Source organism: Ruegeria sp. HKCCD8929 (assembly GCF_013031405.1).
Taxonomy (GTDB): Bacteria; Pseudomonadota; Alphaproteobacteria; order Rhodobacterales; family Rhodobacteraceae; genus Ruegeria.
In genome coordinates, this window is sequence record NZ_WPZY01000005.1 from 276,451 (window position 1) to 321,642 (window position 45,192).

Genomic DNA, 45,192 nt, shown 5'->3' on the forward strand with positions numbered 1-45,192 from the left:
GATCTGGACTTATCAGCCGTGCCAGTTGGCCCTTTTATGAAGGATTTATGCCACAGGAATCGCAAAAACCTGCAATTCCGTAACATTTTTCAACCGCCCGTTCGGGTGCAAAGGGTCGCAGTTTCCCTAACCTATTGAAAACACGCGATTTGGGGATAACTGCGTTACCGCTATACTATATTGCGAGGTTGGATACGCTCTGCTACATCCCCGGTGATTTTGATGCCCTGCCTGTCCTGGCGGGGTTTCTTCACGCCCCCGGGGTGCCGTTCCGGGCAGTTACGGGGCCAAAAGTATCGGAAGGGTGGACGTGTCCGAACCAGCTTCGATTTCCGCAGGCATCGCCGAGCGCTATGCCACGGCGATCTTCGAGATCGCAAAAGACAACAATGACCTTGCGGGTCTGGAATCCGGCATCAATGATCTGGCAACCGCCCTGAGCGACAGCGACGATCTGCGCGACCTGATCGCGTCTCCGCTGGTGTCCCGCTCGGAACAAGAAGCCGCAATCACCGCAGTTGCAGACAAGATGGGCCTGAGCGGCGTGCTGCGCAACTCGCTGGGCCTGATGGCGCAGAAACGCCGCCTGTTCGTGGTGCCGCAACTGGTGACCGTCCTGCGCGGCATGCTGGCGGACGAGCGCGGCGAAGTGACCGCCGATGTCGCCTCGGCCAAGGCGCTGACCAAGACCCAGATGGACAAATTGTCCAAGACGCTCAGCGAGCGCGTGGGCAAAACCGTGACTATCAATGCGACCGTTGATGAAAGCCTCATCGGCGGTCTTGTCGTTAAAGTGGGCTCGAAGATGATCGACAGCTCGATCCGCTCCAAGCTCAACTCCCTCCAGAATGCAATGAAAGAGGTCGGATAAATGGGTATCCAAGCTGCAGAGATTTCTGCAATCCTGAAGGACCAGATCAAGAATTTTGGTCAGGAAGCCGAAGTGGCCGAGATCGGCCGCGTGCTGAGCGTCGGCGACGGGATTGCCCGTGTGTATGGCCTCGACAACGTGCAGGCCGGTGAGATGGTCGAGTTTCCCGGTGGCATCATGGGCATGGCGCTGAACCTGGAAAGCGACAACGTCGGCGTCGTGATCTTCGGCTCGGACCGGGACATCAAGGAAGGCGACACCGTCAAGCGCACCAACGCCATCGTGGACGTGCCGATCGGGGACGAGCTGCTGGGCCGCGTTGTGGACGGTCTGGGCAACCCGATTGACGGCAAGGGCCCGATCAACGCCACCAAGCGCGGCGTGGCCGACGTCAAGGCGCCCGGCATCATCCCGCGTAAGTCGGTGCACGAGCCAATGGCGACCGGCCTGAAATCGGTTGACGCGATGATCCCGATTGGCCGTGGCCAGCGGGAACTGATCATTGGTGACCGTCAGACCGGCAAGACCGCCGTGGCGCTGGACACCATCCTGAACCAGAAATCGGTGAACGACGCAGCCGGCGACGACGAGTCGAAGAAACTCTACTGCGTCTATGTCGCCATCGGTCAGAAGCGTTCGACCGTGGCCCAGCTGGTGAAGAAGCTGGAAGAAAGCGGTGCCATCGATTACTCGATCGTCGTGGCCGCAACCGCGTCCGACCCGGCGCCGATGCAGTTCCTGGCGCCTTACTCCGCGACCGCGATGGCCGAATACTTCCGTGACAACGGCCGCCACGCGCTGATCATCTATGATGACCTGTCGAAACAGGCCGTGTCCTATCGTCAGATGTCGCTGCTGCTGCGCCGTCCGCCGGGGCGTGAAGCCTATCCGGGTGACGTTTTCTACCTCCACTCGCGCCTGCTGGAGCGTTCGGCGAAGCTGAACGAAGACTTTGGTGCCGGGTCGCTGACCGCTCTGCCGGTTATCGAAACCCAGGGTGGTGACGTGTCGGCCTTTATTCCGACCAACGTGATCTCGATCACCGACGGCCAGATCTTCCTGGAAACCGAGCTGTTCTATCAGGGCATCCGCCCCGCCGTTAACACCGGTCTGTCGGTGAGCCGCGTGGGTTCGTCGGCTCAGACTGACTCGATGAAGTCGGTTGCCGGTCCGGTGAAACTGGAACTGGCTCAGTACCGCGAAATGGCGGCCTTTGCGCAGTTCGGGTCCGACCTCGACGCCGCAACCCAGCAGCTGCTGAACCGTGGTGCGCGTCTGACCGAGTTGATGAAACAGCCGCAGTATTCGCCGCTGACCAACGCGGAGATTGTCTGCGTGATCTTCGCGGGCACCAACGGCTACCTCGACAAGATCGACGTATCGGAAGTGGGCCGCTACGAGGCCGGTCTGCTGGCGCATCTGCGCGGCAAGCACGCCGACCTGCTTCAGTGGATCACCGACGAAGATCCCAAGATCAAGGGTGAGGCATCCGACAAGCTCAAGGCAGCGATCGACGAATACGCCGCGACCTTCGCTTGATAGGAGGTTCTGATGCCTAGTCTGAAGGACCTTAAAAACAGAATCGAGTCGGTCAAATCGACCCGCAAGATCACCAAGGCCATGCAGATGGTCGCGGCCGCGAAACTGCGCCGCGCCCAGGAATCTGCCGAAGCCTCGCGCCCCTACGCCGAGCGGTTCAATGCCGTGATGGCGGGGCTGGCGGCCTCGGTCGGGGACAGCGACAGCGCCCCCAAGCTGCTTCGGGGCACCGGCAGCGATGATGTCCATCTGCTGGTCGTGATGACAGCCGAACGCGGTCTCTGCGGCGGCTTCAACTCGAACATCGCCAAGCTGGCCCGTGCCCGCGCGGACGAGCTGCGGGCCAAGGGCAAGACGGTCAAGATCCTGACCGTCGGCAAAAAGGGCCGCGACGCGCTCAAGCGGGAATACAGCGATCTGTTCGTGGGTCATGTCGACCTGAGCGAGGTCAAGCGCATCGGCTATGCCAACGCGCAGGATATCGCCAAGGACGTGCTGACCCGGTTCGACGGGGCCGAGTTCGACGTTGCCACGATCTTCTACGCGAAGTTCGTCAACGTGGTGACCCAGATCCCGACGGCCCAGCAGGTCATCCCGGCCTCGTTCGAGGATGTCGAGGTGGAAACCGGGGGCGCGGTCTATGACTACGAGCCCGGCGAGGAACGGATTCTGGCCGACCTACTGCCCCGCGGTGTGGCGACCCAGATCTTCTCGGCCCTGCTGGAGAATGGCGCATCCGAACAGGGTGCCCGGATGAGCGCGATGGACAACGCGACCCGCAACGCGGGCGAGATGATCGACAAGCTGACCATCCAGTTCAACCGTTCGCGCCAGGCCGTGATCACCAACGAGCTGATTGAAATTATTTCCGGCGCCGAAGCGCTGTAAGAAAACCGGAGACGAAACATGGCGAATGCAAAAGGCAAAGTCACTCAGATCATCGGGGCCGTCGTCGACGTGCAGTTCGATGATGCGCTGCCTGAAATTCTGAACGCGCTGGAAACCACCAACAACGGCAAGCGTCTGGTGCTGGAAGTTGCGCAGCACCTGGGCGAAAACACCGTCCGCACCATCGCGATGGACGCGACCGAAGGTCTGGTCCGCGGCGAGGCCGTGACCGACACCGGCGCACCGATCTCGGTGCCGGTGGGCAATGCCACCCTGGGCCGCATCCTGAACGTGGTCGGCGAGCCGATCGACGAAAAGGGCGACGTTGAAGCGACCGAATCCCGTGCCATCCACCAGCCCGCGCCCGAGTTTGACGAACAGTCGACCGAGTCGGAGATTCTGGTCACCGGCATCAAGGTTGTTGACCTGCTGGCGCCTTACGCCAAAGGCGGCAAGATCGGCCTGTTCGGCGGTGCCGGCGTGGGCAAGACCGTTCTGATCATGGAACTGATCAACAACATCGCCAAAGTGCACTCGGGCTTTTCCGTATTCGCGGGTGTTGGGGAACGGACCCGTGAGGGCAACGACCTCTACCATGAGATGATCGAATCGAACGTGATCAAGCCGGACAACCTGTCGGAAAGCCAGGTGGCGCTGGTCTACGGTCAGATGAACGAGCCTCCGGGCGCGCGTGCCCGAGTTGCTCTGACCGGCCTGACCCTGGCCGAGCAGTTCCGCGACCAGTCCGGGACCGACGTTCTGTTCTTCGTCGACAACATCTTCCGCTTCACGCAGGCGGGTTCCGAGGTGTCGGCTCTGCTGGGTCGTATCCCTTCGGCGGTGGGCTACCAGCCGACGCTGGCCACCGACATGGGCGCCCTGCAGGAACGCATCACCTCGACCAAGGCTGGCTCGATCACCTCGGTGCAGGCCATTTATGTTCCTGCGGACGACCTGACCGACCCTGCGCCGGCAACCTCGTTTGCGCACCTTGACGCGACCACCGTTCTTAACCGTGCGATCTCGGAAAAGGGTATCTACCCTGCCGTGGACCCGCTCGACTCGACTTCGCGTCTGCTCGACCCGGCCATCGTCGGTGATGAGCACTACAAGGTTGCGACCGACGTTCAGCAGATCCTCCAGCGCTACAAATCGCTGCAGGACATCATCGCCATCCTCGGCATGGACGAACTGTCGGAAGAGGACAAGCTGACCGTGGCCCGCGCCCGCAAGATCGAGCGTTTCCTCAGCCAGCCGTTCGACGTGGCCGAAGTCTTCACCGGCTCGCCCGGAGTGCAGGTGCCGCTGGATGAAACCATCTCGTCGTTCAAGGCGGTTGTGGCCGGTGAATACGACCACCTGCCCGAGGCGGCCTTCCTGATGGTTGGCGGCATCAACGAAGTGATCGCAAAAGCCGAGAAGATGGCCGCAGAAGCTGCCTAAGGAGTAACCCTGATGGCAAACACGATGCAATTCGACCTCGTCAGCCCGGAGCGGAGCCTTGCTTCGCTGCAGGCCAGCGCGGTCCAGATTCCCGGCGCGGACGGGGACATGACGGCAATGCCCGATCATGCCCCCACCATCACCACGCTGCGCCCGGGTATCCTCAAGGTCGAGGCCCCCGAAGGTTCCAGCGAATATCTGGTGACCGGCGGGTTTGCCCAGATCAACGGGGACGGGCTGTCGGTGCTGGCCGAAAAGGCCATCCCGGTGACCGAAGTGACCCGCGCACAGCTGGACGAGCTGATCGCCGAGGCGCGCGCCTCGCATGAGGCCGCCAAGGAACAGCAGGAAACCAATCTGGTGGATGATGCCGCCAAGCTGCTGGCCGATATGGAAGCCCTGGGCACCCATATGAGCCTCTGAGCGGTTCCTTGCGCCCGAATTAGTGAACCGGCCTCGCCCCAGGCGAGGCCGTTTTTTTTTTGTGCTGCCTTTTCAATCCCGTCACAGTAAGGTGCGGAAATTAAAGAACAAGCGATGATGGTATGAGGCTATTCCAATCCCACCCCATCGGAATTGATCAGGGCGAAGAGGTTCTGTTCTCGGACTTCGCGGATGGCGGCGAGATGTGGACCGGCAAGGGCCCGCGCGAGCGGCGCTGCCGGATCGGGTTCAGCTCGGCCTTCCGGACCCCGCCGGTTGTCCAGATCGGTGTGGCGCTGTGGGACGTGGACACAAGCTCGGCCCTGCGGGCCGAGGTGCGGGCCGAAGAGATCACCTGCGACGGGTTCGATGCCGTGTTTCGCACCTGGTCCGATACGCTTGTCGCCCGCATTCGTGTGTCATGGCTGGCCATCGGGGAGGTGGCGCATCCAGATGACTGGGTCATCATGTAGGAACGCCGTATCTTTACCTCACAAAAAAGCAGCCCTCGAAAACCGAAGGCTGCCTTTTGTTTCTGCATGGTGCCCGGGGATCAGTGCCCGGCGATCAGACCCATGCTTTCGAGTTTGAGCAGCACCTGATGGGCGCAGTTGTCGACGTCAACATTCTCGGTCTCGACGCGCAGTTCGGGATTCACCGGCACATCGTAAGGGTCTGAAATACCGGTGAATTCCTTGATCTTTCCCTCACGCGCCAGCTTGTAGAGCCCCTTGCGGTCGCGGCGCTCGCATTCCTCGATGCTGGTTGCCACATGGACCTCGCAGAAGGCGCCGAAGGTCTCGATCTCTTCGCGCACCGCGCGGCGGGTCGTGGCATAGGGCGCGATGGGCGCGCAGATGGCGATGCCGCCGTTCTTGGTAATCTCGGACGCCACATAGCCGATGCGGCGGATGTTCAGGTCGCGGTGTTCTTTCGAGAAGCCAAGTTCGGACGACAGGTTCTTACGCACGATATCGCCGTCCAGCAGCGTCACCGGGCGGTCGCCGGTTTCCATCAGCTTGACCATCAGCGCGTTGGCGATGGTGGATTTGCCGGAACCCGAGAAGCCGGTGAAGAACACGGTGAAGCCCTGCTGCGAGCGTGGCGGGAAGCGGTTGCGCAGCTCCTGCACCACTTCGGGGAACGAGAACCATTCGGGGATCTCCAGCCCCTCGCGCAGACGGCGGCGCAGTTCGGTGCCCGAGATATTCAGGATGGTGACATTATCCTTGTCCTTGATCTCGTCATTGGGCTCGTACTGGGCGCGCTCTTGCACATAGACCATGTGTTTGAAATCGACCATCTCGATGCCGATCTCGTCCTGGTATTTGCGAAACAGGTCCTGTGCGTCGTAGGGGCCGTAGAAATCTTCACCTGCCGTGTTCTTGCCGGGGCCTGCATGGTCGCGGCCGACGATGAAATGGGTACAGCCGTGATTCTTGCGGATCAGGCCGTGCCAGACCGCCTCGCGCGGGCCTGCCATGCGCATGGCGAGATTCAGCAGCGACATCGAGGTGGTCGAGGCCGGGTACTTGTCCAGCACTGCCTCGTAGCAGCGCACGCGGGTGAAGTGATCGACATCGCCCGGTTTGGTCAAGCCGACGACCGGGTGGATCAGCAGGTTGGCCTGCGCTTCCTTGGCGGCGCGGAAGGTCAGTTCCTGATGCGCCCGGTGCAACGGGTTGCGGGTCTGGAAGGCGACGATGCGGCGCCAGCCCACCTTGCGGAAATAGGCGCGCAACTCGTTCGGGGTGTCGCGGCGGGCCTTGAAGTCATAATGCACGGGCGGCTGAATGCCGACGATGGGACCGCCCAGATAGATCTCGCCGGCCACGTTGTGCAGATAGTTCACCGCCGGGTGCGCTGTGTCGTCGGCGCCAAAGACCTTTTCCGCCTCGTTGGCCTTGTCCGGCGTCCAGCGGTCGGTCACGGTCATGGTGGCGAGGATCACGCCCTCCTGATCGCGCAGGGCAATGTCCTGACCCAGTTCGATTTTCTCGGCGAACTCCTCGCTGACATCCAGAGTGATGGGCATCGGCCAGAGGGTACCGTCGGCCAGCCGCATGTCTTCGACCACGCCGTGGTAGTCCTCTTCGGACAGGAACCCCTTGAGCGGGCTGAAGCCGCCATTCATCAGCAGTTCCAGGTCGCAAATCTGGCGCGGGGTCAGATCGTGGCTGATCAGATCGGCGGCTTCGACCTTAAGCTTCTGGGCGGAATCGTAGGAAACGTAGAGTTCGGGAATCGGGGCAAGATTGCTCAACATCGTCATTCGAATACTCGTGTTGCTTTGCTTGAAAATCCGTAGTGTCCGGGGTGTTTTGTGGGGCTTTAGCCATGTCGGCAAGGGGAAGTCCAGCCGGGTTGTGTCAACTAAGGACGTTTTGGGCGGATTTTGCGCAGAATGGGAGGAAGTTCGGGCTTTTCCGCAACGGATAAACCGATCATTCGCGATCCGGGGCGATCAGGCCGGGCTTGCGGAATTATTGTTCCGACAGGTCGATCTGCATTTCCAGCTCCGAGGCCTGAGCGACCGGCAGGGCGAACACCGGTTCGGAAACCCCGCGCAGCTGGAATTCGCGTAGGGGCAGATCGGCGGTTTCGGTCTCCATCGCCTCCAGAACCTGGGTCGAGACCAGCAGCTCGACACCCAGTTCCTTGGTCTGGCCTTCCAGCCGACTGGCGGCGTTGACCGTGTCGCCGATGATGGTGCGTGGCGCGTGGCCGGCCGCGCCGATCTCACCCAGAACCAGATTGCCCAGATGCAAGCCCATGCCGATGCGAATCTCGGGTGCGTGTTCGGTGGCGAGCCGTTCGTTGAACCGTTCCAGCGCGCGCCCGACCTCACGTGCGGCGTGCAGCCCGGCGCGGGCTGAGCTTGCGGCATCACGGGTCTCGAACACCGCCAGCAATCCGTCGCCCAGATATTTGTCTACCGTCCCCCCCGAACTGGTGATAGCGGGCACGATCTCATCAAAGAAGCGGTTCAGCAGAAAGACCACGTCGTAGGGTAGCTGCCCGGTAGTGCGGGCGGTAAAGCCGCGCATGTCCAGAAACAGGATGGCCAACTGTCGCTCTTGGCCCTGGCTGGCATGGGCGCGGTTGCGCCCGCCCTCGGGGCGGAAGACGCGGAACACGGTGGCGGGATGGGTGGGGCGGATCTGGCAGGCCAGCCGCGTGTTGGGCGGGGCGTTTACGGCGGCGAGGCTGCGCGCCTCGGTCTCGCTGGGCGGGTGCAGCAACTCGCCGCCTTCCTCGACCACCACCCGGCAGGTGGTACAGCGCCCCTTGCCGCCGCAGAGCGCGGCATGTGCGATCCCGTTGGCCTGCGACATCTCCAAGAGGGTCATGCCCTTCTCGGCGGTGATATCGGGGCCGTAGATATAGCTGATGCGCACCGCATGGCGCCGCCGCATGATCTTGCGGCCCAGATAGACCGCAGCCGTCAACGCCAGTGCCCCCCAGAACACCATTCGGCCGTAGCTGGTGACGGAAATCAGGTGCTGAAATGCGTCGCCGCTGGGCCAGTTGAAATAAGCCACATAGTCTTCGCGCAACCCGTCATCGGCAAAGGCGTCCCACATCCGTCGCCCTTCGGTCAGCAGCCCGGCAAAGGCAAATCCAGGGATCAGCACGGCCACACCGATAAGATAGGGAATGCTGGCGCGCCACCATCGCGTCAGGCGGAGCCAGAAGTGCAGGCCGATGCAGCCATGTATCCAGACAATCAGCAGCAGCAGGCTCTGCCACCAGAGCACCGGGTACGGCCACATCAGGACGATGAGATAGCCCATCTCGTCATTGACGTCGTAGATTTCATGCGCGTAGCGGGTCTGGACGACATGAGCGATCAGTTGCAGCGGGATCAGCAGGCCCAGCGTCACCTGCAGCGCCTCGCTGAATTTCAGACGCAGGGTGCGCCGTTTTGCCAGCGAGGTCAGCGCCAACCCGGCATGGATCAGCAGCGCTGCATAGAGCAGCACGCTGCCCGCCAGGCTGCGGGTGATGACCTGCCGCCCGTCCTGCATCGCGTTCATCCACTCAAAGTCGAGCAGGCCCAGACCGATGTTGAAAAAGTGGGAAAAGGCATAGGTGAACAGGATCAGCCCGGTTGCGATCCTCAGACGTGTTGTCCAGCTTCCCCGCCAGAGTGCGCTGGCCAAAGACTCCTCCGGTTTTCTGTTCGCTGGATCTGAGTGTGCGGGGCCGTGCAGGGCAGGTCAAGACGGGGTTTCATGACCCCGGGGGCCAGGGTGCAGCCGCGCCTGCTGGGCGGATCAGATCGGCGGCACAGTCAAACAGCACCAGATGGCTGAGCTCCGGGCGCGAGCGTGACGAATAGAGCAAGCCCTGCGCGCCCTCCCGCCGTGCCTGATCGGAATAGGCCCAGGTGGGCGAGGGCGCTCCTGCGGCGTGCAGATCCTGCCAGATGACCGACACCTCAGGGCGGCCCCGTAGATCGGCCAGCCTGGCATTGGTCACTTGCAAGGGAAGGATAACGCGCGGCGGATCGTCCGCACCCACATAGCGCCGGATCGCAACGCCTGCACCCTCGGGTGTCAGTGAGGCATAGAGTGCGGTCTGGCCGGAATGGTGAAAGCGGCCTTCGGGGGCACGGGCAGGGGATAAAGGCCGATCCGCCCGCGCCTGATACAGAATTCTCCAGACGATGCCGGAGAATGTCAGCACGCCTATTCCTGTTCCGCTAGGAACCGTTCGGCATCCAGCGCCGCCATGCAGCCCATGCCCGCGCTGGTGACCGCCTGACGGTAGACGTGATCGGTCAGGTCGCCGGCGGCAAATACGCCCGGCACCGAGGTCTCGGTCGTGCCCGGCTTGGTCACCACATAGCCGCCCATATGAGTGTCGAGCGAGTCCTTGACCAACTCGTTCGCCGGCGCATGGCCGATGGCGACAAAGACACCCTTGCAGGGGATTTCGGTGATCTCACCAGTCTTGACATGCTTGACCCGCACACCCTCGACGCCCAGCGGCGCGTCGGTGCCGATCACCTCGTCCAGCTCATGGAACCAGAGCGGCTCGATCTTTTCGTTCTTGAACAGGCGATCCTGCAGGATCTTCTCGGCCCGCAACTCGTCGCGGCGGTGGACCAGAGTGACCTTGCTGGCGAAGTTGGTCAGAAACAGCGCCTCTTCCACGGCGGTGTTGCCGCCGCCGATCACCACGATCTCTTGCCCGCGATAGAAGAACCCGTCGCAGGTGGCGCAGGCCGAGACGCCGAAGCCCTTGAATTTCTCCTCCGACGGGAGACCCAGCCACTTCGCCCGCGCGCCGGTCGCAAGGATCACCGCGTCAGCGGTGTAGGTAGTGCCGTTGTCGCCGCGCGCGGTGAAGGGCCGTTTCGACACGTCCAGATCGGTGATGATGTCGCCCACCACGTCACAGCCCATGGCGCTGGCGTGTTCCTGCATCTTGATCATCAGATCGGGGCCCTGCACCTCGGTAAAGCCCGGATAGTTCTCGACATCGGTGGTGGTGGTCAGTTGACCGCCCGGCTCGATCCCCTGCACCAGCACCGGCTCAAGCATGGCGCGGCTGGCATAGACGCCTGCGGTATAACCCGCGGGGCCCGACCCGATGATCAGAACCCGGGTGTGACGTGTCTCGGCCATGGTACCCCCAATTTTTCTGGCACATCTTCTGCATCGGCGGGTTTGCCGCCTTCGGGGCATGGATATAACGACGGCAGCCCCGGGCTTAAACCCCCCAAGATCACATCTGTGCGTGTCTCAGTTTGAGGCGGGTTGTTCGGTAAAGGAGCATCCGGAATGAACAATATTGCTCGGGTGCGAAACATTATTGCGCCTCACCGGGGGGCTGCTATAAGAACCGGAAAAATGGGAGCAATTCATGGTCGCCACACGACTGGACGAAATTGACCGCAAGATCCTGGCCGAATTGCAGGCAGATGGCCGGATGACCAATGTCGAACTGGCCAAACGCGTGGGAATTTCGGCGCCGCCCTGTCTGCGGCGGGTGCGCACACTGGAAGAATCGGGGCTGATCCGCGGCTACCATGCCGAGGTGAATTCACGGGAACTGGGCTTCGAGGTGCAGGTCTTTGCCATGGTCGGGCTCGACAGTCAGGCCGAGGTCGAGCTGCGCGCGTTTGAAGAGCGCTGCCGCAACTGGCCGCTTGTGCGGGAATGCCACATGCTGAACGGCGAGGTGGATTTCATCCTGAAATGCGTGGCCCCCGACCTCAGCAGCTTTCAGCAGTTTCTGACCGGAGAGTTGCTGACCACCCCGAACGTGGCCAGCGTTAAAACCTCGCTCGTCATCCGCGGCGCCAAGGACGAGCCCGGCGTACCTTTCGATGTACTCGAAGAACGCCTGAGCCGAAGCGCCTGAGTGCCCCGCCTTTCGGGGCTGCATCGAGGGGTGGCAGAACCGCCGCCACTGTCAGGGAAACTGCCCAGCCTACAATCAGGTTCATCGCGCCGCGCCTTAGGCCGTGATGGCGTTGATTTCGCCATCGCCGGCGCGCGGCAGGATCTGCGGGCCGAAATCGGTCAGCGAATCGATATGGGTAAACAGGCTCAGGTACAGATCGCGCAGCGGCTGGCCGACGGTTCGGGTCGCGCCGATGCCCGGGTGATAGGTCTCGAACTGCAATCCGTCCACGTTGATCAATGCGTGGCGCCGCAGGCACAGGTGGAACAGCTCAACGGGCGTCGGCGGCAGCGTTTCGACCACGCTCGTTCCGTCGAGGAATGCGTGAACCGGCGTCAGGATCGGTTTGTCCAGCGACAGGTGCCGCAGATGCGCCGGGGTGGCCAACAGCCGGGCCGAGTGCCCGGCAATGACCCCTGACCTTGGCCGCTGCATTCCGAACGTGTCCGCCATGATTCGGGTCAGGGTATGGGTACGTCCGCGGGCATTCGGGCGACCGGGAACCATCACGGTCGACCCTTTCCACAGCAGAACCTGGGTCGAGCCGTCTCCGGTGATGATCTTGTCGCCGGGCAGCAGATCCTCGATCGCCATCGGCCCCTGATCGGTTTCCACCAGCGAGCCGCGCGTGAAGGCGCAGAACGCGTCCTCGAACATCGGAAGGGCCGGCGCGATGTGGCGGCTTTGCACCATCTCGCCGCATGATGTCAGCGCGTTGACCTCGTACCGGCGCAGTTGGGCGCGCCGCGCGCAGGGTGTGTTCGCGACGTCATTGAGGAACGAGTTTGTTTCGACCGCGGTATGCGGCGCCTGCGTTGGTGATCGGGGAATAGTCATCTATTCTGTCCCTTTCAAATCAGAGCATGCCCACGCGGCCCCCTCAGACCAGCGCGGGCATGCGAAACCAAACTGATGGTTCAAAGTAACGCCTTCGTCCCTGACAACCCGAAAGTTCACCGGAACAGCGACGCCTTGATCGCATTTCAGCGGTCAAAACAGTGACCCCCCCATCAGAACCATTACCAAGCGGACGACAAGCGTCCGGTACCCCTCTGCCTCGGACGGTCGCTCAGATCGTTTTGAGCGTCCGTGTCATCCGGCCGGTCCGAGGCCACCCCGGCGCGGAACTTGTCGGGGCGAAACTCGGCCCCGTATCACTTAAATTCAGCCTCGTTCGGCCACCCGGCGTATCACCTTGGCCGGTCGGCCTTTTCCGCGCCCCCAAGGCAGCTTGGTCTGGTGACTCTTTGCAGTCGCAATCACCGATTTGAGGAAGCGGGATTTGAGTTGCATTCGTCGTCTCCTGAACCAACGGGGTGCGAGGCCGATTAATCGTTAGTGTGAATATGATCAAAGTTTGCGGCGAGGATTGGGCCGATTCAGGAAAAAATGAGGACAAATATGCCCGTGACCGTCACATTTTGTTAACTATCGTCTACGGACCACAACCCTTAGAGAATACTATGTTTCATTGGGGTGTCGGCTGTGCTTGCGCGCATTGGGTGTCCGGCGCGTGTGGCAAACATGGCTGTTATGTTAACCATTATGACCGAGAGCGCCGTTATCTCAGAGGCGGATGACCGAGATCAGGCGGCCATAATCAGCTTCGCCCGCATGCGTGGTCCGCCGGTAGGAATAGAATCGCTCGGCATCCGAATAGGTGCAGTGGCGCGTCCACTCTGCTTGTCCGATTCCGGCGCGGCGAAGGCGGTGCAGCCCGTAGCCGGGCAGGTCGAACAGCATCCGGTCGCCGTTGCCGTTGGCGAAGAACCGGGTGTTGCCCGAATCCTCAAGCATGAAATCGTCCAGAAACTCGGGCCCCACCTCGTAAGCGCCCTGCGAGATCGTGGGGCCGATCACCGCCACCGTATCCGCGCGGCGGGCACCAAGCGCCTCCATGGCGTCAAGGGTGGCCTCCAGCACGCCGTCCAGCGCGCCGCGCCATCCGGCATGGGCGGCGCCGATCACCCGGGCGTTGCGGTCGGCAAACAACACTGGTTGGCAGTCGGCGGTCAGGATCGTTAGCGCCAGCCCCGGCGTGGCGGTCACCAGCGCGTCGGCCTTGGGCTTGTCCTCTCGTGGGCCGGTCACGGTCAGCACATCGGCCGAGTGATACTGGTGCACGCCCACCAGTTCGGTCGGGCTCACCTCCATCGCGTCGGCCACGCGCGCGCGGTTGACCGCTACGGCGCCGCTTTGGTCCGACGAGCCCTGACCGCAGTTCAACCCGGCGAAGATGCCCGAGGACGCACCGCCCCGGCGGCTGAAAAAGCCGTGGCGCACAGGGGACAGCAGGTCCGAGGTCAGGATCTCCAGCGTCATGGTTCCAATCCGGGCGGCGGTGGGGCAGGTGCCGGAAAGAGCCCCAGCACCTTGAACAGGTTTCCCATTTCCTCGGGATGCGTCAACCGGCGATGTGCATGAATGATGCTCTTGGCCTCTTTGTCGGTACGCCCCCGGACCAGCGCCTGCGCCCGTGCGGTGATGCCCAGCCGTTCCAGAAAGATGCCCTGCGGGGTCAATTTCGTATGGGCGCATCCGGCGTTTTTTGCGGTCAGGGCCAGTGCCTCGAAATCCACATGGGCGGTTAGATCGGCCTCACCTGGCGAGGCCAGCGGGTCGGCCATCTCATGCCGATGCAGCGCCTGAAACGTGTCCCCCAGCGAGCGCCAGTCGCCGTAATCGATGATCAACCCGGCGCCGCCATGGGCTGCCATGCGCCGGGCCAGCTCTGTGGTGACTGTCTGCGCCGGGGCGCATAGTTCGACCAGATCGCCGTCGCGCGTGTCGGGGAGTCGGTGTTCCAGCGCCGCTTGCGGGGTTGCGGCACCCAGGCCGAAGGCCAGCTTTCCGTTTTCAAGCCCGACCAACCGCTCACGCCAGAGATCGCCGTCGCGGATGAACTGCCGGATCGGCAGGGCGTCGAAGAACTCGTTGGCCACAAGGAGGAGAGGCCGGTCCGGCAGGTCCTCGACGCGGTCAAGCCATGAGGGGGTGTGACCGGAGAGCGTCTCCGCCTGTATCCTGCGCAGCGCGGGTGACGCCTCGACCAGCGCGATCCGGGCCGCGTCGTGAAACCCGGCCACCGCGCGGGTGGCGCGCAGCAGATCGGCCATCAGCGTGCCGCGCCCGGGGCCAAGCTCGGCCAGCGTGAAGGGCGTGGGGCGGCCCTCATCCATCCACGCTTGCGCTAGCGCGAGGCCGATGAGTTCTCCGAACATCTGGCTGATTTCCGGCGCGGTGGTGAAATCGCCCGCCGCGCCCAGCGGGTCACGGGTGGTGTAGTAGCCGTGCACCGGGTGCAGCAGGCATTCGGCCATGTAGTCGGCAAGGCTCAGCGGGCCGTCCTGCCGGATGCGCTCGATCAGAAGTGCGCGCAGGCTCATGTTGCCCGCCGGGAACGCAGAAAGAACCACAGCCCAAGTGCGATCATCGGCAGCGAGAGCAGCTGGCCCATGGTCAAGCCGTACCCGCTAACATGCCAGACCAGCCCCAGCGGATTGCCGGGTGTGACGAATTGTGCGTCTGGCTGCCGGAAGAACTCGACGACAAAGCGCGACAGGCCATAGCCCGCCAGAAACACGCCCAGTACCAGACCGGGGCGCTTGAGCGCACCACGGCGGTAGACCAGCCACAGCAGCAACGCGCCGAGAATCAACCCCTCAAGCGCAGCCTCATAGAGTTGCGACGGATGGCGGGCGCAGAGATCGGCCACGCCGGGGCAGTTCTGCGCGGCCTGGCCGGGGAAGATCACCGCCCATGGCAGTTCGGAGGGGCGCCCCCACAGTTCGGCATTGACGAAATTGGCCAGCCGCCCCAGCAGCAGCCCCGGCGGAACCGTGTGGGCCACCAGATCGGCCATCGCCTGCAGTGAGAGACCGTGGCGCCTGGAATAGCCCCAGCAGGCTAGCACCACGCCCAGCAGCCCGCCGTGAAAGGCCATGCCGCCCTGCCAGACCTTCACGATCTCTGTCGGGTTCTGAAGGTAATAGCCGGGCTGGTAGAACAGTACGAATCCCAGCCGCCCGCCCAGAATGACGCCGATGATGATCCAGGTCAGCAAATCCTCAACCTGCTGCGGGGTCATCGGCGGGCTGTTATCGGGCCAAAGGCCGGGCCGTCTGACGGCCATGACGGCCAGCCGCCAGGCGATCAGGATGCCCGCGATATAGGCCAGCGCATACCAGCGCAGGGCGAACTCCATCCCGAAGATCGAGATCGAGAAGAGTTCCGGCGAAAGGTCGGGGAATTGTAGAACTGCCTGCATATGCGTCTCATTGCCCGGGGTTGGCGGGGCAAGTCAACCTTGAGCCCGCGCCACTTGTTACCCATATAGGGGGCAACCGTGAATCCGGAGTAGTGACATGCAGACCCGCAACAAGATCCTCGACGATATTTCCCAGCTCATGACCAATGCCATGGGCGTGGCCCAGGGCGCGCGGGACGAGGCCGAGACGGCGATGAAGTCGATGATCGACCGCTGGCTGGCCGACCGCGACTTCGTCACCCGCGAGGAATTCGACGCCGTCCGCGCGATGGCGCAGAAGGCGCGCGAAGAGAATGCAGCGCTCGAGGCGCGGATTGCGGCGCTGGAGGCGAAGCTGGACGACTGATCCACGCAGCGTGATCCAATTGAGGCGCTGCCGCGCCGCTCTTATTCCGACTTTTGGCTGAGGCGCCGCGCAATTCGCTCAACCTGCGCGGTGCGGTGCATTCTGGCGCTTTGCGTATTTTTTGCAAGAAGAAGCTGCATTGTGCCGCGATATTTTGGGTGACGTTGCCCTCTGTCCACAACTTATTGCTGTTATCCCCAAAAATGGGGGTTGTCAGACAGGGCGCCACACCGCACCATATATAGTACAAGCTCACGGGGGGAACCCGGCTTGTAGAGCAGGCAACTAGCGCTGGGGCGCTGCCAGCCCCGATCCGCTAGAGATCAGTGAGGTAGGTATCATGGCCCTTTCCGAGCAGTATCTGGAAGAAGACATTCATCCGATCGACATCGTTGAACATCTCGCAGAGCACCACGACTGGGATTTCGACCGTATCGGGGACGATCAGATCGCCATGGCGGTCGAAGGGCAGTGGCGTACATATTCCATCACTTTGGCCTGGTCCGGCTATGATGAGACGCTGCGCATGGTGTGTTCGTTCGAGATGGAGCCGCCCGAAGAGCGGGTGCCGCAGCTTTATGAGTTGCTCAACGCGATGAACGATCAGTGCTGGGCTGGCGCCTTCACCTATTGGGGCGGGCAAAAGCTGATGGTGTACCGCTACGGTCTGGTGCTGGCGGGTGGTCAGGTTGCCAGTGCCGAGCAGATCGACACGATGATCACCGCAGCGGTGCTGAGCGCCGAGCGCTACTACCCGGCGATCCAGCTGGTGACGTGGGGGAACCGCAGCCCGGCGGAGGCGATGCAGGTCGCCATTGCAGAGGCCTACGGCCGCGCGTAAAGCTTTGCCCCGGACCTGAGTCGCGGGGAGGGGCAATCATGGACATGTCGCGCATCGCACGCCAGGGGCTGGTGCTTCTGGGGTGCGGTAAGATGGGCTCGGCGATGCTGGCGGGCTGGCTTGAGAGCGGACTGCCTACCGGTTCGGTCTGGATCATCGATCCCTACCCGTCGGATTGGGTCAAGGCGCAGGGCGTGCATGTGAACGCGCCGCTGCCTGAGGCTCCGGCCATTGTCTTGGTGGCGGTCAAACCGCAGATGATGGGCGATGCGTTGCCAGTGCTGACCGCGCTGGGCGGTGGTGGGACGTTGTTCGTCTCGGTAGCCGCCGGCACCTCGATCGCCACTTTCGAAGAGGTTCTGGGTGCGGGCACTCCGATCGTGCGCGCCATGCCCAACACGCCTGCTGCCATCGGCCGTGGGATCACGGCGCTGATCGGCAACGCTCATGCATCCGGAGACGATGTGACACTGGCCGAGGAGTTGCTGGCCGCCGTGGGTCAGACCGTCCGGCTGGAGCGCGAGGCGCAGATGGATGCGGTGACCGGGGTCAGCGGCTCGGGGCCTGCCTACGTGTTCCACCTGATCGAGACGCTGGCCTCCGCCGGCGAGGCGCAGGGGCTTGCGCCTGAACTGGCGATGCAGCTGGCCAAGGCCACCGTGGCCGGTGCTGGGGCGCTGGCCGAAGCGGCGGAGGAAGGCCCGGGGCAGCTGCGCGTCAACGTCACCTCGCCCAACGGCACCACGCAGGCGGCGCTGGAGGTGCTGATGGAACCCGAAACAGGTTTTCCCGACCTGCTGAACCGTGCGGTAGCTGCCGCGACCAACCGCTCAAAGGAGTTGTCCGGTGGCTGAGATTTCGTTCGATGACTTCCTGAGGGTCGATATCCGTGTGGGCGAGGTGATCCGCGCCGAGCCCTATCCGGAGGCGCGCAAGCCCGCGATCAAGCTGTGGATCGATTTCGGTGACGAGTTCGGCGAGCGTAAAAGCTCGGCCCAGATCACCGCGCATTACGATCCGGCGGCGCTGATCGGCAAACAGGTCATGGCGGTGGTCAACTTTCCGCCGCGCCAGATCGGGCGGTTCATGTCCGAGGTGCTGGTCTTGGGTCTGCCGGATGACAATGGCGAGATCGTGTTGATCGGGCCGGACGGCAAGGTACCCGTCGGGGGGAGAATGCGCTGATGAAGCTGTTGATTTCCCGGCCCATGACGGCGGAGGTCGAGGCGCGTGCCCGCACCGCGTTCGACGTGGAGATTCGCGAGAGTAACGCGCCGCTCAGTACGGCTGAGATGCACCGGGCGCTGACCGAATTCGATGTGGTGGTACCGACGCTGGGGGATATGTTCTCGGCTTCGGTTTTTGCCGCAGCGCCACAGCCGCGCTGCAAACTTCTGGCCAATTTCGGGGTGGGTTACAACCATATCGACGTGGATGCGGCGCAGGCTGCGGGGGTGCTGGTGAGCAACACGCCGGGGGCTGTGACCGATGCCACGGCGGATGTTGCGATGACGCTGTTGCTGATGACGGCACGGCGCGCGGGCGAGGGCGAGCGGCTGGTGCGTGCGGGCCGGTGGGAGGGTTGGCATCCGACGCAGATGCTGGGCCATCACGTGACCGGTAAACGGGTTGGCATCGTGGGCATGGGCCGGATCGGGCAAGCCATCGCGCGGCGGTGCCATTTCGGGTTCGGGATGCAGGTCGCTTATCCGGCGCGCAGCCGGAAGGAGTTGGATTTTCCGACGGAGTACGCGAGCGGTCTCACCCAGTTGGCCGCATCTGTCGACTTTCTGGTTCTTGCCGTGCCCGGCGGGGCGGACACCCGGCATCTGATCGGCGCGGAGGTTTTGGCCGCGATGAAGTCTTCGGCGTTGCTGATCAACATCGCACGCGGCGAGGTTGTGGATCAGGCCGCCCTGATCACGGCGCTTGAGGCAGGCGAGATCGCAGGGGCAGGGCTCGACGTCTATGAGTTCGAGCCGGAAGTGCCCGAGACGCTGCGGGCGATGGAGAACGTGACTCTGCTGCCGCATCTGGGGACTGCGACCGAAGAGGTGCGCTCGAACATGGGCCACATGGCGCTCGACAATGTAGCGGCGTTTCTGACCGGACAGCAGCCTCCCAACGCGGTCACTTGATCCGGGGCCGTGGCGCTCCCGCCCGTCGCTGACGCATCCAAAGATGCGTCGCCTCCCGTTGGGCCGGGCAGCGCGCCTGCGGCGCGCTGTGGCCGCGAAATCCCCAATAAAAACTGCGCTGACCATCCGCTCACAGCGCGCGGGGCTTGCCCCGCGCGCTGCCGGGCCCAACGGCCCCGGGCGCATCTTTGATGCGCGCGCGGCGGGCGGGAGCCCCCGTGGGTCAGGTTGTCTCGGTGGGCGGCTGTTCCCCCACGGCTTCGCGCCAGTGCCTGCGGCAGAGGGAGACATAGGTCTCGTTGCCGCCGATCTGCACTTGGGCGCCTTCGGTGATGGCGTTTCCGGCCTCGTCCTGGCGGATCACCATCGTCGCCTTGCGCCCGCATTTGCAGATCGTGCGCACCTCTCGCATCTCGTCAGCCAGCGCCAGCAGCGTGGCGGAACCGGGGAACAGCCGGCCCTGAAAATCCACCCGCAGCCCATAGGCCAGAACCGGTACGTTCAGATCATCCACCGCGCGGGCGAGTTGCCAGACCTGCTCGTCGGACAGAAACTGCGCCTCATCCACGAACACGCAGGCGACTGGCCCCTGTGCCAGCCGCTGCTCGATCATGTCGAACACGTCGTCCTGCGGGCGAAACGTATCGGCCTCGGCGCCGATGCCGATGCGCGAGGCGATTCGCCCCTGGCCCGCGCGCCCGTCGATGGCGGCGGTCATCAGGTACGTATCCATGCCCCGCTCACGATAGTTGTGCGAGGCCTGCAGCAACACGGTCGATTTTCCCGCATTCATGGTCGAGTAGTTGAAGTAGAGCTTAGCCATGGCGCCGGTCTAGAACGCCTGCCCGCGACGGGCAAGATGGCGGATACAGGTGGCGCCGTCGCTGCGGGCACAGGGACCGGGCTTGCGCCCTTGGGGATGGTCTCCCCGCTTCCGCAACAACGACGCCGATGGCCACATCGTGGCCGAACATGCGTGAAGCGAACAATGCTGCCCCACTGATACTCATTACCGGCATGGACTGCCGCCACTCACTCAATTTATCCCTGCATCTCTGAGGGATGGCCAACATATGACATTTCCCTTATGAGTCAGGAATGGGAAAATTCCTTGTCCATTCCCCAATAGCGGGGGATGGACAGATATCGCAGGTGCAAAAAAGGGGTGAAAATGGCCGAAGTCGGCGCATATCTGAAAAAACATACCGAAGCACTGGTCAAGGATGTGGGAATCGAAGCGGCCTGCGAGATTACCGGCAAATCGAAAGCGACGTTAGGAAGGTATTACTCGGATAATGCGGAGCATACGGATCGTTTCATGCCGGTCGACGCGGTGGCCAAGCTGGAAAACGCGTCGGCCTATCCGCACGTGACCTCGGCGCTGGCCGACCTCAAGAACATAACCCTGTCCTATGACGGGCGCAATTCGCAGGAAAACGAGCGCAAGGGCGGCGTCAATTCGGACGTCATCGCGCTTAGCCAGCGTTTTGCGATGCTGATGACTGAATATCAGGCGGCGATCGAGGATGGCATCATCACCGTGAACGAGGCCAAGCGACTGCTGAAAGAGACCGTGATGCTGCAGCAGGTGCTGATCGACATGAAACTGCACCTGGAAGAGGAAAGCGGCTGAGCAGGGGCGACCTCCCCAAGCCCAGAAGCCGCCTCTGCCTCAGACGTGGCGCCGGACGATGACCGAACCCACCGAATAACCTGCGCCGAATGAGCAGATCAGGCCCAGATCGCCCTCTTGCAGATCGTCGGAATGCTTTGAAAACGCGATGATCGAGCCTGCGGACGAGGTGTTTGCGTAATCCTGCAGGATGTTGGGCTGTTCACTCGGCTCCGGCTCGCGTCCCAGAACCTTCTTGCCGATGAAATCGTTCATGGTCTTGTTGGCCTGATGCAGCCACAGGCGCTTGAGGTCGGTATTGGCGATCCCTTCGGTCCTCATGTGATCGGAAATGTGCTTGCTGACCATCGGCAGCACTTCCTTGAACACTTTCCGTCCGTTCTGCATGAATTGCATATCGCGCCGGTCCGTCAGCCCGTCGGGCCGCGAGCGGCGCAGAAACCCGTTGTTGTTTCGGATGTTGTTGGAAAACTCGGTGGCGCATCGGGTCGAGAGGATCTCGAAATGCGGCCCCTTGGCGTCTTCGACCCGCTCGATCAGCGTCGCCGTGGCCACGTCACCGAAAATGAAGTGACAATCGCGGTCACGCCACTCCAGATGGCCCGAGCAGATCTCGGGGTTCACCACCAGCGCCGCCCGGACCGAGCCCGAGCGCACCATATCCGCCGCCGCCTGAATTCCGAACGTGGCCGACGAGCAGGCCACGTTCATGTCGAACCCGAATCCCTTGATCCCCAACGCCTGCTGAATCTCGACCGCCACCGCCGGATAGGCGCGTTCATGGTTTGAGGCGGCACAGATCACCAGATCCACCTCCTCGGGCGTGCGCCCGGCCTGCTCCAGCGCCTTGCGGCAGGCATCGACGGCCATCTCGGTCATGATCCCCGGCTCATCGTCAGACCGCTGGCGCAGCCGCGGATACATCACCTCGGGGTCCAGAACTCCTGTCTTGTCCATCACATAACGGTTCTCGATGCCTGATGCCTTGACGATGAACTCCTCCGAGGAGTGCTGCATCGGCTCCATCTTTCCGGCGGCAATCGCCTCGGCATTCTGCGCGTTCATCCGGTCGGCATAGGCGTTGAAGGCGGTCACCAGCTCGGCATTGGTGATGACGTTCTCGGGGGTGAAGACACCGGTACCGGTGATGGCGGGGGTATACATGGCGGGTTCCTGGCGATTAGCGGATTTGCCCAAAATGCAGGCGCCGCCACAACGGATCAAGGGCAGTTTACCCCAGGGAAGGGGCGGTGATGAGAGAAAATCCGCTTCGCATCTTGAATAGTTCAGTTTCTGAAGTATATACCGCGCCATCTTGAATGGGACTAAGGCATGGCAGACGACGATACATTCGTGATGGACGGGCTGAGCCCCGAGATTCAGGCGATGATGGGGGTCTATGCGCTCTACTGGAAACTGGAAGAGAGCATCGATGCGCTCAGCACCGAACCGGATCTGACCCATCCCGAATGCCACATGCTGATCAAGCTCGACCGGCCCAAGCGCATGGGTGTTCTGGCGCGCGACATGCTGGCGGCCCCGTCGACCATCACCGCGACGGCGGACGCGCTGGAAAGCGCAGGCTATCTGACCCGGCAGCGCGATCCCGAAGACCGGCGTGCCTGGCTACTCGTGCTTACCGAACAGGGCGAGCAGACCCGCCAGATGATCGCCACCGAGGCGGGCGAAATGTTCCGCCGCGCCTCCGGCCTTGACGCCCACGAGACTGCGCAATTCGCGCAGCTTGCCCGAAAGATCCGAGACAACATCCTGAAAACAGGTATTCCCGAGGGGTTGAAGAAATGAAGATTCTCACTGCTCTGAGCCTTGGTCTGGCTCTGCTGGCCGTTCCCGCCGTGGCGCAGGAGGCGCCGAAACCGGTGAAACTGATGCTGGTGCGCGAAACCACCCCCGGCTTTTCGCGCCAGTTCTTCGGCCAGGTGGCCGCGCGCCAGACTGTCGATCTGGCCTTTCAGGTCGCGGGCCAGATCCTTGAGATGCCGGTGAACGAAGGGGTGGTGATTCCCAAGGGCGAACTGATCGCCCGCCTGGATCAGGAGCCGTTCGAGTTGCAGCTTGACCGGGCCCGTCTGCAAAAGGAACAGGCCGACCGCACCGTGGCGCGGTTGTCGCGGCTCAAGGGCACCACGGTCAGCCAGGTGTCGCTGGACGATGCGGAAACCGCAGCCCAGCTTGCCGCCATCGAGCTGCGCGATGCCGAATATGCCTTGGAACATGCCACGCTGACCGCGCCTTTCGATGCCCTAGTCTCGCGCCGCACGATCGAGGCGTTCAGCACCGTGTCCGCCGGAACCCCCATCGTGCGCATCCATGACATGTCGGAACTGCGGATCGAGGTGGATGTGCCCGAGATCCTGTTCCAGCGCGCGGGCCAGCAGGATGACGTGGTCATCACCGCCAAGTTCCCGGCCAGCGATCAGCATTTTCCGCTGCAGATCCGAGAGTTTGACGCCGAAACTTCAAGTGTTGGTCAGACCTTCCGCATCAATTTCGGTTTCGCGCCGCCAGAGGATTTTCAGGTTTTCCCGGGTGCGTCCGTCACCGTCAACGTGCAAGTGCAGGACCACCGGCGCGGCATCGTCGTGCCGCCCACGGCCATCGTCACCGATGCAGGCGGCAACACCGCCGTCATGATCTTTACCCCGACCGGCGCGGATGAGGGCACGGTGAAACGGGTACCGGTCGAGATCGAACCGACGCAATCGGGCGACATCCGCGTGCTGTCGGGCCTCACCGGCGGGGACGAGATCGTCCTGACCGGCGGCAATGCGCTGGAAGACGGGCAGGCGGTGCGCCGCTTTGCCGGTTTCGCGAACTGAGGGCTGACGGATGACTATCGCGCGAGCATCTATCGACAAACCGCTCTACACTTGGCTGATCGTCCTGATCGCGCTCTTTGGCGGAATCTGGGGGTTCTTCTCGCTGGGGCGGCTCGAAGATCCGGCCTTTACCATCAAACAGGCCGTCATCGTCACCCAGTACCCCGGCGCCACGGCGGAACAGGTGGCGCTGGAAGTGTCCGAACCACTGGAATCGGCGATCCAGCAGATGGGTGAGGTGGACACGATCACCTCGACCAACCGCCCGGGCCAGTCGCTGATCGAGGTCGAGATCAAATCGACCTACGACGGCAGCGAGTTGCCCGACATCTGGACCCGCCTGCGCGCCAAGGTGCGTGACGCCTCCCGTGGCCTGCCGCAGGGGGTCAGCGCGCCCTATGTGAACGACGGATTCGGAGATGTGTTCGGCCTGTTCTACGCGGTCACCGCCGAAGGTTTCAGCGACGCCGAAAAGCATGAATTGGCCACGTTCCTGCGGCGTGAGCTGCTGACCGTCGAAGGCGTGGCGGATGTCGAGGTGCAGGGCCTGCCGGATGAGGCGATCTTTGTCGAACCCGATCTGGCCTTGTCGGTGAACCAGAACGTGCCGCTGCAATCCATCACTGATGCGATTGCCAATGCCAACTCGGTCAACGATTCCGGCTCGGTGCGCTCGGATCGGAACCGCAGCGCGATCCTGACCGCCGAGGGCTCGGACAGCGTTTCGGCCATCGCCGGGCTGTCGGTGGGTTCGCAAGGTCACGTGATCAACCTTTTCGACATGTCAAACGTGTACCGGGGCCGCCAGAACGACCCCGATATCATGATCCGCTTCGACGGGACCGAGGCCTTTACCCTCGGTGTCGCCGGGCTGGCCACCGAAAACATCGTCGAGGTCGGCAAGCGGGTCGATGCTAAGATGGCCGAGCTGGACAGCGACATTCCCTATGGCGTCGAGATCCTGCCGATCTATCAGCAGCATGTGGTGGTCGAGCAGGCCAGCAACGATTTCCTCGTCAACCTCGCCATGTCGGTCGCCATCGTGGTGGCGGTGCTGGGCATCTTCATGGGCTGGCGCGCCGCCATCGTGGTGGGCTCGACCCTGCTGCTGACGGTTGTGGGTACGCTGCTGTTCATGGCGCTGTTCTCCATCGAGATGGAGCGGATCTCTCTCGGCGCGCTGATCATCGCTATGGGGATGCTGGTGGACAACGCCATCGTGGTGGCCGAGGGGATGCAGATCGCGATGCTGCGCGGACGCAATTCGCGCGATGCGGCGGATGACGCGGCCTCGAAAACCCAGATCCCGCTGCTGGGCGCGACCGTGATCGGCATCATGGCCTTTGCCGGGATCGGCCTCAGCCCCGATGCGACCGGCGAGTTCCTGTTCTCGCTCTTCGCCGTCATCGCCATCTCGCTGCTGCTCAGCTGGGTGCTGGCCATCACCGTCACGCCGCTGCTGGGGCATTATTTCTTCAAACAGGGCCATGCGGATGGTGCGGACGCATACGGCGGATGGCTGTTCCGGACCTATGGCGCGCTGCTGCGGCAGGCGCTGAAACTGCGCTGGCTGGTCATCGTCGGCCTTGTGGGTATCACGGCGGCCTGTTTTGCTGGCTTCGGCCTGATGAAACAGCAGTTCTTCCCCAACTCGAACACGCCGCTGTTCTTCGTGCACTACAAGCTGCCGCAGGGCACGCCCATCGCGCGCACCTCGCAGGATCTGACCCAGATCGAAGAGTGGCTGACGGAGCGCGAAGACGTGGTCTCGGTCGCCACATTCGTGGGGCAGGGGGCAACACGCTTCATGCTGACCTATTCGGCCGAGAACCCGAACCCCAGCTACGGGCACATGATCATCCGCACCGAAACGCTGGACGATATCCCGGCGCTGCAGGCCGATCTCGAGGCCTATGGCACCGCCAGTTTCCCTGAGGGCGAGTTCCGCACCAAGCGGCTGGTCTTCGGCCCCGGCGGCGGCGATCCGATCCAGGCCCGGTTTTCGGGCAGCGACCCGGTGGTGCTGCGGCAATTGGCCAAAGAGGCCGAGCGGCGAATGGCCGAGGCCTCCGCGAACGTGATCGGCGTGCGCAATGACTGGCGCGAGCAGGAACTGGCGCTACGCCCGATCTACGCGACCGAACGCGCCCAGACCGCCGGTGTCACCCGCGACGACATCGCCAATACGCTGCTGTTCTCGACCGACGGTATCACCGGTGGTGTGTTCCGCGAGCGGGATCGGCTGATCCCCATCATCATCCGCAGGCCAGCCGATGGCGCCTATTCCGTGGTCGATCAGGTGGTCTATTCCGATCAGGCGCAGAACTTCGTGCCAGTCGAGCAGATGGTGGACGGGTTCGAATACGAGGCGCTCAACACGCTGGTCCACCGCCGTGACCGGGTGCTGACCATTACCGTCGGTGCCGACATCCCGCCTGACATGACCGCCGCACAGGTCCATGGCGAGGTCCGCGCGGCCATCGAGGCGATGGAACTGCCGCCGGGCTACAAGATGGAATGGGGCGGCGAGTTCGAGGATTCGGGCGAGGCGCAGGCCTCCCTCGGCAAGCAACTGCCGCTCAGCCTGTTGATCATGGTGCTGATCTCGGTGCTGCTGTTCAACGCGATCCGGCAGCCGATCATCATCTGGCTCTTGGTGCCGATGTCGGTGAATGGCGTGGTGATTGGACTTCTGGGCACCGGTCTGCCGTTTACCTTCACCGCGCTGCTGGGGCTGCTCAGCCTCTCGGGCATGCTGATCAAGAACGGCATCGTGCTGGTCGAGGAAATCGACCTCGTGCGCGCCACCGGCAAGCCCTTGCGCGAGGCGATCGTCGAGGCCTCGGTCTCGCGTCTGCGCCCGGTGATGCTGGCAGCGGTGACCACCATTCTGGGCATGGCGCCGCTGCTGACGGACGCGTTCTTTGTCTCGATGGCGGTGACCATCATGGGCGGTCTGGCCTTCGCCACCATCCTGACCATGATCGCGGCCCCGGTGTTTTATCTTGTGTTCTTCAAACGGGATGAGCGGCGGGAAATGGCCTGACCGTGGGCCCTTGTGAAAAAAGGCGCTTCGAAGCGCCTTGAAAAAGCGCCTTCGAAGGCGCTTTCAACCCGGTTTCGAAACCGGGTATTCAAGGCCGTTCGAACGGCCTTGACCGCTCTGGGTACCCGAGAACTCCGGACATCCCCGCTCAGATTTGCTTCATCGCCTGTCTGAGCAGTTTCCGGCACCTCGGTGACAGATGTGCTGCGACGGCTTCGATCCCGAGTTCACGTCGTCTCAAAAACAGCGCCAGAGCATGCGCGCGTGAGGGTTGCCTGAGGTAACCGGTCCAGCCAGCATCGTCGGCGGCCTGCAACTGAAAGACACCGAATCCTGCAATGATGCATCCCAGATCGGTTGCCAACTCATGCACAGCTGCGCCGCCGGGGATGTCATGTTCAAGGCCGGACAATCGGGCGTGCATTACCTCGTGCACCATCGTGTTGATGAACAACAAGGGGCGCTTCATCAATTCAGGGTCATACTGGATGATCGCCGAATTTCCAGATTCCTGAAACGTTCCCGCAGTTGCGGACAACGCGTGATAGTCGATGCGTAACTCTTCCGGGAGCACATCGAGTGGCATGAGTTCGATCCGCCGCTCGATACCGGTGAGGCGCTTGATGTCCAACAGAACCAACTCGGCCGTCGCCGCATCCTGCCCGCCAGGCGCCGAAAAGAACTCTCTGGTCGGTAAAATCGGAACGCTGGGTGGCTCAAACCTCGCGTCGAACCAATCAAAGCACTCGGCGATCCAATCGCGCATGTCGTCCGAGACTGTCGGGCGTGACCAAAACATGGAAATCTCTCATAAAGTGCTTCCCTTTCAATATGTTCACCGAACACCCACATAGGTCAACCAAACACGTCAGTTGGTAGGCACAATCGCGGGCCGGTCGGCGGCCCCGCAGCTCGATGACAGAAATCAAACAAATAAGTTTGCCCCGGGCGTATCTTGAGCTCCCTGAATTTTGCTGGGCACCACTTGTCCCTTCAGTGACTTCAACGCGACATTCCCCTCGGCACGCGACCTGATCGCCGGTGCGCGGGCGTGTGATCCGACGGCTGGTTCAGCCGCCCAGATCTTTCGCGGGATCGTAGTGGAAGTAAAAGCAGGAGACTTTGTTGCCATCCGGATCGCGCAGATAGGCGACATAGAAATCCGGTTCATAGAAGTCCCGAACACCCGGTCCACCCTCGTCGGTGCCGCCATGTTCGAGACCTGCCGCATGAAACCGCCGGACCTGCGCGGCATCGCAGGCAGGGAAGGCGATCATCGTGCCGTTGCCTGCACTGGCGGGTGCGCCGTCGAGGGGACGGCATATCCAAAACCCGGTGCCGTTGTCCGAATCCGTGCCCCATCCGGCCCAGCCTTCGGTCCATCCGGGAAGACGGGGCTGTCCGAGGACAGAGAATACTGCGTCGTAAAAGCGGATCGCTCGAACCAGATCATTGGTGCCGTATGTGGTGTAGAGATTCACGGGTTACCTCGCTTGGCCGGGACGCCGGCATCATGCATCTGGCCGGAACCCGAGGGAAGGTGCGAACGTAAGTGACACGCCGCAAAGTATGAAGCTGCAGCGTCATTTGTCGATTTTTCGTCGGTTCCATCCAACGTTTTTTTGGCTGAAGGCGTATTTTTCGTTCCGATCAGAATATGCGCTAAGATCATCAACATGGCCGCCGGGTGCGGCGGAGCTTGTGAGATACCGGCATGCCTTGCGTCCGAACAACGCCCAGCCCATTTGGGGCAACATTTGCGCTGCTTACGACCCTACTCATCGCCCTCCCTGCAGAGCGTGGGCGGGCCGACGGGGTGTGTGCAGACATGAATACCCTGCTGGAACAAGCTCAGTCGAACTTTGCCGGGGATGTCGGGTCATTGCCTCAACTTCGCTTGGATGGAGCCGATAGCTGCGCGACGTTCTTCTCCCCAGGCGGGTCGCGAGGCTTTCACTGTGTCTGGGAGTTTACATACCGTGCGGCAGAGGCTGAGAAAGCGTTCACCTTTTTCGACAGGACGCTCCATCGTTGTTTCGCGGACCGGGCCCGAGTTGAACACGATCAGCCTGTAAATCACCCCGACTTCTATCGCTTACAGCGATACCACGTAGGACCGGTCACCGTTTCGGTCTCCCTCAAGGACAAAAGCGCCTTGCAGAAAACCTATGTGTTCCTTCGCGTGGATGGGGCAAACCAGGACTGAAAAGACCCGCGCAAAGCCTTCTGCAAAAAAGCCCCGATGAAATATCGGGGCTTCCTGAGATCGAAACCGGGGTTCACCCCTGCAGCGATTTCACCTCGACATCCCCCTCGGCCTGCGCCTTGATCGCCAGCGCGGCGGCGTGCGAACCGGCAGCGGTGGTGAAATAGGGGATCTTGTCATAAAGCGCGATCGAGCGGATGGCCTTGCTATCCTCGACCGCCTGCGCGCCCTCGGTGGTGTTCATCAACAGTTGCACCTGCCCGTCCTTGAGCATGTCCACCACGTCCGGGCGGCCCTCATAGACCTTGTTGACAACGTCGCAGGGCACCCCGTGCCCGCTCAACCAGCTTTGCGTGCCGCGTGTGGCCACCAGCGTAAAGCCTTGTTCCACCAGCACTTTCGTGGCTTCCAGCATCAGCGCGCCCTTGTCGGCATCCTTGATCGAGATAAAGGCGTGACCGCCCGAAGGCAGTACCATACCTGCCCCCATCTGCGCCTTGAGGAAAGCGCGGGGAAAGTCGCGGTCCCATCCCATCACCTCGCCGGTCGAGCGCATTTCCGGGCCCAGGATGGTATCGACGCCGGGGAAGCGGGCAAAGGGCATCACCGCCTCCTTGACCGAGAACCATGGCATGTCCGGGTCGGCCAGCGTCATCTGATCGGCGATCTTGGTGTCCTTGCCTTCCTGATAGGGCGGGCGCATCGGGAAGTTTGACAGCGGCTCGCCCGCCATCACGCGCGCGGCAATCGAGGCAATAGCGCTGTCCGTCGCCTTGGCCACGAACGGCACCGTGCGCGAGGCGCGCGGGTTCACCTCGATCAGGTAAACCTCGTCATCCTTGATCGCGAACTGCACGTTCATCAGACCCACGACATTCAGCGCTTTGGCCAGTTTGAAGGCCTGATCCTCGATCTCGGCCAGAATCTCCTTGGACAGCGAATAGGGCGGCAGCGAACAGGCTGAGTCTCCGGAATGCACGCCAGCCTCTTCGATATGCTGCATGATACCGGCGACATGCACGTCGGTGCCATCGCACAGCGCGTCCACATCCAGTTCCACCGCCCCGGCCAGATAGCTGTCGAGCAACACGGGGCTGTCGCCCGAAACCACCACCGCCTCGTTGATGTAGCGTTTCAGGTGGTCCATATCGCGCACGATTTCCATCGCGCGGCCGCCCAGCACGTAAGAGGGGCGGATGACCAGTGGAAAGCCGATATCCTCGGCAATTTCCAGCGCTTGCTCGTCGGTCGCGGCGATACCGTTCTTGGGCTGTTTCAGGCCCAGTTCGTTGACCAGTGCCTGGAAGCGCTCACGGTCCTCGGCCAGGTCGATGGCGTCCGGCGTGGTGCCCAGGATCGGGATACCCTCGGCCTCAAGCGCATTGGCCAGTTTCAACGGGGTCTGGCCCCCAAACTGGACGATCACACCATGCAGCGTGCCGTTTTCCTGTTCCTTCGTCAGGATTTCCATGACGTGTTCGAAGGTCAGTGGCTCGAAATACAGGCGGTCCGAGGTGTCATAGTCGGTTGAAACCGTCTCGGGGTTGCAGTTGACCATGATGGTCTCGTACCCCGCCTCGGTCAGCGCGAAACAGGCGTGACAGCAGCAATAGTCGAACTCGATACCCTGACCGATCCGGTTCGGGCCGCCACCCAGAATGACGACTTTCTTGCGGTCGGACGGGCGCGCCTCGCATTCGACCTCGCCCATCATCGGGGCCTCGTAGGTCGAGTACATATAGGGCGTTTGCGCCTCGAACTCGGCGGCGCAGGTGTCGATGCGCTTGAACACCGCCGTCACGCCCAGATTGTGACGCGCACGGCGCACGTTGGCCTCGTCGCGGCCGGTCAGCTTGCCCAGACGCGCATCGGTAAAGCCCAGCATCTTGAGTGCGCGCAGGCCCTCTTGGGTCACCGGCAGGCCGTCTTTGCGCAGGGCCCGCTCGGCCTCGACGATCTCGCGAATGCGAGCCAGGAACCACGGGTCGAACTTGGTGACGCCAAAGATCTCGTCATCCGCCAGCCCGTGCCGCATCGCCTGCGCGATGGTGCGCAGCCGGTCGGGGGTCTGCTGGCTGATCGCCTTGATGACGGCAGCCTTGTCGTCGGCCTCGTCCCAGACACCCACGTTCAGACCGGGGATTTCCACCTCGTCAAACCCGGTCAGGCCTGATTCCATCGAGGCCAGCGCCTTTTGCATCGATTCGTGGATGGTACGGCCGATGGACATGGCCTCGCCCACCGATTTCATCGCCGTGGTCAGGTGCGGTTCGGAGCCGGGGAATTTCTCGAAGGCAAATTTCGGGATCTTGGTGACGACATAGTCGATAGTCGGCTCAAAGCTCGCCGGCGTCACCTTGGTGATGTCGTTGTCCAGCTCGTCCAGCGTGTAACCCACCGCCAGCTTGGCCGCGATCTTTGCAATCGGGAAACCGGTCGCCTTGGAGGCCAGCGCCGAGGAGCGCGACACGCGCGGGTTCATCTCGATCACGACCATGCGGCCATCATCCGGGTTGATCGCCCATTGCACGTTCGAGCCGCCGGTCTCCACCCCGATCTCGCGCAGAACGGCAATCGAGCCGTTGCGCATGATCTGGTACTCCTTGTCGGTCAGCGTCAGGGCCGGGGCCACGGTGATCGAGTCGCCGGTATGTACGCCCATCGGGTCTACGTTTTCGATGGAACAGACGATGATGGCGTTGTCGGCGGTGTCGCGCACCACCTCCATCTCGTATTCCTTCCAGCCCAGCAGGCTTTCATCGACGAGGATCTGGTTCACAGGCGAGGCATCCATGCCCGAGCGGCAGAAATGGATGTAATCCTCGCGGTTATAGGCCACACCGCCGCCGGTGCCGCCCAAGGTAAAGGCGGGGCGGATGATGGCGGGCAGGCCGATCTCCTCCAGCTCGTCCAGCGCCATCTGCACGCCCGCATCCAGATCGGTGGATCCGTCTTCACGCTTGGGCGCGGTCACGATGGTGGCCTTGGGGTTCTCAAGACCCAGCCGGTCCATCGCCTCGCGAAACAGCTTGCGGTCCTCTGCCATTTCGATGGCATCGCGCTTGGCGCCGATCATCTCGACCCCGAACCTTTCCAGCACACCCATCTCTTCCAGCGCCAGCGAGGTGTTCAGGCCGGTCTGCCCGCCCATGGTGGGCAGCAGCGCGTCAGGGCGTTCCTTCTCGATGATCTTGGCGACGACCTCGGGCGTGATCGGTTCGATATAGGTGGCGTCGGCCAGACCGGGGTCGGTCATGATCGTCGCCGGGTTCGAGTTGACCAGAATGACCCGGTACCCCTCTTCCCGCAGCGCCTTGCAGGCCTGTGCGCCGGAATAGTCGAACTCGCAGGCCTGCCCGATGACAATCGGCCCCGCTCCAATGATCATGATCGACTGGATGTCGGTTCTCTTCGGCATGGCCCAAATCCCTATGATGTCGCGAGTCGAGGGCGCCGACCGAGCGCCCAAATTGTCCTGCGTTATAGGGACCGCGCGAAAAGGTGCAAGAGGGATCGGAAACAGGTGCGAATTTGCCGCTTTCCCCCCTTTCGTTCGGGCCCGAAACCACTATATCGCTGCCTCACGGCAAATGAGGATGCAATTGCGTATTCGTTTCGATCAGGGACCGGCTGGGCCGGGGACGTGGTTCCACCGTCCCGAACGCCTTATCCGGGCCGATACGGCAACGGATGTGCCGGGCGCGCTGGCGGCGCTGGATGCTGCGCGGGCCGATGGCGCGTGGCTGGCCGGATATGCCAGTTACGAGCTCGGCTATGCGCTTGAGCCGCGTCTGGCCGCGCGGATGCCCACGAACCGCCGCCTGCCTCTGCTGTGTTTCGGGGTCTACGATGCGCTGGCCACCCGCGCCCTGCCGCCCGAGGCCGGGGGCATCACCGGTTTTGCCCCGCGCTGGGACGAGGCGCGTTATTCCCGCGCTTTTGCCGCCGTGCACGACGCCATCGGGGCAGGGGACATCTATCAGGCCAACCTGACCTTTCCCATTGATCTGAACATCACCGGCGACGCCGCCGCTTTGTACGCCGCCCTTGCTGCGCGCCAGCCGGTGGGCCACGGCGCATTGGTGCAGCAACAGGGGCTCCCCGACCTGCTCAGCCGCTCACCCGAGCTGTTCTTCCGCACCGACGCGGGTGGCGTGATCGAAACCCGCCCGATGAAGGGCACCCAGCCGCGCAGCGCCGATCCCTCCGAGGACGCCCGCCGCCGCGCCTTCCTGTCCCGCGACGAAAAGAACCGGGCCGAGAACCTGATGATCGTGGACCTGCTGCGCAACGATATCTCGCGCGTCGCCGTGCCGGGTTCGGTCAAGGTGCCCGAGCTTTTCAAGGTCGAAACCTACGCCACCGTGCATCAGATGGTCTCGCTGGTCCGGGCACAACTGCGCGCCGATGCAGGCCTGTCGGACATTCTGACCGCACTCTTCCCCTGCGGCTCGATCACCGGCGCGCCCAAGATCCGCGCGATGGAGATCCTCAACGATCTCGAACCCTGGCCCCGCGACATCTATTGCGGCACCATCGGCTGGGCCGCCCCCGATGGCCGGTCCGAGTTCAACGTGGCGATCCGTACTTTGATGACCGAAGGCACCCGCGCCACGCTCAACGTGGGCGGCGGCGTGGTCTGGGACAGCACCGCCGCATCGGAATATGAGGAGGCGCTATGGAAAGCGCGCTTTGCCCGCCAGCTGAGCCTGGTTTCCGCCTGATCGAGACGCTGGGCTACCGCCCCGGACAAGGTTTTGCCCGCCGCGACCGCCACTTGGCGCGCATGGCCCGCTCGGCCGCGGCGCTGGACATCCCGTTCGATCCCGCCCGGGCAAAGGCCAAGCTGGACGAGGCCGAAGAGGGCACTGCCTTGCGCTGCCGCCTGACGCTGGACACCTCGGGCGGCTTCGACCTCACCACCGGTCCGCTGACCGACACGCCACCGCTCTGGCGCGTCGCCATCGCCGAAACCCGCCTTGCCTCGGACGACCCGTGGCTGCGCCACAAGACCACTCGCCGCGCGCTCTACGACACTGCCCGCTCCAACCTGCCCGACGGCATCGACGAGCTGCTGTTCCTCAACGAACGCGGCGAGCTGTGCGAGGGCACCATCACCAACCTCTTCATCGGAACCGACGAAGGCCACCTGACCCCGCCGCTCAGCGCGGGCCTGTTGCCGGGTATCTTGCGCGAGGAGTTGCTGGAGCAAAATCAGGCCGCAGAGGCCCCCCTGACCTTGACGGACCTCGCCAAAGCCCGATCTGTTCATGTAGGAAATTCGTTGCGTGGATTGATCAAGGCGGAGTTGATGGCAGTTTGACGAACGTACAGGCCATACCCGCCACGCGGCCCGCGCGCCTGCGCCTGCGGATCGAGTTCGCGCTGTTCTATATCGGTGCCCCGCTGCTGATCGCGGTCCTGTTCCCGCCCGACTGGATGTTCCCGGCGCTCTTTGCCTTCACCGGGCTGGGCATCATCCTGCTGCACCTCACCCACGGCTTTCGCTGGGCCGAACTGCGTCACGGCTGGCGCAACTGGTCCTGGGCCGAGGTGCTGGGATTCTCTGCCGCCATGACCGCCCTCTGCATCGCGGTGATCTACGCCACGAAACCGCAGGCCACGTTTTTCCTGTTGCAGAACCGACCCGAACTGCTGGCCGTCATCTGGCTCGGCTACCCGCTCGTCTCGGCGCTGCCGCAGGAACTGCTGTTCCGCCCGCTCTTCTACCGCCGCTACGGCGCCATCCTGCCGCAAGGCCGCGCGGCGGACCTTCTGAACGCCGCCCTCTTTTCCTTTGCGCATCTGATGTACTGGAGCTGGATCGTCGCCGCCATGACGCTGGCCGGAGGGCTCCTGTTCTCATGGGCCTACCGCTGGCGCGGCTCGTTCTTCTACGCCGTCCTGCTGCACGCAATCGCCGGAAACATCCTGTTTGCGGTGGGCTTGGGTGTCTATTTCTACTCAGGCAACGTGCAAAGGCCGTTTTGAGCCCCCAAGTTCCCTTGACTTCCCGCGCGCCACGCGGTGTATCGGCGCGACGAATTCTCCGCCCGAAGGGATATGACCGATGCACGCCTATCGCAGCCACACCTGCGCTGATCTGACCGCCGCCAATGTTGGCGATACCGTTCGCCTGTCCGGCTGGGTCCACCGGGTGCGCGATCACGGCGGCGTCCTGTTCATCGACCTGCGCGACCATTTCGGCATCACCCAGGTACTGTGCGACGGCGACAGCGCCGCCTTTGCCGAGCTGGAAAAGGTCCGGTCCGAGTGGTGTATCCGCATCGACGGCACCGTCAAGGCGCGCGCCGCCGATCTGGTAAACCCCAAGCTGCCGACCGGCGAGATCGAGGTCTATGCGCGTGGGCTGGAGGTGCTGGGTTCGGCTGCCGAACTGCCGCTGATGGTCTTCGGCGAACAGGAATACCCCGAGGAAACCCGCCTGCGCTACCGCTACCTCGACCTGCGCCGCGAGGCGATGCAGCAGAACATGACCCTGCGCTCGGACGTGGTGGCCTCGATGCGCAAGCGCATGTGGGATCAGAACTTCCGCGAGTACCAGACCCCGATCATCACGGCCTCATCCCCCGAAGGCGCGCGCGACTTCCTCGTGCCCTCGCGCCTGCATCCGGGCAGATTCTACGCGCTGCCGCAGGCGCCGCAGCAGTTCAAGCAGCTGATCATGGTCTCGGGTTTCGACCGCTATTTCCAGATCGCGCCCTGTTTCCGCGACGAGGACCCACGCGCCGACCGTTCGCCCACGGATTTCTACCAGCTCGACCTCGAGATGTCCTTTGTCGAGCAGCAGGACGTGTTCGACACCATCCAGCCGGTGCTGACGGGCGTGTTCGAAGAGTTCGGTGGCGGCCGCAAGGTCGATCAGGACTGGCCGCAGATCTCGTACAAGGACGCTGCCCTCTGGTACGGCACCGACAAACCCGATCTGCGCAACCCGATCAAGATGCAGGATTGCTCCGAGCATTTCCGCGGGTCCGGGTTCGCCATCTTCGCCAAGCTGCTTGAGCAGGAAGGCACCGAAATTCGCGCCATTCCGGCGCCCAGCGGCGGCTCACGCAAGTTCTGTGACCGCATGAATGCCTTTGCCCAGAAAGAGGGCCTGCCCGGCATGGGCTACATCTTCTGGCGCGATCAGGGTGAGGGCATGGAGGCCGCCGGACCGCTGGCCAAGAACATCGGCCCCGAGCGCACCGAGGCGATCCGCGAGCAGCTGGGGCTGGGTGTGGGCGATGCCGCCTTCTTCCTGGGTGGCAAGCCGAAAGCCTTCGAAAAGGTCGCAGGCAAGGCCCGCGACGTGATCGGCGAGGAACTGGGCCTGACTGAGAAAGACCGTTTCGCCTTTGCCTGGATCGTCGATTTCCCGATCTACGAACAGGACGAGGAAACCGGCAAGATCGACTTTGAGCACAACCCGTTCTCGATGCCGCAGGGTGGCATGGAGGCGCTGGAGGGCAATCCGCTGGACGTGCTGGGCTATCAGTACGATCTGGCCTGCAACGGCTACGAGATCCTGTCGGGCGCGATCCGGAACCACAAGCCCGAGATCATGTTCAAGGCCTTCGAGATTGCAGGCTACGGCAAGGACGAGGTCGAAAAGCGCTTCGGCGGTATGGTCAACGCCTTCCAGTTCGGCGCCCCGCCGCATGGCGGCTGCGCGGCTGGTATCGACCGCATCGTGATGCTGCTGGCCGACACGGTGAACATCCGCGAGGTCATCATGTTCCCGATGACCCAGCGTGCCGAAGACCTGATGATGGCCGCGCCCTCCGATCCAACCTCGGACCAGCTGATGGAACTCGGCCTGCGCGTGATCCCGCAGGATCAATAAACCAGATCGAACCTCTTGAACCGGCGTCCCCTCGGGGCGCCGGTTTTCTTTTGTGCCATATCGCACCCACGTGCCGGGGCCGGATCTGAACGCACGGCTGGAAACCTTTCGCCGGGCAAGCCCAATGGTCTGGGTGCATCCATTCAGCAAAACTGCGAGCCGCTGTCCACCACGGTCCTGTTGCCCAAAATGCGGTGCCTTCAAGGGCCGTTATGGCTCCCTCCGCAGGATAGGGTCGCGCGCAATCGGGTTCCTCCAGGTGGCCCGGCTGCGGCGGATCGCTCGCGCGGCCACCTTCGCCTGAAGATACAAACCGATCCCCAATGCGGCCGTAGCCGCCAAGATGCCTTCACCCATCTCAGATCGCCTTGCGCCGTTCCAGCCGATCCTGCACCAGCCCCGCCACCCGGGCCGCATCCGCCGCGACCGGAGTACCACGCGCCCGTGCCCGGGCCAGACCTGCCGCCGCAGCCGCCAGCGTGTGATCGTCGGCGGCCCGGGCCACGCCGCTCAGAAACTGGGCGACATAATCCAATGCCTTTTCATCCTCCTGATCGCTCAGCACATCGGCCACATGGGCCATGTCGTCCTGATAGGCGAGCGGGTCGGGCCGCACCACCTCATCCTGCAAGACACGCGGCCCGCACGGGCGCCGGTCTTCGGGCAGCAGTGACAGAATGACCTCCTGAAACGTGGCCAGCGACGTCACTGGCTTGGGCAGAAACCCGTCAGCACCGGCCTCAATCGCGGCCTCTTGCGCACAGTCGTCACCCGATGTGCCAAGGATGACACTGATGCGCGGGCTCGCACCAGCCATTTCCCTGATCAGGTCAGCGCCCGAGCCGTCCGGCAGGCCCATATCAACCACGATCACCGACGGGCGGTAGAGCTGCAGGTGGCGGCGCGCCGATTTCAGGCAATCCGCCCGCCGGATGCGCGCCCCGCTGCGCAGACACAAAAGCCGCATCGCCTCGCAGGCGTATCGGCTGTCCTCGACCACGAGAATGGTCAGGCCCAGCAGCGGCCGGGTCGAGTTGGGCAGGCGATGAGCAGTGGCAAACGGGTCCGAATCATCCATGGCGGGGCTCCTTTCAGCAGACCCCATGACGCTAGGAAAATCTGGCTAACAGCGGGTTAATGGGCGCTTTGGCGCACTTGCCCTTTGTCAAGGCAGCCCCCATAACCCGGGCCAGCCCGAGGAAAGAGGAGACCCAAATGATCGGCCGCCTGAACCATGTCGCCATCGCCGTTCCGGATCTGGAAGCGGCGTCCGAGCAATATCGCAGCGCGCTGGGCGCCAAGGTCGGCGCACCGCAGGCTGAGCCCGATCACGGTGTTACCGTCGTCTTCATCGAACTGCCCAACACCAAGATCGAACTGCTCTATCCGCTGGGCGAGAACAGCCCGATCCAGGGCTTCCTCGACAAGAACCCGTCCGGCGGCATCCACCATGTGTGCTATGAGGTCGAGGATATCATCGCTGCCCGTGACCACCTGAAGGACACCGGTGCCCGCGTGCTGGGCTCGGGCGAGCCCAAGATCGGCGCCCATGGCAAGCCGGTGCTGTTTCTGCACCCCAAGGATTTCAACGGCTGCCTGGTCGAACTCGAACAGGTCTGACCGCCTGAGCAACAGGAGACGCGCCCATGTCGATCACCGCAGCACTCGTTCTCTTTGCCGTCATCTGGTTCATGACCTTCCTTGTGGTGCTGCCCATCCGGGTCAAGACGCAAGGCGACATGGGTGAGATCGTGCCGGGCACCCATGCGGGCGCGCCGGAAGAGCATCACCTGAAGAAAAAGGCGTGGATCACTACCGGTGTGTCGGTGGTGCTGTGGTGCATCATCGCAGGGATCATCCTGTCGGGCGTGATCTCGGTGAGCGACTTCGACTGGACCGGTCAGTTGAAACCGGCGGAGTAACCTCCGCCGCTCAGCGCGCAGGGCGGCGGCTGGTTTCAGCCACCCCATGGTAAATATGGGTAAAGGTCGCCGCGCCCAGAATCGGGATCAGCAGGTTGACCAGCGGCACCGAGAGCGGGATCGCCATCAGCGTCCCGGCCAACCAGATGGTCGGCATGTGCTGCGCCCGCAGCTTTTGCGCGCCCTCGCGCCCCAGGCGCCGCATGGCGGCCAAAGTGAAGTACTCCCGCCCCAGCAGAAACCCGTTCATGCCCCAGAAGATGAAGGGCGCCAGTGGCGTGAAAAGCGCATAGAGCACCAGCGCCAGCACGTTGGCCAGCACCAGAACGCCCAGGAAATTCACCGTGTCCCGCATCGCCTCGGCAAAGGGCACGCGCGGCGCCTTGGGCAGGTGGGGGTAATGCCGGTCCTCGACCGCCTGCGCCACGTCATCGAGAAACAGCGAGGTGATGGCCGAGGCCACCGGCACCATCAGAAACACCGACAGCACCATCATGAACAGCAGGGACGACACGCTGAGCAGATCGTTGAGCCATGTGACCTCGCCCAGAACCGGCAGCGTCGCCTCGGGGCCCACCAGCGCGTTGATCAGCCACAGGAACCCCGCATAGGCGCCGACCAGCAGCGCAAATGTCAGCCCGATCCCCAGCAACAGCACCTTGCGGAACCGGGGATCGCCGATCTGGCCCAGCGCCAGGAAAAATGAGTTGATAACGGTCATTCCGACACCCATTGCGTGATGGCACCCAGATCGGGGCGGGGGCGTTCGGGCGGGGCCGAGCCCTCGGTGGCGATGTGGATCAGACCGGCCACCCGTTCGTTCTCCGCCAATCTCAGTGCTTGCGCGCAGAAATCGCGGTCATGGATGGCCCAGCCGGACAGCCAGTTCGCCCCCCATCCCGCCGCCAGCGCGGCGTTCAGCAGCGCCAGACAGACGGCGCCCGCCGAATAGGTCTGTTCGATCGCCGGAACCTTTTCGGAGGGGCGCTGCACCTCGATCACCGCCACCGCCAGTTGCCCCTGATCGAACTGGCTGCGCCCCTTGGCAATATCCTCGGGGCTTTTGCCCAGTGCCTTGCCGCAGTCCTCGGTCAGAGCCGCCAGCCGGGGCATCGCGCCCTTCTCCAGCACGATGAAACGCCATGGTTCCAGCTTGCCGTGATCGGGGCTGCGCGCGGCCGCGGTCAGCAGCGGCATCAACTGGTCCCGTGTCGGTGCAGGGGCCACCAGCGTTTTGGCAGGGCGCGAGCGGCGGGCCAGCAGAAATTCCAATGCGGCGGGGTTTTCAAGCGACATATGTGAAGCCTTTTTACATAAGCCCCCTGTATCTCGGTCAGGCGGGCGCGCGTTTCAAGGGTAAAAGGAAATGGCGTGCTGAATTTTGGCGAATGTCGCTGGCGATCCGGCAGCCAGAATGCCCGCGCATGAGAAAAGATGCCATGGCGAATTTAACCCTGCGCGCGGCTCATGTACACCTGCAGAACATCCAACCAGTACGATCCCACCCATGGCCAGACCCAAGATCAAAAACCTCCCCGATCTCAGCCACCTGGCCGAACCTGGCCGTGAAATCCGCGTCCGCGTCACGCCCAAGGCCGCCCGCCACAGCGTGACGGCGGACAAGGGCGGCCTGCGCATCACCGTCACCGCCCCACCTGAGGACGGCAAGGCCAATGCCGCCACCCGCGCCCTGCTGGCCGCAGCCATGGGGGTGGCCCCGTCGCATCTGACCCTGAAACGCGGGCAGGCTGCGCGGGACAAGACCTTTGTCTACGATCCCTGATCGGGAGGGGTCTCGCGGATCTGATATACGCCCTCGGGCAGATCCAGCGCCGCCGCCAGGTCGCGCAGCTGTTCGGGCGACAGGGTGATCTTCTGCACTTGATCCGTGCGCGGGTCCAGCTGCTCCAGCGTTACGCATTCCGCGAAACTGTTGATGACCACATCCTCGTTCAGGGGCGCTTCGCCCTCATCCACCAGAGTGATGATGGTCGCGTCGAATTCATGCTCGATACTAAACATGGGGCCAGACTGCCTGCCGTCTGTCGCCGATGCAAGCCGATGGCGGCAGCAGGGGGTGGAAGACCGCCCGGACGCCGGTTAGAGTTTCTTCCCGTTGCCCCGTGAACCGAAAGGCCCCCGATGCGCCGGTTAGTCCTGTTGCTGATTCTCGCCCTGGCGGCATGCGATATCGCACCGCCCGCGCCCCCCGTCAGTGCCACGCGGCCCGGCCCGGCACCGCTCAGCCCGCAGACGGCGGCGGCCAATTTCGATGCGGTGGCCAAGGCTGTGGGGCCGCAGGCACGCAGGGAATGCAGAAACCGCACCTCCGGAATGAACTGCGACTTCCGCATCCTGGTCGATCCCAACACCCGCGCGCCGGTCAACGCCTATCAGACCGTCGACAAGCAGGGCCGCCCACTCATCATCTTTACGCTGTCCATGATCGCCACCGCCCGCAACGCGGATGAGCTGGCCTTTGTGATGAGCCACGAGGCAGCGCACCACATCCGCTCGCATCTGCAGCGCCAGTCGCAGAACGCTGCGGCCGGCGCCATCATCTTCGGCCAGCTGGCCGGTCTGACCGGGGGCGGGTCCGCCGCGGTCGAGGCCGCCCAGCAGCTCGGCGCCACCGTGGGCGCTCGCAGCTATTCCAAGGAATTCGAGCTTGAGGCCGACCAGCTTGGCACCGTGATCACCCATAATGCAGGTTACAACCCGCTGATTGGCGTCAAGTTTTTCGACCGCATTCCCGATCCCGGCGACCGGTTCCTGGGCACCCACCCGCCCAACGCGCAACGGGTGCAGATCGTGCGGCAGACCGCGCGGCAACTGGGCGTCACGCAATGAGCCAGCTCACCCGGCTGGGCGTGATCCTGACTGACCGCGGCTCGAAATACGCGGTCACCGGTGCGCCCGCCACCAGCCGGGCCGAGGTCGACGCTGTGCTGGCCGAGCTCAAGGCTGACCGCGCCTATGCCAAGGCCACCCACAACACCTGGGCCGCAATGCTGCCCACCGGCGCGCTCAAGGCCGATGACGGCGAAAGCGGCGCGGGCATGGTGATCCTGCGGATGATCGAGCGGGCGGGGCTGGAGAACCACGTCATCGTCGTCACCCGCTGGTATGGCGGCAAGAAACTGGGCGGCGACCGGTTCCGCCGGGTGCAGGACGCGACGCGCGCCTGTCTCGACCACATCGGCCTTTTGACCTGAGTCAAGGCCCCGCGCACCCCGCCTGGACTACCCTCTGTTCCATAGCGCGACAGAGAAGGACCCCACCCAATGCCCGACCGCGATACGCTCCGACGCCACGCCGACCTTGTCGACCGCATGGCCTTGGCCCAAGGCATCGACCTGCAAGAGGCCGCCATCCACGGCGATCTGACCACGGATGAAATTTCGGATGCGGTGCTGCGCTGCACCGACTGCCCGAACCCGGGCCATTGCGCGCAGTTCCTCGCCCGTGCGGCCACACCGGGCCATACCCCGGAGTATTGCCGCAATCAGGAGCTGTTCGCTCGCCTGACCCCTTGAAACCCCGGAAAACGCCCATGCCCCGCCTCGGACAGATCATGACCCATCTCCGCCTCGTGCTGCGGATGGGGCGTGCGACCGGCGCGGATATCGTCGAGGCGCACCGCGAGGGGCGGCTGAGCCAAGAGGACTGGGCCGACATGGTGCAGACCTGCCGGGGATGCGAATGGGCGCCGGACTGCCCGGAATGGCTGGACGAGAACGAATGCGTCCACGAGGCCCCCGAAACCTGCCCCAACCGCGCCCGACTGGCCGCATTGCGAGAGCAAACTCAAAAGGACGACTGATGCCGCAGATCCCGCTTGGTGAAATCGAGAGGCACTTCTGGCTCACCCGCTCGGTCGCACGCTGCATGGATGTATCGCTGACCGAGGCGATGGCCGAGGGGCGCCTGACCGAGCATGACTACGCCCAACTCATCACCCGCTGCCGCGCTGCGCAGTGCCACGGCCAGTGCGAACATTGGCTGGCCGCGCAGCAGGCCCGGGCCGACACCGCACCCGCCTTCTGTGCCAATGCCGAGGCGCTCAACCGGCTGAAATGATCCCTTACGGCATTTTGCGAAAAACTTGAAACACCCAGCATCGCTTAGCGCGTTGAAATCTAGGATTTCAGGCAGCGTTAAGTGATTCAGGTATTTCGCAAAAGTGCTCTAGATCTTGGAATGCGTGCCGTCACATAGCGGCTGTTTCGACGAGTGCTTGCAGCCGCAGAAAAACACCTTCTTGTCCGCCTCCGCCGTGTATTTCACCGGCTCGAACCCGGTCCCCTTGTGCGATCCGTCGCAGAAAGGCTGCTTGCCGGACCTGCCGCAGGCGCACCAGAAATAGGTCTTGCCCTCGGTCACCTCGACCGGAAACGGCGCTTTCTGCGCGATATTGGGCGCGTCGGACATGTGGCTCTCCTTCGCTTGGCTGATGTCTGGTGCCGAGGATAGCGCGGGGGGCGTGAATTGGTAGGGCAGGGATCGCCCCGCCGCTTGCATCCCCTGACGCCCCGCGCCAGAGTGGCCGCCGGAGGGACCATGCGGACGTTCTTTAAACGCTTGAAAGACAGGACAATCTGGAGTTGGGCAGGCCTTACGGCCACCTGGCGCGAGGAGTATTCCTTTCGCAGCTGGGTCTGGGCCAACCTGATCTCCGCCGCTCTGGCCCTGTGGTTGCCGCTCATCACCGCCGAGCGCGCCCTGATCCTCGCCCTGGGGGTTCTGGTCCTGGCCGCCGAACTGTTCAACACCGCCATCGAGCGGGCGGTGGACCACACCTCGACCGACCATCATGAACTGGCGCGTCAGGCCAAGGACGCTGCCAGCGCCGCCGTGGCGCTGACCGCGATTGCGGCGGGCGTGGTCTGGGTGGTGGTGCTGGTCGGGCTGATCTGAGCAATCGCGCACCGTCAGCGCGAACGGCAGAACCACTGAAGCGAGTCCAACAAGGCCCCGCGCCATATTCCCGCCGGAACTCCCGGCGCGACGGCGGATCACATCTTTTTGACTGGAAGATCCAGAACTGCCGGGCTTAGCGCGCGATGCCGTGTTTTCAAGCCGCGTTTTCAAGCGTGAGACCCTGAACCGGCTCACAACCTCGTGCGTACCGACCGTGATGCAAGTTGAGCATTGCAACAGAGGAAGACCGACATGTTCCGCAAGACCGTATTCGCTTCTACCGCCCTCGTTCTTATGTCCGGCACAGCCTTCGCCGATGGCCACGCAAAGGATATCGTCGACACGGCGGTTGAGGCGGGCTCGTTCAGCACACTCGTCGCCGCCGTACAGGCCGCAGATCTCGTCGACACGCTGAAAGGCGAAGGTCCGTTCACCGTCTTCGCCCCCACCGACGACGCCTTTGCAGCGCTGCCCGAGGGGACCGTCGAGGATTTGCTGAAACCCGAGAACAAGGATCAACTGGTGGCGATCCTGACCTACCACGTGGTTCCGGGTAAGGTCATGTCCGGCGATCTGAGCGATGACATGACCGCCGCAACCGTTCAGGGCGGCACCGTGACCATCGACCTCGACAACGGGGTCATGGTCAACGACGCAACCGTCGTCACCGCCGATGTCGAGGCCGAAAACGGCGTCATTCACGTGATCGACAAGGTGATCCTGCCGGAAAGCTAAACCCCCCCGCGGCCCCGCTCTCGGGGCCGCGCTCCTTCCTGGGGATGCACTCAGACGACGTTCGCTAGCATTATTGATGATCCCTTGATCCGGCTGCTCACCGTAGCGACCATCCTAGCGTTGCCCAACGCTCACTGATCCTTGCGCCGAGCGCTCTGATGTCGACCGCCGAACTGTTCAACACCGCCATTGAGCGAGCGGTGGACCACACCTCGACCGACCATCACGAACTGGCCCGTCAGGCCAAGGATGCAGGCAGCGCGGCTGTGGCGCTGACGGCGGTTTCTGCGGGGGTGGCTTGGGTGGTGGTGTTGCTGGGGTTGGTTTGACCTGAACGATGGGTGCAAGCACCCATCCTACTAATTTCCAAAATGTCGATTGTATCGTCGTTGGTACAAATTTACGTACTCTTCAAAATTATCTTCCTGACCATGGATGATCGTCGAAAGCCGTAAGGCGCTTGCAACATTGTCCTTCAAATACTCTGGTCGACCAATAGTGTCGTTCTTGCCTCTGGCATGATCGAATACGCTTGAAGAAAGAGCATATAGATACGCCCATGATGTGGTGTGTTCACATCTATCAGCAGCTTGTTCACGGGCAAAATAGTCACTGTCATCAAATCGGCTGCGCCAGCGCGAGAAAAAGACCTGATACTCCTTAAGTATCAAAGCGATTTTTTCACCATCCTCATCGCGTGAATAAGCGATGTAGTCTCTCAGTGTTGAAATTACTTCGTCTGAGAGTTTCAAATCTGTAATGCTTAGAGCTTTGTATTCTTCGCGGCTTCCTGCCTTGACCCTGTGGTGCCCTTCCTAGGGTCAGGATGCATTGATTTTCGCTGCTCTGCGTGATTCACGGCTCGGAAAAC

The 45,192-nt window shown here is 63.0% G+C and carries 51 protein-coding genes and 1 pseudogene; 32 read left to right on the forward strand and 20 right to left on the reverse strand.

Features of this window, described 5'->3' with window-relative positions:
• Positions 1-310: 310 nt before the first annotated feature.
• The 6 genes from GOX53_RS10730 (at position 311) to GOX53_RS10755 (ending at position 5,637) form a co-directional block, all read left to right on the forward strand.
• The gene (locus tag GOX53_RS10730; RefSeq protein WP_171176104.1) at positions 311-871 is read left to right on the forward strand and encodes a F0F1 ATP synthase subunit delta; all 561 of its coding nucleotides are present in this window, start codon (positions 311-313) and stop codon (positions 869-871) included.
• Positions 872-2,410, forward strand: coding sequence for a F0F1 ATP synthase subunit alpha (gene atpA, locus GOX53_RS10735; protein ID WP_171176105.1), 1,539 nt, complete (start codon positions 872-874; stop codon positions 2,408-2,410).
• Positions 2,411-2,422: 12 nt separating this feature from the next.
• A complete protein-coding gene (locus tag GOX53_RS10740) occupies positions 2,423-3,298 on the forward strand; it encodes a F0F1 ATP synthase subunit gamma (protein ID WP_171176106.1) in 876 nt (291 codons plus the stop codon).
• 18 nt (positions 3,299-3,316) lie between these two features.
• Positions 3,317-4,741, forward strand: a complete 1,425-nt coding sequence (atpD, locus tag GOX53_RS10745; RefSeq protein ID WP_171176107.1) for a F0F1 ATP synthase subunit beta — start codon at positions 3,317-3,319, stop codon at positions 4,739-4,741.
• Positions 4,742-4,753: 12 nt separating this feature from the next.
• Positions 4,754-5,164 carry a F0F1 ATP synthase subunit epsilon gene (locus tag GOX53_RS10750; RefSeq protein ID WP_171176110.1) on the forward strand — a complete coding sequence of 137 codons (411 nt, stop codon included), beginning with the start codon at positions 4,754-4,756 and terminating at the stop codon, positions 5,162-5,164.
• A gap of 122 nt (positions 5,165-5,286) precedes the next feature.
• Complete coding sequence (locus GOX53_RS10755; protein WP_171176112.1) at positions 5,287-5,637, forward strand: H-type lectin domain-containing protein; 351 nt, start codon at positions 5,287-5,289, stop codon at positions 5,635-5,637.
• Positions 5,638-5,717: 80 nt separating this feature from the next.
• On the opposite strand, the gene GOX53_RS10760 is transcribed toward GOX53_RS10755, so the two are convergent.
• The 4 genes from GOX53_RS10760 to trxB all read right to left on the reverse strand — a co-directional run bounded on the left by GOX53_RS10760 (position 5,718) and on the right by trxB (position 10,797).
• Complete coding sequence (locus GOX53_RS10760; protein WP_171176114.1) at positions 5,718-7,436, reverse strand: bifunctional sulfate adenylyltransferase/adenylylsulfate kinase; 1,719 nt, start codon at positions 7,434-7,436, stop codon at positions 5,718-5,720.
• 211 nt (positions 7,437-7,647) lie between these two features.
• Positions 7,648-9,327: an adenylate/guanylate cyclase domain-containing protein gene (locus GOX53_RS10765; RefSeq protein ID WP_171176116.1), complete on the reverse strand. Its 1,680-nt coding sequence runs from the start codon at positions 9,325-9,327 to the stop codon at positions 7,648-7,650.
• A gap of 70 nt (positions 9,328-9,397) precedes the next feature.
• Positions 9,398-9,853 (reverse strand): RES family NAD+ phosphorylase, encoded by a 456-nt coding sequence (locus GOX53_RS10770; protein WP_171176117.1) that lies wholly within the window; start codon positions 9,851-9,853, stop codon positions 9,398-9,400.
• Positions 9,854-9,855: 2 nt separating this feature from the next.
• Positions 9,856-10,797, reverse strand: coding sequence for a thioredoxin-disulfide reductase (trxB, locus tag GOX53_RS10775; RefSeq protein ID WP_171176119.1), 942 nt, complete (start codon positions 10,795-10,797; stop codon positions 9,856-9,858).
• A gap of 238 nt (positions 10,798-11,035) precedes the next feature.
• On the opposite strand from trxB, the gene GOX53_RS10780 reads away from it, so the two are divergent.
• Positions 11,036-11,536, forward strand: a complete 501-nt coding sequence (locus tag GOX53_RS10780; RefSeq protein ID WP_171176121.1) for an Lrp/AsnC family transcriptional regulator — start codon at positions 11,036-11,038, stop codon at positions 11,534-11,536.
• Between the two features lie 96 nt (positions 11,537-11,632).
• Here the strand turns inward: GOX53_RS10780 and GOX53_RS10785 are convergent, their stop codons facing one another.
• The 5 genes from GOX53_RS10785 to lgt all read right to left on the reverse strand — a co-directional run bounded on the left by GOX53_RS10785 (position 11,633) and on the right by lgt (position 15,845).
• Positions 11,633-12,415 carry a Hint domain-containing protein gene (locus GOX53_RS10785; RefSeq protein ID WP_171176123.1) on the reverse strand — a complete coding sequence of 261 codons (783 nt, stop codon included), beginning with the start codon at positions 12,413-12,415 and terminating at the stop codon, positions 11,633-11,635.
• Positions 12,416-12,742: 327 nt separating this feature from the next.
• Positions 12,743-12,871, reverse strand: a complete 129-nt coding sequence (locus GOX53_RS30115) for a hypothetical protein (RefSeq protein ID WP_256415863.1) — start codon at positions 12,869-12,871, stop codon at positions 12,743-12,745.
• Between the two features lie 273 nt (positions 12,872-13,144).
• Positions 13,145-13,900, reverse strand: a complete 756-nt coding sequence (gene pgeF, locus GOX53_RS10790) for a peptidoglycan editing factor PgeF (protein ID WP_171176125.1) — start codon at positions 13,898-13,900, stop codon at positions 13,145-13,147.
• On the reverse strand, positions 13,897-14,964 hold the full coding sequence (locus GOX53_RS10795) for a class I SAM-dependent methyltransferase (RefSeq protein ID WP_171176127.1): 1,068 nt from the start codon (positions 14,962-14,964) through the stop codon (positions 13,897-13,899). The genes pgeF and GOX53_RS10795 overlap by 4 nt, the downstream gene beginning before the upstream one ends.
• The gene (gene lgt, locus GOX53_RS10800) at positions 14,961-15,845 is read right to left on the reverse strand and encodes a prolipoprotein diacylglyceryl transferase (RefSeq protein ID WP_171176129.1); all 885 of its coding nucleotides are present in this window, start codon (positions 15,843-15,845) and stop codon (positions 14,961-14,963) included. Before lgt ends, GOX53_RS10795 begins: the two co-directional genes overlap by 4 nt.
• A 97-nt stretch (positions 15,846-15,942) precedes the next feature.
• Between lgt and GOX53_RS10805 the strand changes: the two genes are divergently transcribed.
• From GOX53_RS10805 to GOX53_RS10825, 5 genes are all read left to right on the forward strand, one after another.
• On the forward strand, positions 15,943-16,191 hold the full coding sequence (locus tag GOX53_RS10805) for an accessory factor UbiK family protein (RefSeq protein ID WP_171176131.1): 249 nt from the start codon (positions 15,943-15,945) through the stop codon (positions 16,189-16,191).
• A gap of 340 nt (positions 16,192-16,531) precedes the next feature.
• Positions 16,532-17,032 (forward strand): YbjN domain-containing protein, encoded by a 501-nt coding sequence (locus GOX53_RS10810; protein ID WP_171176133.1) that lies wholly within the window; start codon positions 16,532-16,534, stop codon positions 17,030-17,032.
• 38 nt (positions 17,033-17,070) lie between these two features.
• Complete coding sequence (proC, locus tag GOX53_RS10815; RefSeq protein WP_171176135.1) at positions 17,071-17,886, forward strand: pyrroline-5-carboxylate reductase; 816 nt, start codon at positions 17,071-17,073, stop codon at positions 17,884-17,886.
• The gene (locus GOX53_RS10820) at positions 17,879-18,217 is read left to right on the forward strand and encodes a tRNA-binding protein (RefSeq protein ID WP_171176137.1); all 339 of its coding nucleotides are present in this window, start codon (positions 17,879-17,881) and stop codon (positions 18,215-18,217) included. Before proC ends, GOX53_RS10820 begins: the two co-directional genes overlap by 8 nt.
• Positions 18,217-19,170, forward strand: a complete 954-nt coding sequence (locus tag GOX53_RS10825) for a D-glycerate dehydrogenase (RefSeq protein ID WP_171176139.1) — start codon at positions 18,217-18,219, stop codon at positions 19,168-19,170. Before GOX53_RS10820 ends, GOX53_RS10825 begins: the two co-directional genes overlap by 1 nt.
• A gap of 223 nt (positions 19,171-19,393) precedes the next feature.
• Here the strand turns inward: GOX53_RS10825 and GOX53_RS10830 are convergent, their stop codons facing one another.
• Positions 19,394-19,993, reverse strand: coding sequence for a thymidine kinase (locus tag GOX53_RS10830; protein ID WP_171176141.1), 600 nt, complete (start codon positions 19,991-19,993; stop codon positions 19,394-19,396).
• 348 nt (positions 19,994-20,341) lie between these two features.
• On the opposite strand from GOX53_RS10830, the gene GOX53_RS10835 reads away from it, so the two are divergent.
• Positions 20,342-20,803 (forward strand): hypothetical protein, encoded by a 462-nt coding sequence (locus tag GOX53_RS10835; RefSeq protein WP_171176143.1) that lies wholly within the window; start codon positions 20,342-20,344, stop codon positions 20,801-20,803.
• A 39-nt stretch (positions 20,804-20,842) separates the two neighbouring features.
• Here the strand turns inward: GOX53_RS10835 and GOX53_RS10840 are convergent, their stop codons facing one another.
• Positions 20,843-21,967, reverse strand: a complete 1,125-nt coding sequence (locus GOX53_RS10840; protein ID WP_171176145.1) for a beta-ketoacyl-ACP synthase III — start codon at positions 21,965-21,967, stop codon at positions 20,843-20,845.
• A gap of 168 nt (positions 21,968-22,135) precedes the next feature.
• Between GOX53_RS10840 and GOX53_RS10845 the strand changes: the two genes are divergently transcribed.
• Genes GOX53_RS10845 through GOX53_RS10855 form a run of 3 tightly spaced genes read left to right on the forward strand, consistent with a single transcriptional unit; the run spans position 22,136 to position 26,689 of the window.
• Positions 22,136-22,609, forward strand: a complete 474-nt coding sequence (locus GOX53_RS10845; protein WP_254446530.1) for a MarR family winged helix-turn-helix transcriptional regulator — start codon at positions 22,136-22,138, stop codon at positions 22,607-22,609.
• A complete protein-coding gene (locus GOX53_RS10850) occupies positions 22,606-23,643 on the forward strand; it encodes an efflux RND transporter periplasmic adaptor subunit (RefSeq protein WP_171176147.1) in 1,038 nt (345 codons plus the stop codon). Before GOX53_RS10845 ends, GOX53_RS10850 begins: the two co-directional genes overlap by 4 nt.
• Before the next feature lie 10 nt (positions 23,644-23,653).
• Complete coding sequence (locus GOX53_RS10855; RefSeq protein WP_171176149.1) at positions 23,654-26,689, forward strand: efflux RND transporter permease subunit; 3,036 nt, start codon at positions 23,654-23,656, stop codon at positions 26,687-26,689.
• Between the two features lie 148 nt (positions 26,690-26,837).
• Here GOX53_RS10855 and GOX53_RS10860 read toward each other — a convergent pair whose 3' ends face one another.
• Together GOX53_RS10860 and GOX53_RS10865 are read right to left on the reverse strand one after the other, a co-directional pair.
• Positions 26,838-27,488, reverse strand: a complete 651-nt coding sequence (locus GOX53_RS10860) for a hypothetical protein (protein ID WP_171176151.1) — start codon at positions 27,486-27,488, stop codon at positions 26,838-26,840.
• A gap of 271 nt (positions 27,489-27,759) precedes the next feature.
• The gene (locus GOX53_RS10865) at positions 27,760-28,170 is read right to left on the reverse strand and encodes a VOC family protein (protein ID WP_171176153.1); all 411 of its coding nucleotides are present in this window, start codon (positions 28,168-28,170) and stop codon (positions 27,760-27,762) included.
• 347 nt (positions 28,171-28,517) lie between these two features.
• On the opposite strand from GOX53_RS10865, the gene GOX53_RS10870 reads away from it, so the two are divergent.
• On the forward strand, positions 28,518-28,895 hold the full coding sequence (locus GOX53_RS10870) for a hypothetical protein (RefSeq protein ID WP_171176155.1): 378 nt from the start codon (positions 28,518-28,520) through the stop codon (positions 28,893-28,895).
• A 73-nt stretch (positions 28,896-28,968) separates the two neighbouring features.
• Here the strand turns inward: GOX53_RS10870 and carB are convergent, their stop codons facing one another.
• Positions 28,969-32,313, reverse strand: coding sequence for a carbamoyl-phosphate synthase large subunit (gene carB, locus GOX53_RS10875; RefSeq protein ID WP_171176157.1), 3,345 nt, complete (start codon positions 32,311-32,313; stop codon positions 28,969-28,971).
• A 178-nt stretch (positions 32,314-32,491) separates the two neighbouring features.
• Between carB and GOX53_RS10880 the strand changes: the two genes are divergently transcribed.
• From GOX53_RS10880 to aspS, 4 genes are all read left to right on the forward strand, one after another.
• Entirely contained in the window at positions 32,492-33,619 is a 1,128-nt protein-coding gene (locus GOX53_RS10880) for an aminodeoxychorismate synthase component I (protein WP_171176159.1), read from the forward strand.
• Complete coding sequence (locus tag GOX53_RS10885) at positions 33,574-34,218, forward strand: aminotransferase class IV family protein (protein ID WP_171176160.1); 645 nt, start codon at positions 33,574-33,576, stop codon at positions 34,216-34,218. Before GOX53_RS10880 ends, GOX53_RS10885 begins: the two co-directional genes overlap by 46 nt.
• Positions 34,215-34,886, forward strand: coding sequence for a CPBP family intramembrane glutamic endopeptidase (locus GOX53_RS10890; protein WP_254446531.1), 672 nt, complete (start codon positions 34,215-34,217; stop codon positions 34,884-34,886). Before GOX53_RS10885 ends, GOX53_RS10890 begins: the two co-directional genes overlap by 4 nt.
• A gap of 79 nt (positions 34,887-34,965) precedes the next feature.
• Positions 34,966-36,744, forward strand: a complete 1,779-nt coding sequence (gene aspS / locus GOX53_RS10895; protein WP_171176162.1) for an aspartate--tRNA ligase — start codon at positions 34,966-34,968, stop codon at positions 36,742-36,744.
• Positions 36,745-37,102: 358 nt separating this feature from the next.
• Here the strand turns inward: aspS and GOX53_RS10900 are convergent, their stop codons facing one another.
• Positions 37,103-37,822, reverse strand: coding sequence for a response regulator (locus GOX53_RS10900; RefSeq protein WP_171176164.1), 720 nt, complete (start codon positions 37,820-37,822; stop codon positions 37,103-37,105).
• Positions 37,823-37,959: 137 nt separating this feature from the next.
• On the opposite strand from GOX53_RS10900, the gene mce reads away from it, so the two are divergent.
• The gene (gene mce / locus GOX53_RS10905; RefSeq protein ID WP_171176166.1) at positions 37,960-38,364 is read left to right on the forward strand and encodes a methylmalonyl-CoA epimerase; all 405 of its coding nucleotides are present in this window, start codon (positions 37,960-37,962) and stop codon (positions 38,362-38,364) included.
• A 26-nt stretch (positions 38,365-38,390) separates the two neighbouring features.
• A complete protein-coding gene (locus tag GOX53_RS10910) occupies positions 38,391-38,666 on the forward strand; it encodes a DUF1467 family protein (RefSeq protein WP_171176168.1) in 276 nt (91 codons plus the stop codon).
• A 10-nt stretch (positions 38,667-38,676) separates the two neighbouring features.
• Here the strand turns inward: GOX53_RS10910 and GOX53_RS10915 are convergent, their stop codons facing one another.
• Positions 38,677-39,387, reverse strand: a complete 711-nt coding sequence (locus GOX53_RS10915) for an EI24 domain-containing protein (protein ID WP_171176170.1) — start codon at positions 39,385-39,387, stop codon at positions 38,677-38,679.
• The gene (locus GOX53_RS10920; RefSeq protein WP_171176172.1) at positions 39,384-39,962 is read right to left on the reverse strand and encodes a nitroreductase family protein; all 579 of its coding nucleotides are present in this window, start codon (positions 39,960-39,962) and stop codon (positions 39,384-39,386) included. The genes GOX53_RS10915 and GOX53_RS10920 overlap by 4 nt, the downstream gene beginning before the upstream one ends.
• A 211-nt stretch (positions 39,963-40,173) precedes the next feature.
• On the opposite strand from GOX53_RS10920, the gene GOX53_RS10925 reads away from it, so the two are divergent.
• Positions 40,174-40,449 carry a DUF167 domain-containing protein gene (locus GOX53_RS10925; RefSeq protein ID WP_171176173.1) on the forward strand — a complete coding sequence of 92 codons (276 nt, stop codon included), beginning with the start codon at positions 40,174-40,176 and terminating at the stop codon, positions 40,447-40,449.
• Here GOX53_RS10925 and GOX53_RS10930 read toward each other — a convergent pair.
• Positions 40,437-40,688: a hypothetical protein gene (locus GOX53_RS10930; RefSeq protein WP_171176175.1), complete on the reverse strand. Its 252-nt coding sequence runs from the start codon at positions 40,686-40,688 to the stop codon at positions 40,437-40,439. The genes GOX53_RS10925 and GOX53_RS10930 overlap by 13 nt on opposite strands.
• Positions 40,689-40,826: 138 nt before the next feature.
• Here GOX53_RS10930 and GOX53_RS10935 point away from each other — a divergent pair, with 138 nt between their 5' ends.
• The 5 genes from GOX53_RS10935 to GOX53_RS10955 all read left to right on the forward strand — a co-directional run bounded on the left by GOX53_RS10935 (position 40,827) and on the right by GOX53_RS10955 (position 42,746).
• A complete protein-coding gene (locus tag GOX53_RS10935) occupies positions 40,827-41,516 on the forward strand; it encodes a M48 family metalloprotease (protein ID WP_371810280.1) in 690 nt (229 codons plus the stop codon).
• Positions 41,513-41,881, forward strand: a complete 369-nt coding sequence (locus GOX53_RS10940) for a YigZ family protein (RefSeq protein ID WP_171176179.1) — start codon at positions 41,513-41,515, stop codon at positions 41,879-41,881. The genes GOX53_RS10935 and GOX53_RS10940 overlap by 4 nt, the downstream gene beginning before the upstream one ends.
• A gap of 69 nt (positions 41,882-41,950) precedes the next feature.
• Positions 41,951-42,202 (forward strand): DUF6455 family protein, encoded by a 252-nt coding sequence (locus tag GOX53_RS10945; RefSeq protein WP_171176181.1) that lies wholly within the window; start codon positions 41,951-41,953, stop codon positions 42,200-42,202.
• Between the two features lie 17 nt (positions 42,203-42,219).
• A complete protein-coding gene (locus GOX53_RS10950; protein WP_171176183.1) occupies positions 42,220-42,489 on the forward strand; it encodes a DUF6455 family protein in 270 nt (89 codons plus the stop codon).
• On the forward strand, positions 42,489-42,746 hold the full coding sequence (locus GOX53_RS10955) for a DUF6455 family protein (RefSeq protein WP_171176185.1): 258 nt from the start codon (positions 42,489-42,491) through the stop codon (positions 42,744-42,746). The genes GOX53_RS10950 and GOX53_RS10955 overlap by 1 nt, the downstream gene beginning before the upstream one ends.
• Positions 42,747-42,854: 108 nt before the next feature.
• Here the strand turns inward: GOX53_RS10955 and GOX53_RS10960 are convergent, their stop codons facing one another.
• Positions 42,855-43,097: a CDGSH iron-sulfur domain-containing protein gene (locus tag GOX53_RS10960; protein ID WP_171176187.1), complete on the reverse strand. Its 243-nt coding sequence runs from the start codon at positions 43,095-43,097 to the stop codon at positions 42,855-42,857.
• A gap of 129 nt (positions 43,098-43,226) precedes the next feature.
• Here GOX53_RS10960 and GOX53_RS10965 point away from each other — a divergent pair, with 129 nt between their 5' ends.
• The 3 genes and pseudogenes from GOX53_RS10965 to GOX53_RS10975 all read left to right on the forward strand — a co-directional run.
• Positions 43,227-43,583: a diacylglycerol kinase gene (locus tag GOX53_RS10965; RefSeq protein WP_171176189.1), complete on the forward strand. Its 357-nt coding sequence runs from the start codon at positions 43,227-43,229 to the stop codon at positions 43,581-43,583.
• Between the two features lie 255 nt (positions 43,584-43,838).
• Positions 43,839-44,321, forward strand: a complete 483-nt coding sequence (locus GOX53_RS10970; protein WP_171176190.1) for a fasciclin domain-containing protein — start codon at positions 43,839-43,841, stop codon at positions 44,319-44,321.
• A 128-nt stretch (positions 44,322-44,449) separates the two neighbouring features.
• Positions 44,450-44,650 (forward strand): annotated as a pseudogene (locus tag GOX53_RS10975) (diacylglycerol kinase); the annotation flags it as partial.
• 30 nt (positions 44,651-44,680) lie between these two features.
• Here the strand turns inward: GOX53_RS10975 and GOX53_RS10980 are convergent.
• Complete coding sequence (locus tag GOX53_RS10980; protein WP_171176192.1) at positions 44,681-45,073, reverse strand: hypothetical protein; 393 nt, start codon at positions 45,071-45,073, stop codon at positions 44,681-44,683.
• Positions 45,074-45,192: the final 119 nt, after the last annotated feature.

What these genes read in the sequence shown, in the direction of transcription:
- atpA (WP_171176105.1), top strand. Translation starts at nt 872, where the DNA reads ATGGGTATCCAAGCTGCAGAGATTTCTGCAATCCTGAAGGACCAGATC.
- GOX53_RS10740 (WP_171176106.1), top strand. Translation starts at nt 2,423, where the DNA reads ATGCCTAGTCTGAAGGACCTTAAAAACAGAATCGAGTCGGTCAAATCG.
- atpD (WP_171176107.1), top strand. Translation starts at nt 3,317, where the DNA reads ATGGCGAATGCAAAAGGCAAAGTCACTCAGATCATCGGGGCCGTCGTC.
- GOX53_RS10750 (WP_171176110.1), top strand. Translation starts at nt 4,754, where the DNA reads ATGGCAAACACGATGCAATTCGACCTCGTCAGCCCGGAGCGGAGCCTT.
- GOX53_RS10755 (WP_171176112.1), top strand. Translation starts at nt 5,287, where the DNA reads ATGAGGCTATTCCAATCCCACCCCATCGGAATTGATCAGGGCGAAGAG.
- GOX53_RS10760 (WP_171176114.1), bottom strand. Translation starts at nt 7,436, where the DNA reads ATGACGATGTTGAGCAATCTTGCCCCGATTCCCGAACTCTACGTTTCC.
- trxB (WP_171176119.1), bottom strand. Translation starts at nt 10,797, where the DNA reads ATGGCCGAGACACGTCACACCCGGGTTCTGATCATCGGGTCGGGCCCC.
- GOX53_RS10780 (WP_171176121.1), top strand. Translation starts at nt 11,036, where the DNA reads ATGGTCGCCACACGACTGGACGAAATTGACCGCAAGATCCTGGCCGAA.
- GOX53_RS10785 (WP_171176123.1), bottom strand. Translation starts at nt 12,415, where the DNA reads ATGACTATTCCCCGATCACCAACGCAGGCGCCGCATACCGCGGTCGAA.
- GOX53_RS30115 (WP_256415863.1), bottom strand. Translation starts at nt 12,871, where the DNA reads ATGCAACTCAAATCCCGCTTCCTCAAATCGGTGATTGCGACTGCAAAG.
- pgeF (WP_171176125.1), bottom strand. Translation starts at nt 13,900, where the DNA reads ATGACGCTGGAGATCCTGACCTCGGACCTGCTGTCCCCTGTGCGCCAC.
- GOX53_RS10795 (WP_171176127.1), bottom strand. Translation starts at nt 14,964, where the DNA reads ATGAGCCTGCGCGCACTTCTGATCGAGCGCATCCGGCAGGACGGCCCG.
- lgt (WP_171176129.1), bottom strand. Translation starts at nt 15,845, where the DNA reads ATGCAGGCAGTTCTACAATTCCCCGACCTTTCGCCGGAACTCTTCTCG.
- GOX53_RS10805 (WP_171176131.1), top strand. Translation starts at nt 15,943, where the DNA reads ATGCAGACCCGCAACAAGATCCTCGACGATATTTCCCAGCTCATGACC.
- GOX53_RS10810 (WP_171176133.1), top strand. Translation starts at nt 16,532, where the DNA reads ATGGCCCTTTCCGAGCAGTATCTGGAAGAAGACATTCATCCGATCGAC.
- proC (WP_171176135.1), top strand. Translation starts at nt 17,071, where the DNA reads ATGGACATGTCGCGCATCGCACGCCAGGGGCTGGTGCTTCTGGGGTGC.
- GOX53_RS10825 (WP_171176139.1), top strand. Translation starts at nt 18,217, where the DNA reads ATGAAGCTGTTGATTTCCCGGCCCATGACGGCGGAGGTCGAGGCGCGT.
- GOX53_RS10830 (WP_171176141.1), bottom strand. Translation starts at nt 19,993, where the DNA reads ATGGCTAAGCTCTACTTCAACTACTCGACCATGAATGCGGGAAAATCG.
- GOX53_RS10835 (WP_171176143.1), top strand. Translation starts at nt 20,342, where the DNA reads ATGGCCGAAGTCGGCGCATATCTGAAAAAACATACCGAAGCACTGGTC.
- GOX53_RS10840 (WP_171176145.1), bottom strand. Translation starts at nt 21,967, where the DNA reads ATGTATACCCCCGCCATCACCGGTACCGGTGTCTTCACCCCCGAGAAC.
- GOX53_RS10845 (WP_254446530.1), top strand. Translation starts at nt 22,136, where the DNA reads ATGGCAGACGACGATACATTCGTGATGGACGGGCTGAGCCCCGAGATT.
- GOX53_RS10850 (WP_171176147.1), top strand. Translation starts at nt 22,606, where the DNA reads ATGAAGATTCTCACTGCTCTGAGCCTTGGTCTGGCTCTGCTGGCCGTT.
- GOX53_RS10855 (WP_171176149.1), top strand. Translation starts at nt 23,654, where the DNA reads ATGACTATCGCGCGAGCATCTATCGACAAACCGCTCTACACTTGGCTG.
- GOX53_RS10860 (WP_171176151.1), bottom strand. Translation starts at nt 27,488, where the DNA reads ATGTTTTGGTCACGCCCGACAGTCTCGGACGACATGCGCGATTGGATC.
- GOX53_RS10870 (WP_171176155.1), top strand. Translation starts at nt 28,518, where the DNA reads ATGAATACCCTGCTGGAACAAGCTCAGTCGAACTTTGCCGGGGATGTC.
- carB (WP_171176157.1), bottom strand. Translation starts at nt 32,313, where the DNA reads ATGCCGAAGAGAACCGACATCCAGTCGATCATGATCATTGGAGCGGGG.
- GOX53_RS10880 (WP_171176159.1), top strand. Translation starts at nt 32,492, where the DNA reads ATGCAATTGCGTATTCGTTTCGATCAGGGACCGGCTGGGCCGGGGACG.
- GOX53_RS10885 (WP_171176160.1), top strand. Translation starts at nt 33,574, where the DNA reads ATGGAAAGCGCGCTTTGCCCGCCAGCTGAGCCTGGTTTCCGCCTGATC.
- aspS (WP_171176162.1), top strand. Translation starts at nt 34,966, where the DNA reads ATGCACGCCTATCGCAGCCACACCTGCGCTGATCTGACCGCCGCCAAT.
- GOX53_RS10900 (WP_171176164.1), bottom strand. Translation starts at nt 37,822, where the DNA reads ATGGATGATTCGGACCCGTTTGCCACTGCTCATCGCCTGCCCAACTCG.
- mce (WP_171176166.1), top strand. Translation starts at nt 37,960, where the DNA reads ATGATCGGCCGCCTGAACCATGTCGCCATCGCCGTTCCGGATCTGGAA.
- GOX53_RS10910 (WP_171176168.1), top strand. Translation starts at nt 38,391, where the DNA reads ATGTCGATCACCGCAGCACTCGTTCTCTTTGCCGTCATCTGGTTCATG.
- GOX53_RS10915 (WP_171176170.1), bottom strand. Translation starts at nt 39,387, where the DNA reads ATGACCGTTATCAACTCATTTTTCCTGGCGCTGGGCCAGATCGGCGAT.
- GOX53_RS10920 (WP_171176172.1), bottom strand. Translation starts at nt 39,962, where the DNA reads ATGTCGCTTGAAAACCCCGCCGCATTGGAATTTCTGCTGGCCCGCCGC.
- GOX53_RS10925 (WP_171176173.1), top strand. Translation starts at nt 40,174, where the DNA reads ATGGCCAGACCCAAGATCAAAAACCTCCCCGATCTCAGCCACCTGGCC.
- GOX53_RS10930 (WP_171176175.1), bottom strand. Translation starts at nt 40,688, where the DNA reads ATGTTTAGTATCGAGCATGAATTCGACGCGACCATCATCACTCTGGTG.
- GOX53_RS10940 (WP_171176179.1), top strand. Translation starts at nt 41,513, where the DNA reads ATGAGCCAGCTCACCCGGCTGGGCGTGATCCTGACTGACCGCGGCTCG.
- GOX53_RS10945 (WP_171176181.1), top strand. Translation starts at nt 41,951, where the DNA reads ATGCCCGACCGCGATACGCTCCGACGCCACGCCGACCTTGTCGACCGC.
- GOX53_RS10950 (WP_171176183.1), top strand. Translation starts at nt 42,220, where the DNA reads ATGCCCCGCCTCGGACAGATCATGACCCATCTCCGCCTCGTGCTGCGG.
- GOX53_RS10955 (WP_171176185.1), top strand. Translation starts at nt 42,489, where the DNA reads ATGCCGCAGATCCCGCTTGGTGAAATCGAGAGGCACTTCTGGCTCACC.
- GOX53_RS10960 (WP_171176187.1), bottom strand. Translation starts at nt 43,097, where the DNA reads ATGTCCGACGCGCCCAATATCGCGCAGAAAGCGCCGTTTCCGGTCGAG.
- GOX53_RS10965 (WP_171176189.1), top strand. Translation starts at nt 43,227, where the DNA reads ATGCGGACGTTCTTTAAACGCTTGAAAGACAGGACAATCTGGAGTTGG.
- GOX53_RS10970 (WP_171176190.1), top strand. Translation starts at nt 43,839, where the DNA reads ATGTTCCGCAAGACCGTATTCGCTTCTACCGCCCTCGTTCTTATGTCC.